Origin of the sequence: Hyalangium versicolor, assembly GCF_020103695.1 — a bacterium.
Classification (GTDB): Bacteria; Myxococcota; Myxococcia; order Myxococcales; family Myxococcaceae; genus Hyalangium; species Hyalangium versicolor.
This window is the reverse complement of sequence record NZ_JAHXBF010000001.1, coordinates 692,058-749,728: the sequence shown is the minus strand read 5'-3', so window position 1 is coordinate 749,728 and position 57,671 is coordinate 692,058. Positions and strand designations below refer to the sequence as shown.

38 protein-coding genes, 1 tRNA gene and 2 pseudogenes (2 of these 41 cut by a window edge) are annotated in these 57,671 nt (G+C 66.8%); 17 read left to right on the top strand and 24 right to left on the bottom strand.

Going from position 1 to position 57,671, the window contains the following annotated elements; genetic code table 11:
• From KY501_RS02585 to KY501_RS02560, 6 genes are all read left to right on the top strand, one after another.
• Positions 1-745 carry the 3' portion of a hypothetical protein gene (locus tag KY501_RS02585; RefSeq protein WP_224360822.1) on the top strand. The gene continues 605 nt to the left of window position 1, outside the view, so 745 of the gene's 1,350 nt are visible here — the last part of the coding sequence; its start codon lies beyond the left edge, outside the window; it ends in the stop codon at positions 743-745.
• A gap of 2 nt (positions 746-747) precedes the next feature.
• Positions 748-4,248 (top strand): hypothetical protein, encoded by a 3,501-nt coding sequence (locus tag KY501_RS02580; RefSeq protein WP_224360821.1) that lies wholly within the window; start codon positions 748-750, stop codon positions 4,246-4,248.
• A gap of 18 nt (positions 4,249-4,266) precedes the next feature.
• Positions 4,267-5,844 (top strand): class I SAM-dependent methyltransferase, encoded by a 1,578-nt coding sequence (locus tag KY501_RS02575; protein ID WP_224360819.1) that lies wholly within the window; start codon positions 4,267-4,269, stop codon positions 5,842-5,844.
• Complete coding sequence (locus tag KY501_RS02570; RefSeq protein ID WP_224360817.1) at positions 5,841-6,149, top strand: hypothetical protein; 309 nt, start codon at positions 5,841-5,843, stop codon at positions 6,147-6,149. Before KY501_RS02575 ends, KY501_RS02570 begins: the two co-directional genes overlap by 4 nt.
• 243 nt (positions 6,150-6,392) lie before the next feature.
• Positions 6,393-7,586 (top strand): efflux RND transporter periplasmic adaptor subunit, encoded by a 1,194-nt coding sequence (locus tag KY501_RS02565; protein WP_224360816.1) that lies wholly within the window; start codon positions 6,393-6,395, stop codon positions 7,584-7,586.
• Positions 7,576-10,701: an efflux RND transporter permease subunit gene (locus tag KY501_RS02560; RefSeq protein ID WP_224360815.1), complete on the top strand. Its 3,126-nt coding sequence runs from the start codon at positions 7,576-7,578 to the stop codon at positions 10,699-10,701. The genes KY501_RS02565 and KY501_RS02560 overlap by 11 nt, the downstream gene beginning before the upstream one ends.
• Before the next feature lie 75 nt (positions 10,702-10,776).
• Here the strand turns inward: KY501_RS02560 and KY501_RS02555 are convergent, their stop codons facing one another.
• Positions 10,777-10,998: a hypothetical protein gene (locus KY501_RS02555; RefSeq protein ID WP_224360813.1), complete on the bottom strand. Its 222-nt coding sequence runs from the start codon at positions 10,996-10,998 to the stop codon at positions 10,777-10,779.
• A 182-nt stretch (positions 10,999-11,180) separates the two neighbouring features.
• On the opposite strand from KY501_RS02555, the gene KY501_RS02550 reads away from it, so the two are divergent.
• The gene (locus KY501_RS02550; RefSeq protein WP_224360811.1) at positions 11,181-12,008 is read left to right on the top strand and encodes a peptidoglycan recognition protein family protein; all 828 of its coding nucleotides are present in this window, start codon (positions 11,181-11,183) and stop codon (positions 12,006-12,008) included.
• Positions 12,009-12,056: 48 nt separating this feature from the next.
• Here KY501_RS02550 and KY501_RS02545 read toward each other — a convergent pair whose 3' ends face one another.
• The 3 genes and pseudogenes from KY501_RS02545 to KY501_RS02535 all read right to left on the bottom strand — a co-directional run bounded on the left by KY501_RS02545 (position 12,057) and on the right by KY501_RS02535 (position 15,196).
• Positions 12,057-12,488 (bottom strand): tetratricopeptide repeat protein, encoded by a 432-nt coding sequence (locus KY501_RS02545; RefSeq protein ID WP_224360809.1) that lies wholly within the window; start codon positions 12,486-12,488, stop codon positions 12,057-12,059.
• 8 nt (positions 12,489-12,496) lie between these two features.
• Positions 12,497-12,915: pseudogene (locus KY501_RS02540) on the bottom strand (hypothetical protein); the annotation flags it as partial.
• A gap of 16 nt (positions 12,916-12,931) precedes the next feature.
• Positions 12,932-15,196 (bottom strand): type VI secretion system Vgr family protein, encoded by a 2,265-nt coding sequence (locus KY501_RS02535; protein ID WP_224360806.1) that lies wholly within the window; start codon positions 15,194-15,196, stop codon positions 12,932-12,934.
• Between the two features lie 113 nt (positions 15,197-15,309).
• Between KY501_RS02535 and KY501_RS02530 the strand changes: the two genes are divergently transcribed.
• Complete coding sequence (locus tag KY501_RS02530; RefSeq protein WP_224360804.1) at positions 15,310-17,787, top strand: type VI secretion system Vgr family protein; 2,478 nt, start codon at positions 15,310-15,312, stop codon at positions 17,785-17,787.
• Between the two features lies 1 nt (position 17,788).
• Here the strand turns inward: KY501_RS02530 and KY501_RS02525 are convergent, their stop codons facing one another.
• The 11 genes from KY501_RS02525 to KY501_RS02475 form a co-directional block, all read right to left on the bottom strand.
• Positions 17,789-19,183 carry an alpha/beta hydrolase gene (locus KY501_RS02525; protein WP_224360803.1) on the bottom strand — a complete coding sequence of 465 codons (1,395 nt, stop codon included), beginning with the start codon at positions 19,181-19,183 and terminating at the stop codon, positions 17,789-17,791.
• A gap of 2 nt (positions 19,184-19,185) precedes the next feature.
• A complete protein-coding gene (locus KY501_RS02520) occupies positions 19,186-20,064 on the bottom strand; it encodes a DcrB/PsbP domain-containing protein (protein WP_224360802.1) in 879 nt (292 codons plus the stop codon).
• Between the two features lie 33 nt (positions 20,065-20,097).
• Complete coding sequence (locus KY501_RS02515; RefSeq protein WP_224360800.1) at positions 20,098-20,565, bottom strand: peptidoglycan-binding protein; 468 nt, start codon at positions 20,563-20,565, stop codon at positions 20,098-20,100.
• An 83-nt stretch (positions 20,566-20,648) separates the two neighbouring features.
• Positions 20,649-21,107 carry a hypothetical protein gene (locus KY501_RS02510; protein WP_224360799.1) on the bottom strand — a complete coding sequence of 153 codons (459 nt, stop codon included), beginning with the start codon at positions 21,105-21,107 and terminating at the stop codon, positions 20,649-20,651.
• Positions 21,104-23,437 carry a glycosyltransferase gene (locus KY501_RS02505; RefSeq protein ID WP_224360798.1) on the bottom strand — a complete coding sequence of 778 codons (2,334 nt, stop codon included), beginning with the start codon at positions 23,435-23,437 and terminating at the stop codon, positions 21,104-21,106. The genes KY501_RS02510 and KY501_RS02505 overlap by 4 nt, the downstream gene beginning before the upstream one ends.
• 25 nt (positions 23,438-23,462) lie before the next feature.
• Positions 23,463-23,858 carry a hypothetical protein gene (locus KY501_RS02500; protein ID WP_224360796.1) on the bottom strand — a complete coding sequence of 132 codons (396 nt, stop codon included), beginning with the start codon at positions 23,856-23,858 and terminating at the stop codon, positions 23,463-23,465.
• Between the two features lie 9 nt (positions 23,859-23,867).
• Complete coding sequence (locus tag KY501_RS02495) at positions 23,868-24,362, bottom strand: hypothetical protein (RefSeq protein WP_224360795.1); 495 nt, start codon at positions 24,360-24,362, stop codon at positions 23,868-23,870.
• 11 nt (positions 24,363-24,373) lie between these two features.
• Positions 24,374-25,756, bottom strand: a complete 1,383-nt coding sequence (locus KY501_RS02490) for a hypothetical protein (RefSeq protein ID WP_224360793.1) — start codon at positions 25,754-25,756, stop codon at positions 24,374-24,376.
• A gap of 9 nt (positions 25,757-25,765) precedes the next feature.
• Complete coding sequence (locus tag KY501_RS02485) at positions 25,766-26,242, bottom strand: DUF4150 domain-containing protein (protein WP_224360792.1); 477 nt, start codon at positions 26,240-26,242, stop codon at positions 25,766-25,768.
• A gap of 18 nt (positions 26,243-26,260) precedes the next feature.
• Positions 26,261-27,337: a hypothetical protein gene (locus KY501_RS02480; RefSeq protein WP_224360791.1), complete on the bottom strand. Its 1,077-nt coding sequence runs from the start codon at positions 27,335-27,337 to the stop codon at positions 26,261-26,263.
• Positions 27,334-28,335: a DUF2169 family type VI secretion system accessory protein gene (locus KY501_RS02475; protein WP_224360788.1), complete on the bottom strand. Its 1,002-nt coding sequence runs from the start codon at positions 28,333-28,335 to the stop codon at positions 27,334-27,336. The genes KY501_RS02480 and KY501_RS02475 overlap by 4 nt, the downstream gene beginning before the upstream one ends.
• Positions 28,336-28,479: 144 nt before the next feature.
• Between KY501_RS02475 and KY501_RS02470 the strand changes: the two genes are divergently transcribed.
• The 3 genes from KY501_RS02470 to KY501_RS02460 all read left to right on the top strand — a co-directional run bounded on the left by KY501_RS02470 (position 28,480) and on the right by KY501_RS02460 (position 33,302).
• A complete protein-coding gene (locus tag KY501_RS02470; protein ID WP_224360786.1) occupies positions 28,480-29,064 on the top strand; it encodes a DUF6484 domain-containing protein in 585 nt (194 codons plus the stop codon).
• A gap of 3 nt (positions 29,065-29,067) precedes the next feature.
• Entirely contained in the window at positions 29,068-30,414 is a 1,347-nt protein-coding gene (locus KY501_RS02465; protein WP_224360784.1) for a TIGR02270 family protein, read from the top strand.
• A gap of 158 nt (positions 30,415-30,572) precedes the next feature.
• Positions 30,573-33,302 carry a hypothetical protein gene (locus KY501_RS02460; RefSeq protein ID WP_224360782.1) on the top strand — a complete coding sequence of 910 codons (2,730 nt, stop codon included), beginning with the start codon at positions 30,573-30,575 and terminating at the stop codon, positions 33,300-33,302.
• A gap of 11 nt (positions 33,303-33,313) precedes the next feature.
• Here KY501_RS02460 and KY501_RS02455 read toward each other — a convergent pair whose 3' ends face one another.
• The gene (locus tag KY501_RS02455) at positions 33,314-38,734 is read right to left on the bottom strand and encodes an alpha-2-macroglobulin family protein (protein WP_224360780.1); all 5,421 of its coding nucleotides are present in this window, start codon (positions 38,732-38,734) and stop codon (positions 33,314-33,316) included.
• 71 nt (positions 38,735-38,805) lie between these two features.
• Here KY501_RS02455 and KY501_RS02450 point away from each other — a divergent pair, with 71 nt between their 5' ends.
• Positions 38,806-39,741 (top strand): hypothetical protein, encoded by a 936-nt coding sequence (locus KY501_RS02450; protein ID WP_224360778.1) that lies wholly within the window; start codon positions 38,806-38,808, stop codon positions 39,739-39,741.
• Between the two features lie 977 nt (positions 39,742-40,718).
• On the opposite strand, the gene KY501_RS02445 is transcribed toward KY501_RS02450, so the two are convergent.
• The 5 genes and pseudogenes from KY501_RS02445 to KY501_RS02425 form a co-directional block, all read right to left on the bottom strand.
• On the bottom strand, positions 40,719-41,072 hold the full coding sequence (locus KY501_RS02445; RefSeq protein WP_224360776.1) for a hypothetical protein: 354 nt from the start codon (positions 41,070-41,072) through the stop codon (positions 40,719-40,721).
• Between the two features lie 85 nt (positions 41,073-41,157).
• The gene (locus KY501_RS02440; RefSeq protein WP_224360774.1) at positions 41,158-41,388 is read right to left on the bottom strand and encodes a hypothetical protein; all 231 of its coding nucleotides are present in this window, start codon (positions 41,386-41,388) and stop codon (positions 41,158-41,160) included.
• 326 nt (positions 41,389-41,714) lie between these two features.
• Positions 41,715-42,650 (bottom strand): annotated as a pseudogene (gene sitA5 / locus KY501_RS02435) (SitA5 family polymorphic toxin); the annotation flags it as partial.
• A 32-nt stretch (positions 42,651-42,682) separates the two neighbouring features.
• A complete protein-coding gene (locus tag KY501_RS02430; RefSeq protein WP_224360770.1) occupies positions 42,683-43,606 on the bottom strand; it encodes a DUF2381 family protein in 924 nt (307 codons plus the stop codon).
• A gap of 105 nt (positions 43,607-43,711) precedes the next feature.
• On the bottom strand, positions 43,712-45,745 hold the full coding sequence (locus KY501_RS02425) for a serine/threonine protein kinase (protein WP_224360768.1): 2,034 nt from the start codon (positions 45,743-45,745) through the stop codon (positions 43,712-43,714).
• 676 nt (positions 45,746-46,421) lie between these two features.
• Here KY501_RS02425 and KY501_RS02420 point away from each other — a divergent pair.
• From KY501_RS02420 to KY501_RS02405, 4 genes are all read left to right on the top strand, one after another.
• The gene (locus KY501_RS02420) at positions 46,422-48,713 is read left to right on the top strand and encodes a Kelch repeat-containing protein (RefSeq protein WP_224360766.1); all 2,292 of its coding nucleotides are present in this window, start codon (positions 46,422-46,424) and stop codon (positions 48,711-48,713) included.
• A 138-nt stretch (positions 48,714-48,851) separates the two neighbouring features.
• Positions 48,852-51,137, top strand: a complete 2,286-nt coding sequence (locus tag KY501_RS02415; RefSeq protein ID WP_224360765.1) for a Kelch repeat-containing protein — start codon at positions 48,852-48,854, stop codon at positions 51,135-51,137.
• Positions 51,138-51,230: 93 nt separating this feature from the next.
• Entirely contained in the window at positions 51,231-53,531 is a 2,301-nt protein-coding gene (locus tag KY501_RS02410) for a Kelch repeat-containing protein (RefSeq protein WP_224360764.1), read from the top strand.
• Between the two features lie 45 nt (positions 53,532-53,576).
• A complete protein-coding gene (locus KY501_RS02405; protein WP_224360763.1) occupies positions 53,577-53,735 on the top strand; it encodes a hypothetical protein in 159 nt (52 codons plus the stop codon).
• A 657-nt stretch (positions 53,736-54,392) separates the two neighbouring features.
• On the opposite strand, the gene KY501_RS02400 is transcribed toward KY501_RS02405, so the two are convergent.
• Positions 54,393-54,977 (bottom strand): hypothetical protein, encoded by a 585-nt coding sequence (locus KY501_RS02400; RefSeq protein ID WP_224360762.1) that lies wholly within the window; start codon positions 54,975-54,977, stop codon positions 54,393-54,395.
• A 421-nt stretch (positions 54,978-55,398) separates the two neighbouring features.
• Here KY501_RS02400 and KY501_RS02395 point away from each other — a divergent pair.
• Positions 55,399-55,472: transfer RNA gene (locus tag KY501_RS02395), tRNA-Ile, on the top strand.
• A 47-nt stretch (positions 55,473-55,519) separates the two neighbouring features.
• On the opposite strand, the gene KY501_RS02390 is transcribed toward KY501_RS02395, so the two are convergent.
• The gene (locus KY501_RS02390; protein WP_224360761.1) at positions 55,520-56,719 is read right to left on the bottom strand and encodes a glycoside hydrolase family 16 protein; all 1,200 of its coding nucleotides are present in this window, start codon (positions 56,717-56,719) and stop codon (positions 55,520-55,522) included.
• A 138-nt stretch (positions 56,720-56,857) separates the two neighbouring features.
• A protein-coding gene (locus KY501_RS02385) for a GH1 family beta-glucosidase (protein ID WP_224360760.1) crosses the window boundary here: on the bottom strand, positions 56,858-57,671 show its 3' portion. Its footprint extends 530 nt past the window's final position; the window shows 814 of its 1,344 coding nt (coding positions 531-1,344); its start codon lies off the right edge, out of view; its stop codon occupies positions 56,858-56,860.

Sequence of the window (57,671 nt, the reverse complement as noted above, 5' to 3'; positions counted from 1 at the left end):
CCCCGTGCAGGAGGACCTCGACATCATCGCGGAGCGGGACTCGATCCGCGCGCTCCCACCCGATGAGCAGCCGAAGCAATTGCTCGCAGCCTTCCGCCGGTATGCGGCGCTCGACAGCGCCGAGCTGCAGCCCGCATCCGGCCCAGAGGGCGCGAGCACGCTGTTCCCCGCGCTGGACCCGAACGAGCTCGTGCTCGCCGACGTGAAGGGCATCCTGCTGAACGAGACTTCCACCGGCTGGGTGCTGGCCACCCCGCTGCCGGTGATCGACTCGCAGGTGCGCCCCTCGCATGTGGCGACCTCGACGATCCAGGAACTGCTGTGCGCCGGGCTCCGGGGTGCGCCAGCGGATGCCGGAGGCCCGAGGGTGATTGCCTCCTCGGTGACCCTCGCGGAGAAGACGCTCACCTTCACCACCACGAAGCCCGTCGAGCGGCTCAGCCTCACGGACGAAACAATCTTCTTGAGCTACTTCTCCCCGGAGACGGGCTGGGCGGAGCTCAAACTCGCGGTTCCCCCCGAGAGCCTGGGTGAAGGCGGAACGGCCGTCTCCCTCGAGCTGGATGGGGCACCGCCAGCGGGAGCGCTCGTCCGGCTCGTGGTGCGAGGGACGGGCCCGCAGACCGTGCTGGGCGTGGGCCCGAGCTACCTGCCGCTGGCTGGGGGCGAGAGTGGACCGCCCGGTACGGCCTCGCAAGGCCACGACTTCAGCCATCAATTCACCCTCACGCAGGCGAGGAGCTGATCATGCCGCAGCAGAGCAACGGAAATGCAGGCACGCTGGTGCTCGTGGGGGCCCAGAACGGCATCACGCTCGTTCCGGCGCAGACACCGCTCACACGCCTCAACTATTTCGACGGCAAGTTCCTGCGCGCGGCGGATCTCGAAGCCGAGCAGCGCTACCTGCGTCAGCTCGTGGCCCTCTCCAACCAGGGAGGAGGCCCCGGTGTCGTTCACGGCCTGAGCACCACGCTGGGCTCGGACGGTGCCTTGAAGTTGGCGCCCGGGCTCGCCATCGATCCCATGGGCCGGGTGATCCTGCTGCCGCAGGAGGCCTCCCTGGACATCCAGGCGCTCATCGAAGCCTCCACCGCCTCCACCACGGCACAAGGACAGAGCACCGGAGGCTCCGGAGCGTTCCAGCTCTGCGAGACCGCGCAGGCGTCGCCCTCCTCCGGCACCACCCAGGCGACTCCAGCCACGGGGCTGTACCTGATCACCATCTGCCACGCGGAGGCGCTCTGCGGCGAGGAGGACGTCTACGGCAAGCTCTGCGAGGACTCCTGCGTCACCACCACGAGCCGCCCCTATCGGCTGGAGGGGCTCGTGGTGCGCGCTCTCCCGCTCTCGCTCGTCACGCCCTACCCCACGTCGTCGGTGATCTCGCTGTCACAGATCCACCTGCGCTCGCGCGTGGCGTCGTCGTATTACGCGGACGAGCGCGCCGCCCACCCGAACCTGCTCTCGTACAGCGGGCTCACCGGCGGAGCCTGGTGCCTCGGAGCCGGCTATGAGGCCGGTGCGTGCGACGTGCCGCTCGCCGTGGTCGCTCGGGCCGGGAGCACCACCGTGTTCCTGGACTCGTGGATCGGGCGCCGTGAGCGCATCGAGGCCCCCGCGAAGCGGTACTGGGCCTGGAAGATGCGGATGCGACCGTGGGACGTGTTCCTCGCGCAGATCCTCCAGTTCCAGTGCCAGCTCGCGCACCTGCTCGTCGAACTGCCCGCGGACGGAGCCGATCCCTGCCAGCCCTCGAAGGACATGCTGGGAGAGACCTCCGAGACCCTCGCCAAGCTCCAGGCGGAGCTCTCGAAGCTGGACGTGAGCGGCCTGGGCCCCGCGCTCGCGGAGATCAGCGGGCTGAAGACGAAGATCGAGTACCTGCTGGGCTCCGAAACGCCCCCCAACCCCACGAGCTCCGCCGGGAGCCTGCTCATCCAGAACGGCATCGTGGAATTGCCCTCCGCGGGCTACCTGCCCGTGGCCACCCAGACGACGGCGAGCGTCAATGCCCAGGTCCGGGCGCTGCTGGGTGACGGCGTGGATCTCCGGTTCTGTGTCGTCCGGCCGGACTACGTCGCCCATGCGCTCGAGGCAGCGCAGCACATGGACCGCATCTCCCTGCTCGAAGGCCTGGAGTCGACCGCCAAGAAGCCACAGGTGGACATCCTGGTCCCGGACGGCAACATCATCCAGGGCTCCGTTCAGTCCGGGAGCACGCTCTACGAGACCACGATCCTCGCCGAGGATGCTCCGGAGGCGCGTGGAGTGACGCGCACGGAGCAGCTCTCGACAGGTGGTATGGCCTTCTACTCGGCGGACACCTGGTCTTCGGAGTCCCCGCCGGCGACGAGCCCGGCCGGCAAGCCCCTCGCGACCGCTTCGCTCCAGAAGGCGCAGACCAGCTCGACCGCGTTCCAGCTCGCAGCGGCCGTGCGGAAGATGAGCTCCATGAGCCGGAAGGTCGGCCAGCCCGCGGCCAAGGCCAAGGCCACCGTCGCTCCGGCTGCCGCAACTGCTCCAGCGGCCACGAGCAAGAGGGTCTCCAAAACGGCCGCGGTCACGGCCCTGGCTGCGACCTACAACCCTCCCACGCAGAACTACTACCCGCCGTACAACTCGGGTGGGGACGACCACCCGGACGCGGTGTGGCTCGCGGGACGTTGGGAGCGCCGCTTCCGCTCCCTGAAGGCGAACCAGGCCACCCCGGTCAGCCTGCGAATGATGACGGCGAATCTGCGCGACGAGGGGCTCCAGGGTGAGGAGACCCAGATCACCGGCACCTTCACCGCAACCCAGGTCCAGGCCAACACGAAGATCGTCGGGACGCTGGATCTGCTCCTCTCGACCGTGGAGACCCGCCCCACCGAACCGAAAGAGACAGGCCATACGTCCAAGGCCACGCTCTACGTGACCCTGACCTTCCAGGGTGACGACGCGAACGGCTCGATGAAAGCGGTGTTGACCAGCTCCGACTCGGAAGGCGCGATCGAAGCGACGGTGACGCGCTCCTCGACAGCGCCCCAGATCACCTTCTCCGTGAAGGGAGACATGGACACCCCGTCGAACGCCGACGAGGAGATCCTCAGCGCGACGCTCGCCGCGAACGCGGCGGTGCTCAGCGAAACTGATCCCCTGCACCAGCGGGCGGAGGCGGCGCTGGATCTGATCCAGTCCATCCCCTCTACCGAGGCGACCTTCCGGCAGGTGGCGGAGGCCCTGCTCTTCCCCGAACCCGAGATCGATCCCTCCGGACTCACCGTCCAGGCCGTCCACGACTGGGTCCTCTTCCACCGCCGCCGCACGAAGCAGTGCGCCGTTGTGGCCGAGGCGCCCCAAGCCCTCCCGCCGCGCCGCTATCAGGTCTACAACCTCCTGGCGAACAGCGAGGGCGTAGCCTACGAGTACGCGCAGCAGCTCAAGAACGGCAGCTATGACGCGATCCTGAGGTACCTGAAGTCCTCGGGCAGCATCTTCCTGGAGTTCGAGGGGGGGACCTCCAAGCCCCGCTTCGATGCCGCAACCACCGCCGAGAACTGGAAGCAGCTGAATCCCGGCAACCAGATCTACCTGGTCGCCGCGGGAGCCAAGGGAGATGACACCCAGGCGCTCCAGGTCTCTCGAATCCAGAAGGTGGAGCAGGCCATCCAGCCGTACTCGAAGGCGGACGGCAGTACGCAGACGCTGTCCCTCGTCCCGCTGCCGGACAAGCTGAAGCCGGCCAACGCGGACGGGACGATGATCCTCATCACCTACAACGCGATCACCACCGTGGACGTGTTCGCTCTCGATGGCGTGCCGAACACCTTGTACAAGCCTTTCGAGCGGATCATCGAAGCGCTCGGCTACGGCAACACGGAATCGGTCAACAGCTACCTCTACAACGGGAACACGCCCTACAACCCCGTGGGCCATGTGAACTTCGCGAAGGGCACGACGACGGTGCCGGACACCTCGGGGACGGACTTCGCCCAGAACTTCGCCACCATCTTCGCCACCCACAACTACAAGTACGTGACGAAGATCGTGATGTGGGTCCGCAACGAGGAGACGGAGGTGGCACTGCGGAAGAACCAGGGCGATGTGCTCAAGGTGCTGCTCGGCTCCAACTACCAGGGGAACGAGGAGGTGACGACGCTGACCAGCGCCGCGGACTTCCCAGCTGGCTCCCAGGTCATCGCCCTGCTGCGGGTGACTGCCTACCCCTCCACGGTCCCAGTGACCCGAGAGGCCGCCCGCAAACGCTAGTCCAAGCGAGTCGTCCCCATGAGCGGCAGGCACGTCAACATCCATGCATGCCTGGTGCACGAGAGCCGGGAGTCCGTCATCGATCTGGTGCGCAACCTGCACCACCTCGATCCGGACTCGCTGCTGCTTCTCTACAACGGAGGCCCCGATCCCAGCCTGCTTCGGGGCTTCCCCTTCGAGCGCTACAACGCCATCGTCCACCCCTCACCGCGCCTGATGCGGTGGGGGTGGCTGCATGACTTCGCGCTCGACTGCTTCCGCTTCGCGCTGGAGAGCCACCCGTTCGACACGATGACGATCGTGGACTCGGACCAGCTCGGGATGCGGCCGGGCTATTCGGAGTTCCTGGGCCGATTCCTCTCCCGGCGTTCCCGGGTGGGACTGCTGGGGTTGGTCCAGACGCCTCAGACCGAGCCGCCCTGGGCAGCGCCCATGGACCATGCGTGGCAGGAGTTCCACCACTGGCGCCCCTTCCTCCGGCGGTTTCCGGACGGCGAGTCGAAGTTCGTCCACAGGACCTTCTGGCCCTCCACCATCTTCACCTCGGACGCGGCGCGCGATCTGCTGGAGCTCTGGGAACACGATGCGCAGCTCCAGGATCTGCTGGATCGAACCCACATCTGGGCCTCCGAGGAGATCCTCTTCCCTACGATGCTGGCCCTGCTGGGCTACGAGGTGGCGCAGAGCCCGTGCCGCTATGATCTGGTGCAGTTCCGGACGCGCTACTCCACCGAGCAGCTCGACGCGGCGTTCGAGCAGCCGGACCTCTTCTGGATCCACCCCGTTCCTCGAAGCCATGGTGATCCGCTGCGCGCGCACATCCGCGCTCGCTTCGGGGGATATGAGGCCCCAGCGTCCCCGGCCAGCACCCTCGCTCCGGCCTCGGCCCATCGCTCCTCCGAGGGGCATGAGGCTTCGCGTCCATCCCACCCCCACGGCCTGCTGCTGACATGGCCGATCCTGAACGAGGTGCGGGGGATCGAGGGTTGGCTCTCGCCACCGGAGGCGGACCTGCTCATCGCGGTGGCCTCGCGCGCGATCACGCTGCTGCCCTCACCTCACACGCTGGTGGAGGTAGGGAGTTTCTGCGGCAAGGCCACGATCCTGCTCGGGCGCGTCGTGGAGGCACTGGGCTCTGAAGCCCGGATCCACGCCATTGATCCCTTTGATGGCATCGTGGGCGCGCGCGATCGAGGGCTTCAGCACCAGGGGCCCACGCGTGAGCGGTTCGAGCAGAACCTCCGGGCCGCGGGACTGACGGACCGCGTGAAGATCCATCCGAAGGCCGCTCCGAGAGTGCCCTGGAGCGAGCCCATCAGCCTCCTGCTCATCGATGGCCTTCACGACTACGCCAGCGTCTCGAGCGACTTCCAGCACCTGGAACAGTGGGTGGTGGACGGGGGGTACGTCGCGTTCCACGACTACACGGACCACTTCCCAGGCGTGAAGCAGCTCGTCCACGAACTGCTCCAGGGAGAGCACTACCAGGAGATCCACTGCGCGGAGGGCCTGATGGTGCTGCGAAAGACCCAGCGCAAGGCATCCCAGGGGAAGTTCGGTAAATCCGCCGCGAAGGTGGTACAACGGCGTCGGTGATCCGAATCTGGCTCTGCATCATCGCCCTGCTCTGCGCCTCCGTCGGCGACTCTGTCTCCATGCCGACTGCCGCTGTGGGAAGTGGCTGCACCCAGAACTGCGCGGACGATGACGAGCGGGGGCAGTGCGCGCCCGATTGCACGGACTGCCTGTGCTGCGTCCATGCGCATCCGGTGATGCTCGCCGCCCCCACGGCGCTCCTGCTGAGCGTTCACGCCACGGCGCTCATCGAGCACGAACAGCAGAAGCCCCCGTCCGTGGACCTGGACGACATCCTGCACGTCCCCAGAGCCCTCTTCGCGTAGGCCACGTCCGTCTCTCCGCCGACGCCAGGACCGGTGTGTCCCCGGTACATCCGGGCGCGCCTCGGCCTGGAGTTTGTCCACCTTTCGCGAGGTCTCCACGTGTTCCACCGCCCCGTGACGGCAGCCTTCGGGCTCGCCGTCGCCCTTCTCTGGCCGCGCCCGGGCGACGGCCCGCTCTCTCGACAGCCTGCTTCGAACCGCTCTCGCGCGTATCCCCCCCGCCGTCGAGACAGGAGCCCTCCGATGAAAACCCTGAATCTCCTGCTCGCGTCCCTGATCCTGCTGGCTGGATGCAAGCGCGAAACGCCTCCGCACGAGGATGAACACGCGCACGCGGAGGGTCCCGGAGAGGAAGCCCATGACGAGCACGAGGGCGAGGCCGCTGTCCGCATCGCTCCCGAGATGCTGCGAGACCTGCGAGTCACCACGGCTCCCGTGGAGACGCGTCCCGGAGGGGAGAGCGTCACCGTCCTGGGGGAGCTGACGTTCAGCGAGGACGCCTATGCGGAGGTAGCCTCGCCCATCTCCGCGCGCGTGGGCTCGGTCGCCGTCACGACGGGCCAACAGGTCAAGGAGGGCCAGCGCCTCGTGGACCTGCAGAGCCCCGAGCTGGGCAGGGCCCGCGCGGACCTCCAGGCAGCCCAGGCCCGAGTGACGACCGCACGGCAGGCCGCCGAGCGCAAACGCACCCTGGCCGAAGAGCGCATCGTCGCCCAGAAGGAGGCACAGGCCGCCGAGGCGGAGGTGGCCGCCGCCGAGGCGGAAGTCTCCGCGGCCCAGGCCCGGCTGGTGTCCCTGGGGGCCGGCAGGGAGGAACTCTCCACAGGGCAGGCAGCCCCCTCCTTCACCCTGCGCGCTCCCATCGCGGGCACGGTCATCGAGCGCAGTGCCCGAACGGGACAGATGGCGGATCCTTCGGAGCCGCTCTTCCGGATCGGCAACCTCTCCTCTCTGTGGCTCATCGTCCATGCCTTCGAGCGCGATGCCGTGCGCATGCAGCCGGGAGCCGAGGCGCGAGTCCTCTTCGCGGCCTTCCCAGGCCGGGAGTTCTCCGCCCGGGTGGGCTACATCGGCCAGCGGGTGGACGTCGCCTCGCGCACCATCGCCGTCCGGCTGGAGCTGGACAACCCCGATGGCCTCTTGAGACCGGGCATGTCCGCCTCGGCCTCCATCCCGCTCGGCGGCGCGGGAGCGGCCATCATCACCGTCCCGGCAACCTCACTTCAACGCCTGGAGAACGGCTGGGTTGTCTTCCTCCCGACGCCCAAGAAGGGAGTCTTCGAGCGGCGCGAGGTCGGCCGAGGCCGAACCCTCGGAGACGAGGTGGAGGTGCTCTCGGGCTTGAAGGCCGGGGAGCAGGTGGTGGTGGAAGGAGCCTTCCTCCTCAAGGCGGAGGTGGAGAAGTCGAGTGGCGGAGGTGAAGCCCATGAGCACTGAAGCCAGCGCATCCACGGTGGGCCGGATCCTGAGGGCCTCGTTCTCTCGTCCCGGCCTCACCGTGGTGCTCGCCCTGGCGCTCTCCGCCTTCGGCGCGGTGGCTCTGCGCGGCCTGCGGCGAGATGTCTTCCCCGACCTGTCCGCGCCCATCTTCAACGTCATCGTGCAGAACCCGGCCATGGGAGCCGAAGAGCTGGAGACGGCCGTGGCCATCCCCATGGAGGTGGCACTCGCGGGCCTGCCCGAGGTGCGCCGCATCCGCTCCACCTCGCAGCTCGGGGTGACGCAGGTGACGGTGGAGTTCGAGCCGGACGCGGACTACTTCCGCAGCCGCCAGTACGTGGCCGAGCGCGTGGCCCAGGCACAGAGTGAGCTGCCGCCCGGCACGGATGTGCCGCTCGTCTCGAGCCTCACGGGACGGCTCAATGAGGTGTTCGAGTTCACCCTGGAGGCAGAGCCCGGCACGGCGGATCTGATGACGCTGCGAGACCTGGCCGAGTTCGAGGTGAAGAACCGGCTGCTCGCCGTGCCAGGAGTCGCGGGAGTGGAGCGCCTGGGCGGCTACCTGCGGCAGTTCCAGGTGCAGCTCGATCCGGACCAATTGGTGGCCCGAGGGGTGAGCCTGGATGAAGTGGAGCACGCCTTGGAGGGCGCCAACCTCAACGCCTCGGGCGGCTTCGTGGTGCAGGGAGCCATGGAGTGGACGATCCGCGCGGTGGGCCGGGCCCAGGCAGTGGAGGATCTGCGCGGCACGGTCGTGGCGTTACGAGACGGCACGCCAATCCTGCTCGGAGACGTAGCCGACGTGCGCGAGGCCCCCGCGGTCCGCCGAGGGCTCGCCCATCGTTTGAAGGGCGAGGTGGTGAGCTGCCGGGTCATCAAGCAGTTCGGCGCGGACACCATGCGGGTGGCGGCGGGCGTGCGCGAGGCCCTCGCGGAGGTGCAGCAGGGTCTGCCGAAGGGCGTTCAACTGCGCGTCGTGTACGACCAGTCGGAGTTGGTGGACTCCGCTCTGGGAGGAGTGAGCCGGGCCATCCTGCTCGGCGCCTTCCTTGTGGTCCTGGTCCTCTTTGGGCTCCTGGGAGACTGGCGCGCGGCCCTGATCGTGACGCTCACCCTGCCCCTCTCGCTGGCACTGGCGGGTGTCCTGCTCCAGGCCACGGGCATCGGCATCAACACCATGACGCTCGGGGGCCTGGCCATCGCCGTGGGCCTGCTGGTGGATGCGGCCATCATCGTAACGGAGAACATCATCCACGATCTCCGAGAGGGCGCCGGCAGGAGGTCCGTGCGGGACGAAGCGCTGGCGGCCTCGATGGAGGTGGGCAGGCCCATCGCGTTCGCCACGCTCATCGTCGTGTCCGTGTTCATCCCCCTGTTCGCCATGAAGGGCATCGAGGGGCGCATGTACCAACCGCTGGCGGCAGCCGTCGTGGCGTGCCTCACCGCCTCGCTGGTGCTGGCCCTCACGCTGGTGCCAGTGGCCTCGGGGCTCCTCCTTCGAGCGCCCAGGCCGGGGCAGCCGGAGGACGTTTGGCTCATCCGCAGGGTGAAGGCGGCCTATGCGCCACTGCTGGAGGTCTGCATGCGCCGGGCGGGCCTGGTGCGGCTGGTGGCGCTCGCGATCACGGTGCCCGCGCTGGGACTGGCCTTCGCGGTGGGCAGCGACTTCATGCCTCGGCTGGACGAGGGTGCCTTCCTCCTGCAGACGGTCCTGCCTCCCGAGGCCTCCCTGGAGGAAGTGGACCGTCTCAACCACCGCGTGGAAGACGTGCTGCGAGAGTTTCCCGAGGTGGAGGATGTCGTGCGCCGCACGGGCCGGGCCGAGCGCACCGAGGACCCGATGCCACACACCCTCTCGGATGTGCTGGTCGTCCTCAAGAAGGGCTCGACGAAGAACCTGGAGGCGCTCGAGGAGGAGATGCGCGAGGCGGTGGAGCGCGTGCCGGGAGTCTCCGCCCTCTTCACCACGCCGCTCGGCATGCGCATCGACGAAGGCCTGGGCGGCAGCCCGGCGGATATCTCGGTGCGCATCTTCGGACCTGATCTGGAGACACTCTCCAGCCTCGCGGAGCGGGCCCGTGCCTCCATGGCGAAGATCGAGGGCGTGGAGGATCTGCGCGCGGAGAAGCTCAGCGGTCTGCCCCAGCTCCGCATCACGGTGAACCGCGCGGCAGTGGCCCGCGTAGGGCTGACTCCCGGAGACGTCATCCATGCCGTGCGCGTGGGCCTCGTGGGAGAGGAGTTCCCCCAGGTGTGGAAGGGCCAGCGGCGCTACGATCTGGTGCTGCGGCTGGCGGACCATCGCCGCGGAGACGTCAACGCCCTGCGCAACCTCCTGGTGGACGGGCACGACGGCACCCGCATCCCCTTGAGCCAGCTGACTACCATCGAGGAGACCTTCGGCGCAGGCAGCATCCGCCGGGAGGCTGGCAGCCGGCGCATCGCCGTGGAGGCCGGTGTCTCCAGCAGGGATCTGGGAAGCACGGCGGCGGAGGTGCGGCAACGGCTCGCGGCGGAGCTGAAGCTGCCCACCGGCTACTTCCTGGACGTGGGCGGCCGGGTGGAGAGCCAGGAGCGTGCGGCGAAGTCACTCACGGTGGCGATCGCCGTGGCGCTGATGGCGGTGTTCACCCTGCTGTACCTGGCGCTGGACTCGCTGGCCGAGGCGCTCGTCATCCTCGCCACCCTGCCGGACGCCTTCGTGGGCGGGATCCTCGCGCTGCTCATCGCGGGAGAGACATGGAACGTCTCGAGCCTCGTGGGGCTCATCGGGCTGTTCGGCATCGCCGTGCAGAACGGCCTGGTGCTGGTGGCGCAGACGAAGGATCTGCTCGCGCGAGGGCGGCCCTTCCCCGAGGCCCTCCGCGAAGCGAGCCTCGGCCGTGTCCGGCCCAAGCTGATGACGGCGGGCACAGCCATCCTCGGCCTGCTGCCGTTGCTGGTGCTGCCGCTGCATGGCACGGAGATCGAGCGGCCCCTGGCCGTGGTGATGACCGGAGGCCTGATCACCTCGACCCTGTTCACGCTGCTGGTGCTTCCCACCTTCTATTCCTTGGTGCACGGGCTGCGAGAGCGCATGAGCCAGCGCCTCGCGTCCCGAACAGCTCCCTGAGCACGAAGCCCCAAAAAGGAACCGCCCGCCCCAGCAGTCCTGGAGCGGGCGGAAGGGCCGGCAACGAGCCGGGAACTACTCGCGAGCCTTCAGGCCGCAGTAGCCGGGAGGCGGGGCGCTGTACCAGGCACACACGGACGGGCAGTACTTCTGCGAGGTGTAGCTGCGGCACCAGGACTCGGGCGGATCCATCTGGGTCCTCTCCTGCGAATCGGTAACAGGTGCCTGAGTCTCCTCGACACCCTGACCGCAAGCGCTCAGCAGACCGACCAGACCAACGAGAGCCAACAGACGCATCTTCCGTACCTCCAGTGAAAGGGGGGACGCACACTTTAGCGTCCACTCTCTCCAAAACCAGCTATTCCAGAAATAACTGCCTTTTCAAGGAGGACTGCTCGAGTCACGGGGACGCAACCGCGAAAACCAACGCTCGATAATGGAAGCACGTTTTCCTTCCTCTCTCAGATTCCAGGAACCCCATGACCGTCAAACGAGCCGCAACGTCGACCCCCGTCCGCACCACCGCCACTGCCGCGAAGGCCTCCGTGACCGCGCCGCCGGCGGGCCTGCGGAAGGGCGATGAGGGCCCCAAGGTGAAGCAGCTCCAGGACGCGCTGGTGCAGCTCAAGTACATGACGAAGGAGCAGGTGGCCACGGGCCCCGGCGTCTTCGGTCCGAAGACGGAAGCGGCGGTGAAGAAGTTCCAGGCGGACCAGAAGCTGCCCAACACCGGCTTTTACGGAGACCAGACGCACGCGGCGCTGAAGAAGGAGCTGGCCAAGACGGGAGGGACCACTCCGCCGCCGTCCACGCCGGGCGTCTTCAAGAAGCCGCCGGTCGTCAGCGCGCCGTCGCCGAACTTCAATGAGCGCAACGGGATGGACATCGACACGATCGTCATCCACCACACCGCGTCCAACAACGGCGCCGGAGACCTGGCGCACATGCGGGATCCGAAGGCCGAGGTGTCCGCGCACTACATGGTGGACCGCGACGGGAAGATCTACCAGCTGGTCAACGACAGCAAGCGGGCCTGGCACGCGGGCAAAGCGGAGCTGCACGGGGTGCCCACGGACGTGAATGGCCGGTCCATCGGCATCGAGATCGTCAACGACGGCAGCGGGAAGACGGCCTTCACCGAGGCGCAGTACAAGTCGCTGACGCAGCTCGTGGGCTTCCTGAAGCAGGAGTACAAGGTGCCGATGAACAACATCGTCGGGCACAAGGACGTCGCGGTGCCCAAGGGCCGCAAGAGCGATCCGGCGAGCAACTTCGACTGGACGCGGCTGCGCAACGGCATCTCCTGATCGGCCAGGAGACGGACCCGGGTCGAGTCTGAATGGGAATGGACTCGACTAAGGAAGCGCTCCGAGTTCCTGGAGCTTGCTGCGAGCAACCTCATTCTGAGGTTCCCGCTGGAGGATCCGACGGTAGAAGCGGATCTTCTCCGCCGGATCATGCGCGAGAGCTGCTTCGAGCGTGAGGACCTGGACGTGCTCCGGGTCCAACGCCCGCGCCTTCTCGAGCTGTCGATTCGCCTCCCCGTCCTCGCCCATGAGGAAGTAGACAAAGCCGAGGTCCACGCGCGCGCCAAGATCCTCGGGAGTCAGCGCTAGAAGCCTTTCGAAGGCAGGCACTGACACTTCAGGCTCCGCATAGAAGGCAGCCGCGAGCTTCCGGAGCTCTAGCGGTTCGGAAGCGTGCTGGAGCGCCTCACGAAGAGCCTGCTCCGCCTCCGCGCCACCTGCCTCCAACACCTGCTTTGCCAGATGTTCGAGCTGGCTCATGGGCTCCCTGTGGCCACAAGGACAAAAACACGTGCCACCTCGGGTCCCACCCGGTTGGCAAATCGCTGGCTGGCGCGACTCAACTCCCCCCAGGTCGTGGCTCGATCGGTAGTCCCCTTCAACTCCCGGCTCGCCCGAAGCTCTTGCTCATCAGACGCTGCCAGCGCGTGTCCGCGTCGCTGCTGGAGTGCGCGACACGTACCAACTCGCCTTGTTGAGGAGAGTGGAGCACCAGGGGCGCAACCAACACCCACTGAGTAAGTGCATCCTCGAACACATGCGAGTCCATCTCCATGGACTCGTTCGCGGAGGGTGACACGTACTCCAGAGGTACCGCCTGCCCCGTATCGAGGCGCACCAAACGTGAGTTGGCGCACGCATCGAGCAGGACAAGCAGCAGCACCGCAAGGATCAAGCGCGTTGCCATGAGGTCCCCGGACGGATCAGTTCTCCGCGATCTTGGAGCCCTTGATGATGACGTCGCCGCTGGCGTTGATCTCGATCTTGGCGCCCTTGATGACCAAGTCGCCGTTCTTCTTCACCTGAAGGGTCGCCGAGCCCACCTTCAAGGTGAACTGCTCCTCGGCCACCAGCGAGATCTCCTTGGCGGACAGCGTGTAGCTGTCCTTGGCGGCGTGGTTGAACCGGCCGCCCACGCTCAAGATCAGATCCTTCTCCACCTTGAGCGTGCGGTTGGTGTCGATCTGCTCGGAAAGGCTGCCCCCCACCTGCAGGGTCCGCGAGCCCTTCACCGTCTCGGACTTCTTCGCTCCGATGACCTCTGTCTTGGCACCGGCCACCTGCTCGGACAAAAGCCCGCCCACGAACTGGTTGAGCGCCGCGCCCACCGTCACCGAGTAGGCGGCGCCAATGTTGACCATCTTCCCCTGCCCCACCGTCTCCGCCGAGGCCATGGCCACCTTCACGCTCTGGTTGCCGCCCACCTCGATGGACTGATCTCCCACCACCGACTCGGTGTGGTTGCCCTTCACGGTGGTGGAGCGATCCTTGACGACCTCCAGGCTCTGGTTGCCGCCGATGACGGAGTCGTCGTTCTTCTTCACCTCCAGCGTCTGGTTGCCCTGGATGGTGCGGCTGCGATCCTTCCGGACGAGCAGCGTTTCGTTGCCGCCCACCTCCTGCGTCTTGTCGTTCTCGACGACGATGTTGAGGTCCCGCTGGGCGTGCAGGTACACCTGCTCGCCTCCGGCCATGTCCTCGAAGCGCAGCTCGTTGGAGCCGTTCTCGCCAGGGCTGGAGCTGGACCGCAGGGTGCTCTGCGTCTTCTGGTCCGGCAGAGCGACGGGCGTGGGGTTCTGGCCGTTGTAGACGCTGCCCGTGACGATGGGGCGATCGGGATCACCCTCGAGGAACTCCACCACCACCTCGTGGCCGATGCGAGGCAGGTAGAGCGAGCCCCAGCCCGGTCCCGCCCAGGCCTGGCTGACACGGATCCAGCAGGAGCTCCGGTCGTCGTTCCGGCCCTCGCGATCCCAGTGGAACTGGACCTTGATGCGGCCGTGCTCGTCGGTGTGGATCTCCTCGTTGGCGGGCCCGACGACGATGGCCGTCTGGGCACCGGCGATGGTGGGGCGAGGAGTCATGCGCCGGGGCCGGTAGGGAATCTGGGCAGGAATGCAGAGGAACTCGTTGCGGTAGGGCTCCTGTCCGCCGGCCCCCGCCTGCTCGAAGACGCCCACCTCGGGCTGGTGCCCCACGTGCCGCACGGAGAGCAGGAACCACTCGTGGTTGAGCGTGTCCACGGCGTAGTCATCCAGTTGGAAGACGTAGCCCGCGAGCAGGCGCCGGCAGTTGCTGGACCCCTTCCCCATCTCCGTGCGCACCCGCAGCTCCTCCATGCGGATCCGTGCCAGCGCCTTCCCGATACCGGCTTCCTCGAAGCGGGCCGGGTAGTCGTAGATCTCCAGGGACTGCTCCCCCTCCTCCGCCTGAGAGGCGGTGGTGAGATCCAGGGTAGGCCGAAGGAAGTTGAAGTCCCGCAGGGCGACGGCGCCGGGCTGGATCTCCCGCTGGGCGGCGAACTCGTGGACGGACTCGCCGGCCGCCACCATCTGGCTGTTCTCGCGGAAGACGAGCCGCGGATCGCCGAACACGGGCTCGCAGCTGCTCGAGGCGTCGCAGAGGATCAGGGTGTGGCCGTCCTCCACGTGCTCGAAGTAGTAGAAGATGCCCTCCTCCTCGAGCAGCCGGGAGATGAAGTCGAGGTCCGACTCGCGGTACTGCACGCAGTACTCGCGCTTGCGGTAGGAGCCCTGCAGCGCCAGCCGGTGCACCACCGACGACTCCCCCAGCACCTTGTGGACGATCTCGGGGACGGTCATCTCCTGGAAGATGCGGCTGCGCTGGGTATGGCGAAGCGTCCACAGGCGGGGCACCACGGTCATCCGGGAGAACTGGCTCTTGGGATACCGGCCGTCCTTCCAGTGCGTGACGCGCGAGATGACTCCGTGGAAGAAGCGCGACGTCCCATCTCCCAGGTGCACGGCCAGGAGGGCGTCCTTGCCCAACAGCTCCTTCTCATCCAGCGGAAGCATCGCCGACGCGGACACGGTCACCTGCACCGAGTAGGGCATGGAGAGGGACTCCTCTGCCTCGAAGCCCGACACGGCCAGCTCGCCTGACGCGTAGGAACCGGCTTGGAATTCGAACTCGGCCTGATTGGCATGAAGGGGGGCAGGAGCGGCCATGGAGTACCCTTGGGGAGCTGAACGGACCGCCTGGCATGATATGACGAGGGGCCTGCATCCGGCGAAGGCTTGCGTCGGGATTTTCCCCGGTCGCGGCGGAGAGAGGGCGCACCATGGCGGGTTCTGGAGTTCCAGCCTTCTCGTTACGCGTGGGGTCATTCAGGGCTGGGGAGCTGACCGTCACCCGCTTCGTGGGGATGGAGAAGCTGAGCCAACCCTACGCGTTCCAGATCGACTTCCACCCCCTGGGAGCACAGCCGCTCGAGGGGGACACCCTGCTGGGGGCCGAGGCGCTGCTGATGCTCTCGGTGCCTGGGGGAATCCCCCGGCTCGTGCACGGCAAGGTGCGCTCGATGAACGAGCTGGGGCTCCGCGAGGGCCGCTGGCAATACCGGATCCACGTCGCGCCCACCCTGTGGTGGCTCACGCGCGTACAGCGGAGCCGGATCTTCCAGGACCAGACGGTGCCGGACATCCTCGTGAAGGTGCTGCAAGAGGCCGGGATCGACGCCCGGCTGTCTCTGAGCGGCACCTACGAGCCACGCGAGTACTGCACGCAGTACCGCGAGACGGACTTCGCCTTCCTCAGCCGGCTCATGGAGTGGGAGGGCATGTTCTACTTCTTCGAGCACTCGGAGGACGGGCACACGCTGGTGATCAGCGACTCGACCAACGTGCACACAGCGCTGCCTGGGGGAGGCGTGCTACCCCTGCGCGCGCGGGATGAGCGCTCGACGGATGGGGAGTACCTGTACGCCCTGGAGCGGGTGCACCGGCTTCGCCCCGGAGCGGTGCACCTCAAGGACTACGACTTCGAGAAGCCCACCCTGGACGTCTCGGGCAGGGCGAAGAGCGCCGAGGGTGAGTCGGCCCTGGAGATCTACGACTACCCGGGCGAGTACGTGGCACCGGGCGTGGGCAAGAAGGTCGCGAAGGTGCGCATGGAGGAAGGAGTCCAGGCATCACGCACGCTGGACGGAGAGAGCGTGGCCCCCAGCCTCACCCCGGGCTACCTCTTCGAAGTCGCGGACGACGGCAGCAACGCGGGCCAGTACACGGTGGTCGAGGTCATGCACACCGGCATGCTGCCGGAGACCGCGGGGGGCCGGGAGGCACACGGGTCGCTGTACCGCAACCGCCTGCGGTGCATGCCGTCGGAGGTCCCCTTCCGGCCACGGCGGCTCACCCCCGCGCCCGCCATCCCCGGCGTCCAGACGGCCATGGTGGTGGGTCCCGCGGGCGAGGAGATCCACACCGACAACCACGGGCGCATCAAGGTCCAGTTCCACTGGGATCGCGAGGGCGCACGGGACGACAAGGCCTCCTGCTGGGTGCGGGTGGGCCAGACGTGGGGAGGGCCGGGTTGGGGAGCGGTGTACCTGCCGCGCATCGGCCAGGAGGTGCTGGTGCGCTTCCTGGAGGGCAACCCGGACAGGCCGTTGATCGCGGGCACCGTCTACAACGGGCAGAACCCGACGCCGTACGTCCTGCCGGAGGACAAGACGAAGTCCACGCTCAAGAGCGCCTCGAGCCTGGGGAGCAACGGCTTCAACGAGTTCCGCATCGAGGACACGGCGGGAGCGGAGGAGATCTTCGTCCACGCGCAGAAGGACAAGAAGCTGCTCACCGAGAACGACAAGGATCAGGAGGTGCGCAGCCGCGAGGTCCTCGAGGTCACCAAGGACCGGGCTCGCACCGTGGAGGGCCATCAGCAGCTCGACGTCACGCGGAGCGACTCCAGCACGGTGAGCGGCAACCAGTCGCTCCAGGTGCAGGGCGATCGCAGCACGACGATCTCGGGGAGCCACAGCGAGGCCGTGGTGCGCAACCAGTCCATCACCGTGGACAAGGGCTTCACGTCCGCCGTGAAGCGCACGGCCACGGAGTCCGTGGGAGCCGCCAAGAAGCTCGAGATCGGCGGCGCCTACTCCGTCAACGTCGTCCTGTCGGCGACCGAGGCGGTGGGCGGCCTCAAGTCCGTGGACGTGGCCAAGGACCGCTTCGAGTACGTGAAGAGCGACCGGCACGAGCGAGTGATGCAGAACAGCGAGGCCAAGGTCGCCGGCTCGTTCCAGACGGAGGTGGCGGGCCAGGTGACACTGATGGTGGCCAAGGACTGGAAGGACGAGGTGGGCAGCAAGACGGAGCTCGGCGTCAAGGAGGCGAGCGACTGGAGCACCCAGACGTTCGAGCTCAAGGCGGACACCTTCAACCTCATCGTCAACGGCAAGCTCATCCTGAAGGCGGAGAAGTCCGGCAACATCAAGCTGAGCCCGAACAAGTTCCTCGTGGAGGGCGACGAGGTGACGGTGAAGGGCTCGAAGGTGAAGAAGGAGGCGGCCGGCTCCATGGAGGACAAGTCCGTGAGCCTGTCCCTGGAGAAGCTGAAGGAGCCGGAGCTCAAGACCGTGGAGTTCTGCGTCAAGAGCAAGAGCGGCAAGCCCCTGCCCGACCTGGACTTCGAGGTGACGCTGGCCGACGGGACGGTGAAGAAGGGCAAGACGGACAGCGGCGGCAACGTGAAGCTCGAGAAGGTGCCAGCCGGTCAGTACTCGGTGGCGTTCCCGGATCCCGCCGCCCCGAAGGTGTAACTCAGGGAGACTCCGAGGCAAGGAGCGCGTACACGTACTGGTGCACCTTGTCGTTGACCTTCGCGTTCTGGAACACCTCGGAGTGTCCCAGGTGCGCCCCGCCCGAGAACTGGGTGCTCTCGATCAGCCCTTTCAGACCCAGACAGGCGCCGCTCTTGCTCGGAACGGTGCCGTCTCCTGACTTCTTCTGAAGGAAGCGGTCCGAATCCTCCGTCTTCGTCCAGTCCACGAAGTCATCCGTCTGCAGCCCGTTGGAGAAGAGGGCGTACGTCTTCGGGTGTGCCCCGTCCGCCAGCTCCGTGTGGAACGTCTGGGCCTCCTTGATGCGCTTGCGCAGCTCCGGGAGGATCTCGGAGTCCCAGATGGCGGAGATGGGGCCGAGCGCCCAGCCCGCGAAGGGGAGCTCGGACTCCTGCCGGACGATCCCGGGGGTCTGGGTTCCTTCGTAGACCGAGTAGATGTTCGACAGCTCGACCTGAGGCTGGGTCTTGAGCCAGGACGCGGTGGACAGCGTCAGGCCGTTGCTGCCCCCCAGGTGATAGCGGTGGTTGGGCATCAGCTGCATGGGCCCTGGCAGACCGCTCAGATAGGCCAGGTACTTCCACCAGGTGTCACCGAGGATGTTGTTGAGCTTCCAGTCTCCATCGTTGTCGAACTGCTCGACGCAGCCGGTGAAGAAGCGGCGGTAGGCGGGGATCGCGCCATTGGAGGGCTGGACGACATGCACCACGCCCACCGCCTTGCTCGACAGCCCCAGCTTGGCGCAGGCATAGCGCGCGACGAGCCCACCCATGCTGTGGGTGACGATGAGGACCTTCTTGGCCCCCGGCCACTTCGCCAGGATGGCGTCCACCCGCTTGACGAGTCCTTCCGCGGAGACGGCATTCGACTTCCGCCAGTCATAGCCGTACGCGTAGACGGGGTGGATGCCCATCGCGTTGTGGTTGGGGTGATTGAAGTGCTTCTCCAGGTAACAAAGGATGGGGCCGTAGAACTCCCAGCACAGGCCGCCCCAACCCCGGTCCTCGTAGAGGGCGATGGCCTCGTCCACGGTCTTCTTCCCGAAGCGCGCGGCGACCTCGAGCAACTCCCGGTCCTTCTTGATCTCGCCCTGGGCGTCCTTCCCCGCGGTGTAGTTGCTCAGCGCCTTGATGACCGTCGCGTTGGGCTTGAGCGTGACAGAGAGATCGATCCGGGCCGCGCGGGCGCTGCAAGCCAACCAGCCCGCCATGGAGGGAGTGTAGTCCGGATCCCAGTCGCTGCCCCCTGGGATGTCGAGCCGCGTGCCCATGACTCCCGGAATGAAGACGATGGGGATGAGCGCGGTGTGAAGGGTGTCGTGCGTCTTGGGCGGGTCGCCATCGCCCAGTTCGTGCTTCTGCACGTAGGCATCCATGGTCAATCTCCCGGGCGAAGAGTCGTAGTCAGCTGGGCCCAGACAGACTCCAGCGTGGCGGCGCCAGAGGCCTTGGCAATGCCGAGTGCGCGGAACCTCTGGCCTCCCGCGACCTGGACGGACAAGCGGCGCACGGCGTAGTGCGCCAGGTCCTGCCGCCCTTGCCGGCTCACCCACTCCCAGTGGCCGGTGAATCCCCGCAGGCTGGCGGCCACGAAGGGCTCTTCCTCCGCCACCAGACGCTCCAGGCGAGCCCCAGGCTCCTGCGAAGGAAGGATGTCCTCGGTGGCAGGGGCCCCTTCCTCGGGAGCACCCTCCTCGAACTCGAGCATCAGCCGCACCGAGCGGTCCTGCGTACCGAAGGAGAAACTTCGGGGAGCGGGGAGCACCTCGGGCATCTCCAGCGTGAGGGCGCCGGCCTGACGCCGGACATACCCGGGCTTCTCGGCCTTGCGGCTCCACGGCGACTGCGCGGGGGCCGCGCTGCCAAGGATGTGCTCGAACATCGCCAGGCCCTCACCGTTCTGGGTCTCCTGCCCGGTCAGGAGCTTGAGCAGCATCCCTTGTTTGGCTCCGTTGACGGCCAGGAGGTGGATCTCCCCTCCCCCGAGCGCCAGCGCCAGTTGCAGGAAGGCCTGGGCTGCGGGCTCTCCCAGGAAGGTGCGCTGCTTGCGGAGGTGCTGGATGAGCATGCCCTGGTAGCCCTTGCGCAGGGACTCCTGCAACTCATCCACCACGTCGTCTGGAGTCATCCCCGGGACGGGCGGCTCGAAGGAGAGGACCAGGGACAGGCCCTGCTGCTTGTTCTGGAAGGTGTAGACAGTCTCGTCCACGAGGACGAGGGGCAGGTCCAGCACCACGTGCCCGAGGTGGTATCTCATGCGGCACCGCTCCCGAAGGGTGGGACGTGGGGACTAGCAACCATAGGCCTTCTTCAAGGCGTCCTGGGTGGGGCCATCGAGGGTGCCGGACTCCTTGAGCTTGTGCGTCCGCTGAAAGTTGATGAGCGCGGCCTTGAGGTCCGCATCCTCACTGCCCAGCTGACCGAGCTTGCCGCTGTAGTAGCCCAGTTGCCGCAACCGCAGCTTCTGCCCCGTCACCGAGTCCACGGGAGACAGGACGCCCAGCCTTAGCGTGTGCTCCACCGGCTTGTGCTGAAGGAGGACCACATGCGCCATCTTGGCGCCGCGGGGGATGGGGACCTGCAGGAAGCCACTTCCGTCCGCCGATTTCTTCACGGCGGCGGCGCCGTCGAAGGACACTTCACAGGGCTCGTTCTTGAGCACCTCGCCATTGAGCATGAGCTTCAACCGCAGCACGGAGGGGGGCTCGACCTTGAAGGTGCTCTTGGCGTCGGTGGTTCCGGTGAACTGCGCTGTCATGCGAGAGCCTCACGCCTTCGGGGAGAGCAGGATCCTCGGAAAGGTCGGAGCCGGTCAAGGCAAGCCGCCCTTCCCTACCCCACTCATCCCGCGAGTTGCAGCGCGAGCACGCCCGAGCGGTATTGCAACACGGAGGCATGCAGGAACCACAGCCCGGAGGCGGCGCCGAGCCCGAGCAGCTCCCGAGGCTCCAGCGTGGCCTCCCAGCGCAGTCCGCCCTCGATGGGCACGGGCCCCTTCCGCTCCACGAACGGTCCGGCGGAGAGGGAGCGGCAAACGGGCGTCTGCGTGAGGCTGTCGATGGCCACCACGAGGGTCGCGGGGATCAGGATCTGCTTCACGGACTCGGCCACGGCGGAGGAGAACTGGTAGGTGAGGCGGAGGCGCGTTCCTTCGAACGCCGCCAGGATCCCCTCCTCCATGGCGGCCGTGGACGTGGGGGCACTGTGAGCGCAGCCTCCTGACACGAGCAACCCTGCACCACCGAGCAACAGGGAGCGGTTGAACGAGCGCCGTGTCGTCTTCGGTATCGGGTCCGTCATCGCAGCAGCTCCTCGCGGGCCTTGCCGATGGGCGTCCGGCCCGGGGTGATCCGGTACAGCATTTCGATCGCATCTCGGGCCACGCGGTGCACCGGATGCTCCGGAGAGGTCCGCTCGGCCAGGGCGCTCCACAGTCGCACAGCCAGTTCCTGATGGATCAGCGCCAACTGGCTGCGCGGCGAGAGAAAGGACGGATCCAGCTCGACGGCACGCTCCAGGAAGCGCGCGGCTTCGAGTTCCCGACCCTCGTTCTGGAGATGGAGCGCCTCGTTGTACCAGGCCATGGCATCGTCGGGGTGGGCCTCGCGATACTCGCGGTTGCGCTCGTAGTAGCGCTGGAGCTTCCCCTCCACCGCCTGGTCCTCCTTGAGGAAGCCGTAGTGCTGGAGGGGCACATTGGACGGACGGACCACCAGTTCGGGATGAGAGGCAAGGCTCCGCTCGACCGTTTCGTGCACCGGGCGCGAGAAACGGATCCGCGAGTCGTTGCGGAACAGGCGCGCCGCCAGCGTCATCACCGGGGCCCCTTCCTTCTGGTGGTTGGAGACCTGGAACGTGTACGCATGGACGTCCAGATCGTCCATCAGCCGCTGCAACCGGGGCAGATCCTGGAGGGCGAGCTCCTCATCCGGATCCATCACGAGGATCCAGGGTTGCGTCGCGAGGTCCAGGCAGCGGTTGCGCAACCGATCCAGATCGAGGCGATCGGTGCGGAACTCCACGACCTTGTCGGTAAAGCGCCGGGCGATCTCCTGGGTCCGGTCGGTGCTGCCGTTGTCGACGACGCAGATCTCATCGACGAATGGCTCCAGCCCGGCGAGGAAGCCCTCCAGGCGCTCCTCCTCGTTGCGAGCGATGACACAGAGCGACACGCCATGCTCTTTCGGATAGCGGCGCAGCGTCACGGTGCTGCTCAGCAGGTGTGAGTAGTCACTGTTGCCCACGAGGTCCGGCCGGGGCGAGGGATCCAGTTGGCGGTAGCGCGAGTGCTTGGCCCGCCGGAGCGGCTCGGTGTCATAGCCGAGATGTCTCACCCGGATGTCCGTGTATCGGGCGGCCCCTGCTGGGAATTGAGGGATGTTGCCGCAGTGCAGACCGTTCTCCGTGCCCAGCACGATGCGCTGACCGGGCTCGCAGCGGTACATGCGATAGCCGGACATGTTTCCGAAGATGCCGTCCGCACGGAAGTAGGTGTGGCTCGGCTCCCAGAAGGTGTACCAGTGGAACCCGAGCACCTTGACGTGCGGATCTGTCAGCCGCATGAGCCGCTGTGCCCGCGCCCTGTCCATCTCGAAAACCTCATCGGAGTCGATCGAGATGATCCAATCCGCACCCTGCTCCGCGGCCATGGTGAGCACACGGTTGCGATCGCGCCGCTCGTGGAAGGGCAGGTCCTGGTACTCGTAGCGGAGCACTGCGGGATGGTGTTCGCAGAGCGCACGAGTCCCATCGGAGGAGCCATCGTCCAGCACGACGATGCCGTCCGCGAAGCGAGCGGTGGCTTCGAGGCTCTCCCGCAGGGTGGCCTCAGCGTTCTTCACCCGGTAGGCAGCAATGAGCCGCGGCTCGGCCCGGCGGAGTTCCCGCCACTTCTCATAGAAGCGGCCCCGGTTGGCGAGCCCGCTGCGCATCTCCGGAGCAACCCTGCGGAACGTCGCACTGCCCTCGTGGTGGATGTAGACGTCTCCGGCGATGACGCAGTCCCAGCCCCTCTCCTGGGCGCGCAGGACGAGATCGTTGTCGTCGAAGCCGCCTGGGGAGAAGCGCTCATCCAACCCGCCGATCTCTGCATAGCAGTCACGGTGGAGCATCAAGCAGAAGCCGGAGAGGAAGAAGCTGGCCCCCCAGTTGCGCCGGAATGCATCCCGGTGCCGTCGGGCGTGGGTATCCAGGGTTGCTGAGTGAAACGGCGGCGGATTGGCGACCTGCTGGGGGCCGCCCGCCGAGTTCGTCACAGGCCCGACCAGACCCACGCGCCGCAAGCCGGGCACCACGGTGCCTGCCTGCTCCATGCACTCGCGCAAACCGGTGAGCCACTCAGGAGTGACAACGACATCGCTGTTCAGCAAGACGAGGTACTTGCCGCGAGCGCGCTCGAGGCCGGCGTTGATGCCTCGGCACCAGCCTTCATTCCGGTCCAGCAGGAGGAGCTGGGCGACGCTGCCCATGCGCTCTGTGATCTCCTTCAGATATGCGCGAGTGCCATCCGTGGAGGCGTTGTCCACGAAGATGATCTCGGCCTGCTCTGGGAGGTTCCGGCGCAGCGACTCCACACAGCGGACAGTGAATTCGAGGGCGTTGTGGGTGACGACGATGACAGAGAATTCCATGCCGGATTCCACGCTCAGAGGGGATCTAGGGCACGACCCAGAGCACGTCTGAGACGTACTGGCGGCAGGACGCATGGAACAAGGTGGGAAGGTTCCCGGTGAACCCTGGCTCCAGCGCGCATCGGAATGCGACGGTGCACTCGGAGCCCGCCTCCTCTGCGTCATCCTCGAACACCAGGCGCTCACCCACCAGATTGACGACGTAGGAGCCCTGGGTGACCGGGTTGATCGCCACCAGCACGATGCCCCTCGGCAGTTCCTGGCGCCCCGCGGGCAAATCCGCCTTGGCAATCCGGCACGTGCCGTAGACGACCAGGCCCGGGTCCTGCTGCGGCTCCTTGGTCACGGTAATGGCAATGCCGAGCCCACGCAGGGAAGGCGTGCGCGCACTCCGGCCAAAGGTCAGGGATCGGATTCGCATGAGAGGTGCTCAGAGTTCGATGGCTCGGTTGGCCATCAGGTCCAGGCCGATCACATTGGACACGTAGTTCTCCAGCACGAGGTACAGGAACACGCTGGGGCGGTGAATCGGCGGCGCCACCTGGAATGACACCACACCGTTCACGTAAGCACCGCTATAGCCTTGAGCCTTCAGCGGACCCCGTGGCGGCAGTGGCAACGCCGGCGGCGTGACGAGGTTGACGGTGCGATCGTCCTCCCACTTGATGAAGTCGTTGTAGGTGCGAACCGCGAAGCCGTCATGCTGGTCCACATCGTTGACCACCAGGACCAGCGCCTCGCCCAGGGAGCGGTAACGCGCCTCCATCTCCTCGGGGAACATGGCCTTGGCGTGAAACTCGAACTCCAGGCGGCCTTCCGCGCAGACGAGCGCGCTCACCGCCAGCCGGATGCTCTCCTTCCCCAGTTCGACGGTGGGCGTGGCCGGGTGCTCCGAATATCCGAAGGGCTGCACTTGATACTTCATGGTGGGCTCCCTCAGCCGAAGTAGTCCCAACGTCGGGTGTTCATCGAGGCGGATTCCAAGTTGAAGCGCTTCAGCCGAGGCACACAGGCTGGACAGAACTTCCCATCCGGCTCCACATGCGATTCGCCCGAGAAGTACATCGTGCACAGGTGGCCGGCGCCCCCGTACTGGTACCACTGGCCGGTGGTCAGACCTGCGCTCACGGGCGCGGCCTGCAGCACCGCATTCGTCGTGCAGTGCGGGCCTCTGCCACCATAGGGATCGGTATGCCAGTTGGGGTTGTGCTCGGCACTCAGCGCATTGCCCGGCCCATCCCACCGCGACTCCTTCTCCACCGTCTGCCCCACGCCATGGCCCACCTCGTGCGTGAAGGTCTGGAGCACATCCGTCGAACCATCGATGGTGCGGACGATGCAGAAGTTGGCGACGCTGTAGCCCATGACCGTGGACTCAGCGATCACCTTGATGTCGAGGTTGAAATTGTTGGCGGGCGCCGCGGCCAGATGGTTCGTGAGGCCTGGAACGGTGTTGAGATCCCAGGTCATCACGCTGCTGACCCGCGTGGGCACCCCTGTCACCGCGAGTTTGTCCCGGACATCCAACGCCAACCGGCCGGGCCAGCTCACCGTGGCGCGGTATACGAAGGCGAGCGGATCCCCAGGATCCAGGTGCAGCTTGAAAGCGAAGTTCTTGGTGCCTGTGACGGCCCGAATCGTAGGCTGCGCGTAAGGCTTCTCCTCCACGCGGTAGATATCCGGCACCACCAGCAGCGCCACGTGATGGGGCTTGTCAGCGAGCGCTCCGCTTCCAAAGGGCCGGAGACCGATGACCCCATTGGGGGGGTCTCGCATGAAGTGGAACTGGGGCCGTCCCAGCTGCGCCTGGGTGGTGGCATCCACCCGCGCCATCTGCGTAGCGGTGGCCACCATCTGGATCTGCTGGAGCTCGACGAAGCCTTCCAGGAAGGCGCCTTCGAACTTCCCCTTCAACGAGTTGAAGAGGTTCTGGGAGTCGGCGCCCATGTAATGGACGGTGTAGTAGATCTTCCGCCAGGTCTCGAACTCGTCCGTCTGGAGGAAGTTCGCCCGATCTCCCTTCTTGGCCACCTTCACGACGAACTTGTCACCTCCCGATGGAGGGAAGGTGATGCTGTTCTCGAACTTCCCCGAGGCGACGGTGATGGCCGTCTCGTTGAACTGGAGCCGGGGGCGCTGCGCGGGGCTCAGGTAGATGGAATCCGTGTTGCCGGGAGCCGGCTCGATCCACCACTCCAGCCGATCTCCCGGGTTCACGTTGGGAACCGTGTTCGGAGTGACCTGGAGGGCGCGCGTGCTTCCGCGCTCGGGGTTGGGAACCGATGTGGGGAGATTGACGTATTGCTTCGTGGTCGGCATCGGCAGCCCTTAGAGGACTTCGATCTTCTGCAGCTTCCACTCCTTCGGCTTCTCATCCGGGTTGGGAGGAAGGATGGCGATGAGCGGAGGCTGGATCAGCGGCGCGGGCGGGGTGTTCTTGTCGTTGTGGAGCATCATGTCCAGGGCCCGAGCCACGCCCTTGCCCTCCACCTTCACGTCGAAGGAGTAGCTGACGAACTCGGCCTTGCCCTGCGTCTTTCCGGAGGCCACGCCCTTGTTGGTGCCCGCCTCGTCCCCCATGCTCGTCGAGAAGACGGACTCGGCGTGGCAGATCGGGTTGCCGTCCACCGTGACGGACTTGGCGCCCTTGTCCGTATCGGCGGACTTGGCGATGTTGGGGTACGGGATGGGCACCGGCGGCGCGGGCGGCGCCGGAGTCAGGCAGACATCCGGGGCGGCAATGGTGATGCCGTTGCTGTCCTTGTGGACGACGGTCCGCTGATTCACTCCGACCTGGCTGGCCATATCTCCGAGTCCTCCCCTTCACGCTCGGGCAAGCACGAGCGCCGTGCGCTGCCCATCATCGTTCCCCGCCCACAGCAGGGCGCGATCCGCGGGAGCATACCTCCGTTGGAAGGAACGGCCGACGACCGCCATCAACACGCCACCCGTGGAGGCGCCCACATCCCCCAGGCAATCCGCCGGGTGCCACAGGCGGCTCACCCCCTTGAGTTCTTGCGTCAGGCGCACTCGCACCAGGCCCCACTCCCGGAACCGGTAGCTCTCACCGTTCAGGTCGCAGATCACCCAATCCGCCCCCTGGGGTAGTCCCGCCGCCGTGCAGGCGGTGCGGATGGCGTTGGCCAGCCCTTCTCCCGTGGACTGATCCCCCGAGCCGATCGAGAACTTCTCGGCTGCCGTCGCGGCCGCCACCACCGAGGCGATGGGCTCCGCGCCGCGCTTGAGCGCATCCGAGGGCCGCTCCAGCAGCACCGCGGTCGCGGACTCGCCCGGGATGAAGCCGTCGCGGTTCCGAGAACTCTTCAGCCGCCCTGCCCGATCGAGCCGCGCCAGCTCCTCGGAGAACAGGCGCGAGTCCACCCCGGCCACGATGCAGGCCTCCCATTTGGGCCGAGTCACGGCGGTCAGCGCATCCTGCACGCACCGGAGCATTCCCGCGTTTCCACCATGGCCGACCACGCTCGCCGAGGTGGGCAGGCCCGTCTTGGCTGCCAGCGTCGGGAGCAGCGTTTTGTGCAGCGCCGCGTGGGCCGGAGACAGTGTCGGTTCGGGCAGCGACACCACGAGCCGGATCCGCGCGAGTTCCTTGCGCCCGAGCCGGGTGTTGCGGATGAGGTCCTCGATGGCGAGGGTGAGCAGCCGCACGGCCCAATCGGGGCCGCGCTCGGCGAACACCCGGGAGCCCACCAGCGGCTCGGGCTCTCCCTCTTCGTGAGGCGCGCGGGAGGCGAAGGTATCCAGTTCCTTGAACCGGTTGATGCCCGCACGGATGGCCGCGCAGCTACCCACCACGTCCCATCCCACCGCGGACACCATGCCCAGACCGGTGATGGCGAGCGGGTAGCTGCTCCTGGCATCCCTGCCCGATCCAGCGCTCATTGCTGCCTCACCTCGATGTGCTCCACCTGGAGCATGTCCTGGGGCGTGAGCCGGCGGTGGCCGCGCCACAGCATGACGGCCTGCTCCTCGTCAGGCAGCAGTACGAGCGTGTCGAAGCGCATGGGCACCTCATGGCGCTCCCGCGCGATGCCGACGAAGACGCGAGGCCGGGTTCCAGGAAGATGGAAGCGCAACGTGCCCCGAGGGCTCAGGTGGGCGAGCTCCACCAATTCGTTCCCCTCGAAGAAAGGAGAGGCGATGAGCGGCGCAGGTGCCGCGTTGTGGTGGCGATTGTCGAAGTCCTCGGGAGGCAGCGGCGCGCGGTTCTTCCGCCAGGCCTCGCCATAGGTGCCCGCCAGGGCGGCGCGGGGTTGCCAGCTCCGAGCGATGAAACCCAACCCCGCGGGGGGGGGCCTGTCCTTGGGCGAGCGGATGAGGTGCTCGGGATCCTCGATGTTGGGCAGGAAGCCCTCCCCAGCGGGGAGCCCCGTGCGCTGGGCGCGGAAGCCCCGGCCCACCGGGTTGCGCGGATCCATCTCGTGGTGGCGGGGATCAGGGGCACTGCGGTCCGTTCCGCCGAAGGCGCGCTCGTAGGTGAGCGGCATCTTCGCGAACGGCTCTGGCGAGGAAAGGCCCAGCCCCTTTCGCCAGCGCCGATCTCCGAAGACGGTGAGCACCCGGAAGATCTTCCCCACCCGCAGCGCGACCTGGACCTGAGGCTCCGGGCGGCGAGGCGGATACGCGTGCCCGAGCACCACCACGTCCGTGGCGGGCTTGTAGACCGCGAGGTCCGACTCCCACCGGACGCTGGACTCGCCCGGCTCGCCGTAGAAGTCGTCCACGGCCTGCACGGGGAGCTGCTTCGGGGCGGGCTCCAGGCGGCCACCCTTCCCCAGCGCATAGGTGCACTTGACGACCGTGAGGAGCACGTCGCGCCCCTCACGATCTGGCACCACGGTGCGCTCGGCGGCGAAGGGCGTCCTGTTGACGAGTTCCATCTCGGAACCAGAGGGAGGGGCAGTTCGGGGTGAAGGGTTGGAATATAGTCGTCCCCCCGGCATGGGGAAAGACGAACGCGGAGGCCCGCGATGCATCAGGGGCTCAGGCCCCTACCGCCGCACGCCTTGGGGTACGCTAGGGGAATGAGCGCCCCACCCCACACCGCCAAGCCGAAAGCCCCAGGGCTCGAGACGCTCGAGCCCATCACGACGCCTCGATCGGGATGGCTCGTGGGAGTGGATGCCGAGGGACGCCCGCTGGTGGACTTCCCGGGCAACGTCCACGGCCCCCTCGCCGCTCGGAGGACGCTCCCGCAGGAGCCCGAAGCCCTGCGAAGCGCGGCTGCCCAGCGCCAGGGCGTGATGCTGCTCTTCGAGAACGGAGATCCCCGCCTGCCGGTGATCATCGGCCTCTTCCAGGCGGAGAGCCCTACCCCACTGCTGGACGCGGTGCTCGCGGCGCCGAACCCGGTCGCGGCCTCGCAGCCCGAGAAGCCGCCAGAGCCCGAGAAGCCGCCAGCCCCCGAAGTGAACCGGGCGGAGCCCATGGAGGTGCTCGTGGATGGCAGGCAGGTGGTGATCGAGGGCAACGATGAGATCGTCCTCCGGTGCGGCCAGGCCAGCATCACCCTGCGGCGCAACGGCAAGCTCATCCTCAAAGGCACCTATGTGGAGACCCACTCCACGGGTGTGAACCGCATCAAGGGCGGCAGCGTCCAGATCAACTGAGCCATGCCACCTCTGAAGATGGATGTGCTGGAGGAGCACTTCGCGGAGGCCGCGTTCCTCTGGTCCCAATGGGAGCGCGCCCTGCAGTCCCCCGCGTACGATGTCCTGGAGACCGCGGCGCTCGAGGAGCGGCTGCTGGCCCACCTGGACGGGCTGGTGCTGGGAGGAGAAGTCGTGGCGGGCGAACTCCTGCTGCCAGCCCTGGAGGCAGACGACGCGGGGAAGATCTCCGCCGCGGCGTTCGCGCTGCTCTCCGGAAATGGGAAGCGGGAGCTGGAGGAGACCCTCGCGGTGTTCGACGGAGGGGATGCTCTTCAGCAAAACAGTGTGGGGCGCGCGCTGGGGCTAAGCGAACGGGAGGGCCTGGAAGCAGCGCTGCGCAAGCGGCTGAAAGCGGACGATGTGGCCCTCCGGGTCGCAGCGTTCCAGGTTCTGTCGTTCCGGGGAGCGATCTCCGCGGAGTTCCGGGGGGAGTGGCTCTACCGGGATGACGCGGGGCAGGTGATCGCCGCGCTCCAGGATGCGAATCCTCTGTCCCAGGACATCGTGCAATCCCTCCTGCCTCGGCTTCTGGTGGATCCGCGCCCAGGAGTGCGCGAGGCCGCGATCATGGCGGGGCTCGTCTCGGGTGCTTCACCTGCATGGAAGGCATGCCGGCAGGTGGCGAAGGAAGGTGGCGAAGGACGGCGGCAGTGCCTGGTCACGCTGGCGCTCGGCAGGGATGAGAAGGATGCCGAGTGGCTGGCGAGCCTGGTGAACAACGAGGAACAACGAGCGGACGTGCTCTGGGCGCTGGGGTTCAGCGGACAAACCGTCGCCGCGGAGGCCTGCCTGCAAGTCATGCATGACGAGCGGGTGGCGAACCTGGCCGGCGAGGCCTTCTCGGCCATCACCGGACTGAAGCTGGAGGGGAAGTACCAGCTTCCTCCCCCTGAGGAGGAGGAATCACTCGTCCCTCTCGACGACGAGGACCTGGACAAGGACCTCGTGCCGGGCCCCGAGGCAAGCCTGCCGCTACCGGCTGCGGATGCGGTCGAAGGATGGTGGAAGCAGGCCCGGAAGAGCTTCGAGCGGGGGACGCGCTATCTGCGAGGACAGAAGGCCGACGAGGTGGAACTCCTGGATGCGCTCAGGAGCGAACCCATGAGGCGGCGGCCCGTGCATGCGCTGGATCTGTCCATCCGGAGCCGCGGCGCACAGAACCTCCAGCCCCAAGCCTTCACACTCCGTCAGCTGGCCGAGTGGGAGAAGGCTCGAGCAGGGAGCACGCGCGTATCGAAGCATCCGTTCGCGAAGATCTTCCTGGGCTGGGGCAAGGCAGTGACTTCTCGGAGAAAGCGCTTGGTTTGACTGGAGGTGATCCGCCTCGAAGGTGGCCGATAGGAGAACCCGTCAGGACGGGGCGCGAGGGGCGCTGAAACTTTTTTGCGCCAGCCAGCGGCGAGGACTGTCACTCCCGCGAGGCTCCAAAGCACTGCCTCTTGCTGCCCAGAGGAGATTGCCACCTGATGCGTCGACCATCCTGCTTGCTGCGTCGCTTCGCCGCGCTGTTGTCCCTGGCCGTCCTCACCGCTTGCCCGGAAGAGCCCTCGCTCGAATTCCAGCCGTCGATCCAGGGCACCGCGCGCGAGGGGCAGACGCTCACGGTAACCCTCGGGGACTGGTCACAGCCGCAGGGCGTCACCGTGACGTATCAGTGGGAGCGCTGCACCGCCGAGGGGCAAGAATGTGCCGCGGTCCCCAGCGCGAACGGCATGCAGTTCCTCCTCGCCGCCGCGGATGTCGGCTCGACGCTCCAGGTGCTCGTGTCCGCCACGGACGCGGATCGCACTTCGGAGTCTCGTGCGCCTCGCACGGGCGTCATCCTCCCGCTGGCGCCGACCCTCCGCTCTCCCCCTACCCTCTCCGGCGAGGCCCGGGTGGGGAGTACCTTGACTGGCAACTCGGGCAGTTGGGCAAGCTCGAGCTCGCTCACCTATGGGTACCAGTGGCTGCGCTGCGACCCCTCGGGTGAAGGCTGCACCCCCGTGGGCGGCGCCACGGCCAGCTCCTACGTCCTCTCCGCGGCCGACGTCGACGCCACCCTCCGGCTAGAGCTCACCGCCACGAACGCGGGCGGCTCGGCGACAGCCCGCTCCGACGCCACCGCTCGGGTCCAAGCACCGTTGCTCAATACCGAGCCCCCGCTGCTCTCCGGGGATACGACCGTGGGAGGGACGCTGACGGGCACGCAGGGCACCTGGGTGGCCTCGCCCGAGACGACGTATGCCTACCAATGGCAGCGGTGCGACGCCACCGGAGAGACCTGCACGAACATCCCTGGCGCCACGACCGACTCCTATCTCCTGGTCGCGGAGGACCTCCAGCGGACGATCCGGCTGGCGGTCACCGCCACGAATGCGGGCGGCTCGGCGACAGCGCGCTCCGACGCCACGGCGCTGGTGAGCGGGGTGCTGTACAACACCGCGCGCCCCGTGCTCTCGGGCAACGCGTTCGTGGGACAGACGCTGACGGGCACGCAGGGCACCTGGGTGGCGCTGCCCGAGGCGACGTACGCCTACCAATGGCAGCGGTGCGACGCCACCGCGGAGGACTGCAAGAACATCCCTGGCGCCACCGCCGACTCCTACCTCCTGGCCACGGAGGACCTCCGCCGGACGATCCGGCTGAGCGTCACCGCCACCAACACCGAACGCTCTGCCTCCGTCGCCTCGGCGCCCTCCACCCTGATCGGCTCGCCCTGCGCCGACTTGCGCTCGCAGGGCCCCCTTTCGCCCACCGTGGCCACCGGCGTCTCGAGTCTCATCATCTGGAATCAGCCCTCCGAGGCCCGTCTGGATGACGGTGCGTCCGCGACGGCGACACTGGGGCGCGGAGATGAGACGAACACGCTGGTCCTCACCGGGTGGGGCTTCAACCTCCCCCAGCACGCCACACTCCGCGGCATCCGCGTCGAGGTGCGGCGCTCGGCCTCGGTGGCGGGTGCCATCCTGGACACCACGGTGAAGCTCAAGGCCCCCGGCGCTGAGTACTCCAACAAGGCCCGCACCCAGGCGTGGGAGACCTCTCCCACGGTCGCCACATACGGCGGCCCCGAGGACCTGTGGAACACGAGCCTCTTGGCTCCGGCGGCGCTCAACGACCCGAGCTTCGGGATCGTCCTGGGCGCACACCACTCCCGGGCTCACGGTACCGCCGAGGCGCGGGTGGACTCAGTGCGAGTGACTGTCTTCTACACGGACTTCTCAGTGGTAGGCCCCGCCAGCCCGACGCTGGTGGTGGACGACGCCTCCACGGGGGAGGTGGCCTGGAGCAACCCTCAGGCGGCCGCCTCGCACGACGGCTCCTCGGCGACGGCCTCGAACTTCTCTCACGGCCAGCTCTCCCACTATCTCAAGGCGACAGGCTTCGGCCTCGCGATGCCCGCTGGGAAGAGCCCCTCTGGAGTGTACGTCGAGATCGAACGCTCGGGCTCGGTGACAGGCTTCCTGGACGCCTGGGTGTCGTTGGTGAAGAGCGGAGCCATCGACGACTCACTGCTCGAGTTCGGGCCGGCGTGGAGCACCCAGCCCGCGTATGTGGGGCACCTCCCTCGCGCAGACATGGGGGTGACGCTCACCGCGGCGGACATCGCGGACCCGGGCTTCGGCGCGGCCTTGAGCATCCTGTACGACGGCTACGTCACGGCCAACGAGGCGCGGGTGGACCACCTCCGCCTGTCGGTGCTGTACGATCCCGTGGAACGGGAGGTGACTGCCTTCCCAGCTCAGGCCACGAGCACGTCGGGCTCCCGTCCCTGGAGCAATGTGGATCGCGTGCTCGCGAACGACAATTCGAGCGCCATGATCTCGGCCATGATCAACCACGAGGTATCGGATGACTTGCGGACCTCGAGCTACGGCTTCTCGATCCCCGCGAGTGCGCGAATCACGGGTATCCAGCTCGACGTCAAGCGGCGCTCGCTCTCGAACGTGGGCCTGGTGGACGGACGGGTGCGGCTGCTGGTCGGGGGGCAGCTGGCCGACGAGGACCGCGGTCTGGCGGAGCGGTGGAACAACAGTATGCAGACGGTGGCGCACGGCGGACAGTCCGACGATTGGGGGCACACGTGGACGCCCGCCGAGGTGAATGGGGCCGGGTTTGGAGCCGCGCTCTCCGTGCGCTACGACAGCTTCTCCGGGAATGACTGGCCCTCCGTGGACCATATGGCCATGACTGTCTTCTACTGCGCGCAGTAGGTAGCGCAGCACTAATCCTTGGCCACGCCCTGTTGTCCGGGGTCAGGAGCGTCCCGGACCTCCATCCGCATCTCGTCGGAGGTGGCCCGGAGCTCGGGAGCGTACATGGCCTCGAGCCGGGCTGGCAGGGCGTGGAAACGGCCCGGAGCCTCGGCGCGCAGCTCGTAGGAGAGCTTCGTCACGCCCACGGGGATCTGCGACAGGAAGAAGGCCACGCGGTCATTGCGCAGCTCCACGTGGGCGCACTGGTAGTTGCAGATCTCCGGGCCGCTCCGCAGCGCCACGGCCTCCAAGCCCGCGGGCTTGAGATCCTCGACCATGAGGAACTCGACGGCCTTGTTGGCCTTCACCTCCAGGTCCACGCGGACGCGGATGCCGGACTCCACGGGCATGCCGTACTCGGCGCTGGCGCTCATGCGCTCGGAGGCGGCCGAGGGCTTGCCGAGGAGCGTGTACTTGCGCACCACCTTCACGTCTCCGCCAACGCCCTTCACGTTCTCATCGCGGTTGTACACGTCGAAGGTCGCGGCGTAGTAGCCGGTGACGGGGGCTCCGTCGCGCTGGAGCACCACGGTGTTCTCGCCGGGCCGGAACGCCGCGTCCGTGAGCACCACCGGAGCGGTCAGATCCATGCCGCCGGAGCTGAAGCGCACGCGCCCCGCCTCGCGTCCGTTCACCTGGACGATGAAGGAGCCGGAGCGCGCCGCCGCCTTCTCGCGCGCCGCGAGCTCCGACAGGGCGTAGAGCGAGAAGGCCGTGTCCCGAGTGGTGCGCCACTTGCCGCCGTTGCGGCGCAGCACCAGGAAGTCGGTCAGCGGCTTCACCCAGGGACTGTTGGGATCGTATCGGTAGACGGCCATGAGCGTGTACGCCGTGGCCTCGATGGCCTCGGAGGTCTGCCAGATGTCGTTGGCGTCTCCGGCCGAGACGTCCTGGCGCTCCTGGGCGGCCTTGAGGATGTCATCGAGGTTCTCCACGGCGATGCGCGCGCGCGGATCCTTCGCGGCGATCAGCGCCAGCGCGAGGAGCGCACGGCCCCGGTTCGAGAGCTTGCTCCGGCGCTCGAAGGCCTTGTCGAGCCCGGCCTTGGGAACGCTGCCCGTGGACGCGAGCGCGTAGAGCATCCAGGTGTGCTCCTCGGGGTTGCCGAGCGCCGCGCCAAGGTGGCTGGTGAGGTACGAGCGGCCCCGCTCCAGCACGCCGGGATCCACATTCAGGCCCGCGGAGCGGCCAAGCGCCAGGCCATAGACGACGTAGGCGGTCATCCACCGGTTCGTCGAATCGGTCTGCCACCAGCCCCAGCCACCGTCCCCGTGCTGGAAGCCGTAGAGGCGCTTGAGGCCCGCGTCGACCATGTCGTCCAGGTTCGCCGGCACGCGGGACTTCGGCAGACCGAGATCCCGTGCCGTCTTGGCGGCGATCGTCGCGGGCACGAAGCGCGAGAGCGTCTGCTCCACGCAGCCGTACGGGTACTGCGCCAGGTAGGGCAGCGCGTCCATCATCACCGAGACGAGCGTGGGTGAGACGGTCAGCTCGAAGCGCGTGGCGCTGGCGTTGCGCTGCTCGGGGAGCTTCACCTTGAGCTCCACGGAGTCCGAGAGCCGCCCGGCGAACGCGGCTCGCTGCGCCGAGCCGTGGATCACCACGGGCAGCGTGAGCTCCATGGCGTCCTGGGCTCCACCGCCTCGGGCGACGACCTGGACCGTCACGTCCCCGGGCTTCACGACGCGGAAGCGCGCGTCCACGCGCGTGTCCCCGCCAGCGGGCACCTCCACGGTGCGCTGGGTGGCATCGAGAGGCTCGAAGCCGGGAGCGCTGAACGACACTTGCACCGAGGCCGGGCGGCCGAGCCGGTTGGACACGAGGCCGGAGAGCGTCACCTCGTCGCGCTCGGTGAAGAAACGAGGAGACTGGAGTCGGACCATGAGAGGCTTCTCGGTGCGGAAGGTGGCCTTGCCCAGGCCCATCTGCTCACCCTGCGTCATGGCCACCGCGAGAGTGCGGAAGCGGGTGAGAGAGTCGGGCACCGTCAGCGCCAGCTCCTTGATCCGGTTCGTGCGCTCCTGGGGAAACCAGCCCGCCGACGAGCTGAAGTTGGAGCGGACCTTCACGGGGGGCTCTGTGGGGCCACCACCGCCCGGTTTCGCGGCCGCCATTCGGCTGGGCGCCGGAGCCTCAGCCTTCGAGGCCTCCTCCTCCGCGGGCGCCGCATTGCTGGCTTTCTTCTCCCTGGCGAAATCCATTCCGGCCCCGTCGTCGTCCTTGTCGGCATCACGTGTCGACCCGGCGGTGGCGGGCGCGGGCGTCTTGGCGGGGCTGTCCGCTGGGGCCTGGGCCACCGGCAGTAGCTCCTCGTCCTTGCGAGGGATCGGCCGGAACGAACGCTGGTTCTGCATGAATGTGGTGGTCACCCAGAGTTGCTGCGGACGGCGACCGAAGAAGGACAGCACGTCGGTCCGATCGGACGCGATGGCAAAGATCGCCTCGTCCACGGAGGACACCATGAGCTCCACCTCGCCCTGCGCGCCCTTCACCTCGATGCGGGCCTTCTGCGGTGCGCCGGGCTCCACCTGCTCCGAGCCGTGCGAGACGTTCACCTGGAGCGCGTTGTCCGTGCCGGACACCTTCACCACGGCCTGCGTCTGGAGGAAGGTGCCCTGCTCGAAGCGACCCACATGGAGCCAGGCGTTGGGCGTCATGGCGGCGGTGAGCGGCAACTCCACGAAGCGCGCGCGCCCACTCAGCGGGAACACCTTGGCGGAGTGCAGCTCCTGGCCCTCGATGGTGAAGAGCACATGCCCCCCGCCGGTGGGAGTGATCACGAGCGCCCGGACTGTTCCACCCACGGCGAGCGGCGCACGATCCGTGAGGAGCGCGAAGCCCATGTTTGGCGGAACGAACGGCTTCGCGTCATTCGTGAGCCACACGTCGGTGACGGCGTAGGGGGACTCGGTGTCCGGAGCGCCGGGACGGCGGACCTCGATGCGGGTAGGGCCCACCGCGTCGCCATCCAGCACCGCCTCTCCCCGGCCGTTCGTCAGCTGCGCGGAGCGCTTCAGGATGACGCTCTGGCGCCCATCCTTCTCGAGTCGCACGAGCCGCAGCTCCACCGCGGGAGACTGGCCGCGGCCGTTTGCATCCTCGGCGCGCAGCTTGATCTGGATGGGCTCGCCGGGCTTGTAGAGGTAGCGGTTGCTGCGCACGTCCACGAACACGGGAGTCGAGGACACGTTGATGCCACCGCTGCCGGTGACCTCGCGGCGGCTGGCATCCGTGACGAAGACCTGGACCTGGTAGCTGCGATCCCCGGCGTCCGCGGGCTTGGGCAACTCCAGCTCGGTGGTGCCATCCGGGCCGGTCTTGAAGGTCAGCGTCGTCTGCCGGTAGGTGGGTTGCCAGCCTCTGCCGTAATAGCGCTCTTCCTCTGAGTAGCCGCCGTAGCCGGAGTAGTCGACCCAGCCCACATCGATGTCATCCTCCCAGCGACTCCACCGGTGCACGTAGCCCTGCTCCGTCACGATGGCCCGGCCGTTCGCGTTGGCCACGGGGCCGCCGGAGTAGCGCGAGGCGGAGATGCGCACCTTGACGGCCTGACCCGGCGACGGGCTGCCCACGGGCTCCACGGACACGAGGAACTCCGGCGGCTTGAACTCCTCCACGCGGAAGACGTTGTTGGCCTGCTGGAAGGAGGAGTAGCTCCCCGAGCTGGCGTCCACCACGAAGCGCCACTGCCCCAGGGCCGCGTCCTTGCCGAGCGGGATCTCGAACGCCGCGGTGCCGAAGGGGCTGGTCGTGAACTCCTTCGAGAGGACCTCGCGAGACTGGGCGTCATAGGCGCGCACGCGCACGGTCTTCCCCGCGACGGGAGTCGAGGGGCCATTCGCCCGGTCTCGGAGGAACAGCTTCGCGCCCACGGTCTCGCCCGGCTTGTAGAGCGGCCGGTCCGTCAGCACGTACGCGAGCCACTCGCGCTGCTCGTCCGAGCCGTACCCATGGGCCCAGCCGTTCGAGAACGCGAGCTGGCCTCCGGCGCTCGCCCAGGCGGTGAGACTCTGGAGGCGACCGGGGATGTTCAGTGGGAGCCGAACAAGGCCCATCTCATCCGTGCGGCCCTGGAGCCGAGTGTCGCGCACCTGGTTGTCGTAGCTCCGGGTGTAGACGACGATGTCCGCGTTCCTGGCGGCCTCACCGGTGATCGCGTTCGCCACGAACACCGCGACCTCCTTCGGCGAGACCTTGACCTCCATGGCCAGCGTGGTGATCAACAGCCAGTCGGAGGCGCTCTCCTTGTTACTGGAGGCTTCCACGATCCAGGCGCCCGCGCCAGGCACCTCGATCGTCTCCTGCACGGCGCTGGGGGCGTAGGGAGAGGGCGCGGTGAGCTTCCGAGTCCAGCGCTTCACCACTTCGCCAGGAGCTCCCATCGGGGAGGAGCTCATGACCTTCTCAGGGCTCTGCTGGAGCGGATCCACGCGGCGCAGGGTGAGGGTGACGTCCGTCAGGTTGCGGAAGGAGATGTTCAGCGTCGGCTTCACGCCGGGCTGCTCGATGTACTGCGTGCCGACGGAGAGCCGAGGGCGCTTGATCTCCTCGATCCGCGAGCGCGCCTGATCGAACACGTTGCTCGTGGTGCCGTTGAAGCGGGAGACGATCTGCTCGTAGAGCGAGAGCGCCGCCGGGTACTGGCTTGTGCCCTCCTGATGCTGGCCCAGCCAGAAGAGAGCATCGTCGGCGTATTCGGTCTGGCCGCGGCCCAGCTCCAGCAGATCCTTCTCGGCGCGAGCGATGCGGTCCTTCTGTCCCGTCTGCATCCAGGCGCGCGCTCTCACGAGGAGGGCGTGGGCGCGGTCGCGAGCAGAGGGCTCCAGGGACAGCATGCGCTCACAGAGTCCCTCCACGAGCTTCGTGTTGTAGGTCTGCTGCTCCATCTGGTTGAGCGCCGTGCGGAAGAACAGCCCGCGCGCCTCCTGGGCCCACCGGCCGCCGGAGCCGCGCGCCACGGCCTCGAGCTGCTCGAGGGCGACGGACGTGCGGTCCCGGTTGCCCCGACTCATCCAGGTCTCACCGCGCTCGACCAGGGTGAGATGGGCCAGGGCCCGAGGCAGATCCGCCGGCCCCTCCCCCGCCGCCGCCCGGAGCGACTGCAGCGCGCCGGAGCTGTCCTTTCCCGAGAGCAGGCAGGCCCGGTCTCCCTTCACCTTCGCCTCGGAGGCGAGCGCGGAGGACGGATGCTTGCGGAGGAAGGTGCGGAACGCCTCACAGGCGCGGGACATCGACTGCTCGGCCAGGGAGCGGTTGGCTCCGTCGAACTCGGACTGCTCGGCCTCCGGGACACTCGGGGTGGGGGCGGCTGTGGCGGCAAGTGCGAGGTGAGAGGCCACGAGGCCGGTGGCCAACAGGAGCAGGGCCGCGCGGCGAGCAGGGTGGGACACGGTGAGACTCCGGGCTTGAAACGTGCGTGGGAGCATCAACGCACCAAGCCTGAATAGAATCTATCGGACGAATGAACTCCTCTCCGCACCGGGCTGCCTGCAACAGAGCCGCTCTGGCCGGGCTGATGGTGCCCATCGTCGCTTCGCTCGCCACCTGGGCCCTGGCGGGGAGCGTCGTCCGGGCCATGCTGGCCGTCACGGTCTCGACGATCCTCAACCTTCCCTCGCCGCTGGCAGGGGGCATGGTCATGCAGGGCGTGGTCAGGGTCCGCTGGATGCGGTGGGAGAGGACCTTCGATGCCGACCGGAGCCTGTCCGAGGCGGTGGCTGGATACTTCCTGCTCAGCGGGTTGACCCTGGCAGGCTTCTTCGTGGCGGCTCCACTGCTGGGGGCGCTCCTTCGATGGGTGGGGCCCTTCCGGACCGGGCTGGACGAGGTCCTCACGCTCGGAGCCGTGGTGCTGCTCGTGGCTGTCGGAATGGGGGTCCACCGCGCCGAGGTTTCGCTCTCTTCGCTCCGGTCCCGGCTGGAGAAGGAAGGCACGCAGGTGGGGCCGGAGGAGCTGGCTCGGGTGATGAAGCGGCTGACGGAGTTGGCCCGTCCGGATGGTGGCTTCGGGCATGTGGGCGGCATCGGTGCTCGAACCGTGGGGCTGCACGAGCACCTCGACGCGGAGGCGCTCCTGCGGCTCGTCTCGGAGCGGGGCCTGCCAGGGGCCGCCGAGCTTCATGCTCGCTGCCTGAGCTACCTTCTGACTCGCGCCGAACCAGAAGGTGGGTTCTCGACCTATCCGTCCGGGCTGGCCCGTGTGCAGTACACCGTGCAGGCGCTGGAGGCGCTGCGCGGGAGGATCGATGAGCCTTCGATTGAGCGGCATCGCGCCGCCCTACGAGCCTGTCGTCGGGAGAACGGGAGGTTCGGGCGCAGCGCCACCGCCCCCGCGTCGGACGAGGCCACGCAGTGGGCTCTCCAGACATTGGGAACTGCTGGCCGTCCACTCCCATGAATTCATGATTCATCAAGGGCTTCGGCCCAGCTTATGAATCCTTAGAACTTCGTCTCGCCAGGTCGCGGTGACGCTGGAGAAGGAACAGCCGCAGGCGTAGGGGCTGGCGCGGGCGGAGAAGAAGAGGCCGATGGTGGCGCCGACGCGGGCGTACCGGTGCCCGTGTCCGGTGGGAGAACGGCAGGTGGGAGAGTTGGCTCGGGCGAAGGAGGGCTTGGGCGATAGGGCTCGGGCTCGGCCGGAAGCGGTTCTGCTCGGGGTGGCGGGGCCTCGGCTACCACTTCGCCTTGGGGAGTGACTGCGTACACATAGTGCCAGTCGAGCACGCGCCCACGCGGGCCACCGCACCGATTGAAGTGTTGGCCCAGCGCCACGTAATACAGGCCCGGCGTGGGGCCTGTGGAGACTGCGACATCCATCCCCTGCGCGGGAGTAGAGCATCCCCAGAACAGTCCTGGATCCGTGTTGGTTCTCACCATTTCACGGATGGCGGCCGCTGCGGCAATCGCGGCCTCCGCCTCGATGGCAGGGACGATGAGCTTGACCGATTGCTCGTCTTGCGCGGTCTCCGGCCACTTCACCTCTCCCTTCCAGGAGGCAGCGGGCCTGATACAGCCAGGCAGTATCGCTGCGAGTACAGCCAGTGCACACACCTTGATCATCTCTTTCCTCCATCGCACCCAGCAACAGAACTCTGGGCGCTGCGTTCCATATCGAGGCACGGTCATACCGTGCCCAGTGAGGTTGCCTGGAGCGCAGTGACCGAGAGTGACCCAGCGAGAATTGGCATTGCTCCGCTGTTGGGCCTCACCCGTGGGAAACCAACGAGGGAGTCGCCGTCTCCAGCGACATCGACCGTCGAGCAGTACTCCGTGGACAGACCAACGATGGGCTGTTGCGCCGCCCAGTCACACACCTTGGCGCCCGGGAGCTTGAGCAACGCGTCCTCAGCCGGGTTGTGGGGCGAGTCGGCGAAATCAGGCCGCGCGTGAATAGAACTCGTCCAGCCAGCCGCCCTCCAGATCGTACATGATCTTCAGCGTCCCCGAGAGAGCGCGACCGGTGTACTTCCCGTCTTGGAAGGTGGGATTGAGGACGGACTTGACCAGGAAGTACCCGCCGCCGCGAACCTCGGGGTTGCGAACCAGCATTTTCTCCACAACGTGGACTCGAGTCTCTGGGGGGAAAACGACCGCCTCGCCATCGACGTCGAGTCGACGCCCCACAGCATTGAAAAACTCCTCCACGTCGCAGCGAACCTTTTCGTCCGAGAGGTGCGCGTCGAGCCCGGTCATCACGTATGTCCAATCCATGGTGACTTTGTCCTGCACGTAATATCACCGCTCAATTCACCTGGAAGACCTGAATGCACTCGCTCAGGCGTGCGCTTCGATTCCCATGGACTCATGATTCATCTCATACGAGATCCTTTTCTGGCTGAATGTCGTCCAAGCCTAGTTCCTCCAAAGTGATCCCAAAGGCATGAGCTTGTTGCTGCATGAGGGAGATGACTTCGTGAAATGCCATCAAACGTCCAAGCGTAAATGCACGTTCGTCCTCCGGTGCAGTTCTACTCTCCTCCTTGGCTTCTAGTGCCTTCTCCTTGAGAAGGATGCCTAGATCGCGAAGATAGAGATCGACACTCATGTCGGGCCGCTCCCTAGGGCTTTCTTCAGCAGCCCTTCGAGGATTTCCAACTGCTCAGTCTGCCGCTGGATATCCGATGGCCATTTCTTATCAATCAATGCGTTCTGCTGCCTTGGGTCCAACGATTTCCAGTTGGGAATGTATTTCTCCGGGTTGGCGATCTTGTCTTTGTGTTCTGCGATCTGCTTCTTGAGTGAGTCAATGCCCCTACGTAATTCGCCGGGTGGCTTCCCCTGGTAGTTTCTCATGAAGCCTGCATGTCGTCCTCCGGCCTCAGCGATTTCCAATGCTCCCTCTGAGGTGCCCCCGCCTGAGATTGTCTTCCCTGCTGTCATGGCGACCGCCGTGGGAGCCAGGGTAATTGTGATGGTGCCATCGGCGGAAACTGCAACCGCGCTCACCTGTCCTATCTCCGAAAGTGTGAGGCGCAGTTGTGAGGACCCCAGCGCCGCCGCCTCCGTGAAGCTGGGCAGCATCGCCAGCCTTGAGGCCAGCCATGCCGAGCCCCCTGCCATGCCGTGGCTCACCACCACCGTCACCGCCAACACGAAGACGCGGGCCACCTCCGGCCCCACACGGTTCGCGAAGCGCTTGCTGGCCCGCTCCAACTCCTCCCAAGTGGTTGCCCGGTCACTGGCCCACTTCAACTCCCGGCTCGCATCCACCAACTCCAGGAACGTCTCCACTCCCAGGTAGATCAACAGCGCCGCCGACACGACCGCCGCCGCCTTGGTAAACACGGGCTCGGGGTTGGCCGCCAACACGGCCCAGGTGATGAGCCCCGTGGCGATCACCGTGTAGAAGAGCTGGGGGGCCAGCGTCTTCTCCACCGCCTTGGCGATACTCTCCTTGAGGGGATCGAGCGACAGGCCCAGGGCCACCCCCAGCTTGTCCCACTTGCTCAGGCCCATCACATCATCGAGCAGGGAGAGGCAGCTTTCCTTGCGCTGGCCCGGCTCGCAGATGCCGCCGAAGCTCTTGCTCATCAGGCTCTGCCAGCGCGCATCCGAGGCGTCGCTCGGATAGGAGGCGCGCACCAGCCCACCTTGCTGGGGTGGACGGAGGGTGAGGGGCGCATTCAGTACCCACTGCGTCAACGCTTCCTCGAACGCTTCGGCGCCCACCCTCACGGACTTGTTCGAGGTCGGCGGCCTGTACTCGATGGGCGCCTCCTGGCCCGTGTCGAGGCATACCACTCGCTGCGAGGCACACGCATTGAGCAGCGCCAACAGCACGACCGCTACGGTCAGACGAGATGCCATGAGACGCCCTCCTGAGCGAGGAGTTTTCCAGTCTACGGGAACGTCACACCCGTGACGATGATGCTCCGGGTCCCCCCCGCATCCCACAATTTGAGCGTGAAGCTGCCACGGCTCTCTGCCTCCGTGGCGTCCGCTTCGATCACCACGCGCCGGTCCTTCACGTCGTAGCTGAGGGGCTCGGCTTGCCAGGGTGGGTACACACGCAACGGGCGGCGTCCTGGCCCCACCAATTCCGCTCTGACCACTCGTAAGGGCTGCGTTCGCGTGATGCCATCCAGCCACATCATGACAGCCACCGTGCGGTTGGAACGATAGCTGTAGGCCCGAACCACCTCGGCGGCATTCCCAGGGTGCATCCCGATGCTCAAAGAGATGTGCTTGCGGGCGATCCCCTCCTCATTCATGAGCCCGGTAGCCACCAAGCCCGTGAGTCGCCCGGGACTGTCCTTCTCGGCGAGCAGGCTCTTGTTGTCCTCCTGGCACTGGTGGAGCTGGGTGTCCTTCTCCTGCACTTCCTGCTGGTAGGACTCCAGGGTGCGCTTCTCGCGGTACACCTCCACGAGGGGCTCCACCTGCCCGGGGGACACCACCAGCCAGAAGGCCGCGCTCGCCGGAGCCTCTTCATCCTTGAAGCGGACCATCAGCCGGAATCGCTCTCCCGGCGTGACACGGCCCGAAGGAACCAGCCGAAGCACGGTGTTGCTCACCTCCACCACGGTGAAGCGCTCCCGTCCGTCCACGGCTACTCCATGACTGAGGAGCTCCGCGCCGTAGAAGAGGAACACGGTGGACAGCTCGGGACCGATGCACAGCTCGGGCACTTCTCCGGTGGGCTCCGTCTTCAGCTCGATACGCCGTGTCCCCGTTTCGCAGGGGACGGCTCGCGGCTGCGCGGTGGCTGTGGCGCCCACGAGGAGCGCCAGCGCCAAAAGAGCGGCGGGGGACGAGTTGAACACGGAACAGAACCTCCTGAGTGGGGACGCGGCTGAGCGTCCTGGGAGGTCGCCTCTACCACGCCTTCCCTCTCGAGAGCGTCACTCGCTCCGGGAGCCCCGCCCGGGTCAGCGTCCCTGGAAGCGATCCACCGCTACCACCCTCCCAGTATTCCCCACACTCGCCGTGTCGGCCGTCGAACCACTCTCCATCTTCATTCCACGGTCGTGCTCGGCGTCCGCCAACTCGAAGCAGACAGGCCAGGTGCGGGTGCCATCCCTCTCTTGTACCAGGGTAAACCGCCCGTAGACGCGCTCCGCCCCAAAGATGAGTCGCCCCTTCAGGATCGGGTTCGAGGGCAGGTTGTCGAATGGCTTCCCGAGGAGCCTCATGCTGCTCCCCCCCTCCCTCACGGACATGATCCGGCCCACCGGTCCGGGGGTGAGCACCGCATCCGCTTCGTCGCCGATGTTGATGCCCAGTCCAGCCATGGTCTTGAGAGCGCCGGGAGGACACGACTCGGAGGGAGGCTCGGGGCGAACCTGGGGCCCCGTGCAAGCCGCTGTGATGCAGGCACCCGTGGCAATGGCCCTGCCCACGGGACCGAGGCCCTTCTGCTGCTTCTGCTGCTTCTGCTGTGGGTCTTTCATGGAAGCCTCTCCCTGCTCGGTAGCTTCCGGCGGCTTCCAGGGCGGCGCCACTTTCCTGCCTACCTTCCAGGTCACCTCCGGCGCGTCCTCGAAACGCCAGGCGCGCGGCTCTCCGCCAGTCCCAGCGGCGAACGGTGGCGGGCTGGCGGTACGGGACGAGGCCGCCCAAAACCAGACCCCGCCTCCCCCCACAACCCCCGTGAGGATCAGCCCCGCCACCACCAGCCATGGGACGCGCCTGGCCCGCGATGCTGGCTGCCGCTCCCTGGCGCTCGCAGGTGACGGCGGAACTTGATCGGGCGCCGAGACCGGGGCCACGGGCGCAGGCGGCACGGCCTCGACGGAGAGGACGACAGGGGCCTCAGGTGGAGCGGCAAGGGCCAGTGCCGCCATGGCTGGCATGGGAGGGCTCGCGGCGGGAGAAGAGCCAGGAAGAGCGCGAGGAGGTGCGGCGTCTTCAACTGCTGCGGGAGCTTCACCCTCCACCACCACAAGAGGGCGCACGCCTCGCCGGGGCCGCGCTTCGGCCTCTCGCGACGCCTTCAGGTAGTGCGCCACCTCGTCTGCCCCGGGGCCCAGGCGCGTGGTGAGGGTGTGCACGCTGAAGACTTCACACAGCGGCGCCTCCCAGATTGCCTCCTGTCGTTCCAGCACCGCCGAAAGTGCCTCGCACAGCTCCTGCGCATCCGCGGGGCGCTCCTCGGGCTTCTTCGCCAAGAGCCGCAGGCACAGCTCGCTCAGCTCCACGGGGACCCGAGGGTTGAGGAGGTGGGGAGGCGTGGGCGCCTCGATCAGGACGGGGTCCACGTCCTTCCGCTTCCTCACGTAGAAGGGCCTGCGGTTCGTCAGCAGCCAGTAGAGCACCACCCCCAGCGCGTACAAGTCATCCGAGGGCATGGAGCGGTAGTGCGCGCCCGGTACGCCCTTGTTCTCCCGCTCGAAGCGCCAGGCCTCGGGGCTGCGATAGTCCGGCGTCCCTGGCGGCAGCAAACCCCCGGTCCGCCACCCGGCTTCCTCGTCGCCCCCCACACCGAGGTCCACCAGCACCACCTCGCCGGAGGAATCGCGCACCAGGATGTTGGCTTCCTTCACATCCCGGTGGATCACCTTCTCCCCATGGAGGGCAACGAGCGCCCGCGCCACGCCCAGCACCTTGCGCACCGCCTCGCGCGCCGAGGGGTTCTCGGTGCTCACCCACACGTCCAGGCGCCGGCCCGGCACGTACTCCATGACGATGACGAAGTAGCGGGGGGCCTTGTCCGGCCACTGGCCGTGCCCCAGCAGGCGCACCACGTGGGGGTGCTGAACCTTCGCCAGGTTGAGCAGTTCCCGCACGGCCCACTCCCCTACCTCCTCCAGCGGCAGCAGCTTCAACGCGTAGAGCTCACCTCCCCGCCGCGCAAGGAACACGGTGCCGAACCCTCCCTCGCCGAGCTGGGCTTCCACCACGTAGCCCCCCACATCCGTTCCGGGTGACACCTCCGGAACACCCTCCTCCTCGCGCCCGCTCATGGGCGGACTCCCGACGGCCCCTCGCTCAGGAGCGGCGGCGCAGCCGGAGTGATGGGAGCAACCTCGCGCATGGACTCAACCTCCTGGGTAGTGCGCGACGCTACCAGAACAGAATGCGGAATCATCCTCGGGATGCGCCTCTCTTGCGGATGACAGGCCGTGGAGCGGCGGGCCAGGACCGACGCATTGGGTCTACTCGCCCGTCAACCCTTGGAGTATAGAGCCCCGCAGCCGCCTGGGTGCGGTGCTCAACCCCTCCTCCACCGAGGGTCATCCATGCCGGAACTCTTCACATCTCCATGGCCCCGGGGGTTCTTGTTTTCAAGGGTTCTGGGGTGGGCGTGGGCACTCACCCTGGCGCAGCGGGGGACGCTGGGGGAGATGGCGGTGACGCTAACGGGCTCGGACACGCGCCAGGACAAGGAGTCGCTGTCTTCAGCGACCTAGAGTGTCGCGCACCACGGGCCAACACCTCGCACTTCAGCAGGCCGCGAATTTCTGCATCATTTTCCTTCTCATCGGCTCATCCACGTTGAAGCGGATCTGCTCGGCCCCACTTCAGTGAATTTGCGCGACTTGCCCACTCACCTCATCTTGCCACTGAACGCGACGTAGCCCGTTATCAGCGTGAGTCCCTTCACAACGCCACCGCTACCCTCAAGGACAAGTCGTGCCCATGCACCCGCGTCTCTGCACACTCGCCCCTCTGCTGCTGCTCTGCCTCGCAGCCTGCACCTCTCCACCCTCCCAGCCCACCGGCTCCGTCCAGTTCGCCGCCTCCACCCAGCAAGCCCTCACCTCCAGTGAAGTCACTCGCGTCAAGGTCACTGTCTCTGCCGCGGATATGTCCCCCCTGGTCGTCGAGCTGGCCAAGTCCAATGACTCGTGGGGTGGCCTCATCGGCAACATCCCCGCCGGCTCCAACAGGGCCTTTCTCGCTGAGGCCTTCGACTCCTCCAACACCAAACGCTTCCAGGGTCAGGCTTCCAGCATCACTATCACCGCCAACCAGACCACCGCGGTGGCGATAACACTGCAAGAGATTGCTCCCCCTCCTCCCTATGCCAACGAGGCTCCCGTCATTGACTCGCTCGTGGCCTCCTCCACTTCCGTCCAGACAGGGGCCTCTCTCTCACTGACCGCCACGGTTCACGATCCCAACGCGGGCGACACCTTTACCCTGGCGTGGACAGGCACCGGCGGCACTTTCTCTGCTCCCTCTGCTTCGAGCACCTCGTGGACAGCCCCCTCCTCCGTGGGCGTCCAGACCCTCACCCTGACGGTGACGGATTCTCAGGGCGCAGCCGTCTTCGTCTCCCTCGCCGTCAACGTGGTCTCTGGTGTCTCCACCGGCAACGCCGCCGTCAACATCTCCTTCAACCTCTTCCCCGTCGTCTCCAAGGTGTCGGCCTCTCTCAACCGCCTGGACGCAGGGCAGTCCACCTCTGTCTCCGCCACCGCCTCGGATGCCGATAGCGATACCCTCTCGTACCAGTGGGCTGCTACCTGTCCAGGCACCTGGACCAACGCCACCTCGAGCTCCGCGTCCTTCGTTCCCTCTTCTGTTCCGGCCAGCACCTGTAACAACTGCCAGCTCACCGTCACGGTTCAGGACGGACGCGGCGGGCACACCACAGGCTCTCTCAACCTGTGCGTCGCTTCCTCCTCCACCACTCGCTTCGCTCCCCTCTTCACCAACTTCTACCAGTCCGCCACCTCCACCGCTCCAGGCCAGACGGTCTCCTTTGACGTCACCGCCCTGGACCCTCAGTCCAGTTCCCTGACGTTTACCTGGAGTGCCACCACGGGTTCGCTCGCCACCGCCCAGAACACCGTCACCACCAGCCACATCGTGTGGACGGCGCCCTCCTGCACTCCGTCGGGTGTCACTTCCATCGTCACCGCCACCGCCTCCAATGCCTACGGTCTCTCATCCTCTCAGGCCTTCTCTGTTTCCGGCCTGCCGACGTGCGCCACAGGCTGGACCACCGCAGGCGCCTTGAACGCAGGGCGCCACATCCACACCGCTACGGTGCTCAACTCCGGGAAGGTGCTCGTCACGGGCGGTGGCGGCGCTTCCGCCACCCTGGCCTCCGCCGAATTGTACAACCCCGCCACCAACTCCTGGTCCGCCGCTGGCTCCATGAGCCAAGCCCGCACCAGCCACACGGCCACCCTGCTGCCCTCCGGAAAGGTACTCGTGGCGGGGGGCTCCAATAACGGCACCTACTTCGCCTCCGCCGAGGTGTACGACCCAGCCATCAACTCCTGGTCCTCCGCCGCGCCCATGGCCACGGCCCGCCACGACTTCACCGCAACCCTGCTCAACTCCGGCAAGGTGCTCATCTCAGGTGGCTACAACGGCAGCAGTCTCACCTCCGCGGAGCTGTATGATCCCGCCACCAATACCTGGTCCCCCGCTGGCAGCATGGCCATTCGGCGGGCTGCCCACATCGCCACGCTGCTGCCCTCGGGCAAAGTGCTCGTCGCAGGAGGGGCCATCGCCAATAGCATTGGCACCGCCTCCGCGGAGGTGTACGACCCGGCCACCAACTCCTGGTCCTCCGCTGGCGCACTGTCAGCGGCGCGCTTCAACGCCGCCGCCACGCTGCTCAACTCCGGCAAGGTGCTTGTCATGGGCGGCTACGGAGCCCCCGGCACCGGGGACTTGTACGATCCGGCCACCAACTCCTGGTCCTCCGGGGGCACCATGCTCTTGGGGCGCTTCCAGCACACCGCCACGCTGCTGCCCTCCGGAAAAGTGCTCATCACGGGCGGCTACAATGGCGCCGCCCATACCGAAGCAGAGTTGTACAATCCAGCCACCAACTCCTGGTCCGCGACCGCGGCCATGGCGACGGCTCGCGTGATCCACACCGCCAGCCTGCTGCCCTCCGGAAAGGTGCTCATGGCGGGCGGCTACAACGCGGCCGGCGTAACCACCTCCGTAGAGCTCTACACGCCCTGAGAGCGCTACCTCCGGGCAGATGATCCCTTCGAGGTTCCCCGCCCTCTCCTGCCGCAGCCCTCCGCGGCGGGGGGGATGGGGAGCTGTTTGTCTTTGATGCCTCTCCCTCTCACTCCCTCTCACTCGCAAGGACGAGCCATGTCCAGAATATCAAGTCTCTGCCGTCTCCCCACTGTGCTGCTGCTCTGCCTTGCGGCCTGCTCCTCTTCTCAGCCCACCGGCTCCGTCCAGTTCGCCGCCTCCACCCAGCAGGCCCTCTCCGCCAGTGACGTCACCCGCGTCAAGGTCACTGTCTCTGCGGCGGATATATCCCCCCTGGTCGTCGAGCTGGCCAAGTCCAATGGCACCTGGGGTGGCCTCATCGGCAACATCCCCGCCGGCTCCAACAGGGCCTTTCTCGCCGAGGCCTTCGACTCCTCCAACACCAAACGCTTCCAGGGTCAGGCATCCGGCATCACCATCACCGCCAACCAGACCACCGCGGTGGCCATCACCCTGCAAGAGATTGCTCCTCCTCCCCCCTATACCAATGAGGCCCCCGTCATTGACTCCATCGTGGCCTCCTCCACCTCCGTCCAGACGGGTGCTTCCCTCTCCCTGACTGCTACGGTTCATGATCCCAACGCCGGCGACACCCTCTCCCTAGCCTGGACGGCCTCCAACGGCTCCTTCTCGGCTCCGTCCGCGGCCACCACTTCGTGGATGGCTCCTTCCTCTGTGGGAGTGCAAACCCTCACACTCACCGTGACGGACTCTCAGGGCGCGGCTGTCTCTGTCTCTCTCGTCGTCAACGTCGTCTCCGGCGTCTCCACCGGCAACGCCGCCATCAACATCTCCTTCAACCTCTTCCCCCTCGTCTCCAAGGTTTCAGCCTCCCTCAGCCGCCTGGATGCCGGCCAGTCCACCTCCGTCTCCGCCACCGCCTCCGATGCAGACGGTGATGCTCTCTCCTATCAGTGGACCGCCACCTGCCCGGGCTCCTGGACCAACGCCACCTCGAGTTCCGCATCCTTCGTCCCCTCCTCAGTCCCGACCAGCGCCTGTAACAACTGCCAGCTCACCGTCACGGTTCAGGACGGACGCGGCGGGCACACCACGGGTTCTCTCAACCTGTGCGTCGCCTCCTCCTCCTCCACTCGCTTCGCACCCCTCTTCACCAACTTCTACCAGTCCGCCACCTCCACCGCCCCAGGCCAGACGGTCTCCTTTGACGTCACCGCCATGGACCCCCAGTCCAGTTCCCTGACGTTTACCTGGAATGCCACCACAGGCTCGTTGGGCACGCCAGCCAACAGTGCTTCCACCAGCCGCATCACCTGGACGGCCCCCGCCTGTGTCTCGGCGGGCATGACCCCTGGCATTACCGCGACCGTCATCAACGCCTTCAACGTCACGGCCACGAAGAGCTTCGAGGTGACGGGGCTGCCTGTCTGTGCCAACTCAGGTTGGGCCTCGACGGGCTCCATGGCCGCGCCTCGCCGCATCCACACGGCGACGCTGCTGCCCAACGGCAAGGTCCTTGTCGCGGGGGGAGTCGGTAGCGGCACCCTGGCGACGGCGGAGGTCTACGATCCAGCCTCGGGCTCCTGGAGCGCAACAGGCTCCATGGCCGAGCCTCGCTACTACCACACGGCGACGCTGCTGCCCTCTGGCAAGGTCCTCGTCGCGGGGGGATTCAGTGTGAGCGGCCGCATCGCGACGGCGGAGGTGTACGATCCAGCCTCGGGCTCCTGGAGCGCGACAGGCTCCATGGCCTCGCCCCGCAGCCAGCACACGGCGACGCTGCTGTCCGACGGCAGGGTCCTCGTCGCGGGGGGAGTCAGTGGCGGCTTCACAGCGACGGCGGAGGTGTACGATCCCGCCTCGGGCTCATGGAGCACGACAGGCTCCATGGCTGAAGCTCGCGGGAACCACACGGCAACGCTGCTGCCCTCTGGCAAGGTCCTCATCTCGGGGGGCACAAGCAGTAGCGCAACCCTGGCGACGGCGGAGCTGTACAATCCTGCCTTGGGCTCCTGGAGTGCTGCCGCCTCCATGGCCTCGCCTCGGCATTTCCATGCGGCGACGCTGCTGCCCAACGGCCAAGTGCTCGTCTCGGGGGGAACCAACCAGAGCAGTGCCCTGACGACGGCGGAGCTGTACGACCCGGCCTCGGGCCGTTGGAGCGCGACAGGCTCCATGGCTGAATCTCACTACCAGCACCCAGCGACGCTGCTGAACAACGGCCATGTGCTCGTCCATGGCGGAAGCGCCAGGCTGGCGGAGGTGTACGACCCGGACCTGGGCACCTGGAGCGCGGCCGGTTCCGTGGCCTCGCGTGCCTACCAGCACACGGCGACGCTGCTGCCCAACGGCCAAGTGCTCGTCAATGGCGGCACCAATGGCAGCAACGACCTCTCGACAGCGGAACTGTACACGCCCTGAGCCCTGCGAGTCATTGGCTTCCAGACCAGACACACGGCGGGCCTGCCATACGAGGCTCGCCGCTTCACTCGTTTCCACCCTGAAGGGCACGCCTTGCCAATCCATCCCCGTCACTCGTTCCTGGCCGTACTGCTGCTGCTCTCCCTTGCCGCCTGCTCCTCTCCGCCCACAGGCTCCGTCCAACTCGTTGCCACCGCCCAGCGGGCGCTCTCCGCCAGTGACATCACCCGCGTCAAGGTGACCGTCTCCGCCTCGGATATGCCTTCCCTCGTCGTTGAATTGGCCAAGTCCAACGGGACCTGGGGCGGCCTCATCGGCAACATCCCCGCTGGCTCCAGCCGAGCGTTCCTCGCCGAGGCCTTCGACTCCTCCAATACCAAGCGTTTTCAGGGGCAGACTTCCGGCGTCACCATCTCCGCCAACCAGACCACCGCTGTCGCCATCACCCTCCAGGAGTTGGCTCCCCCGCCTCCCTATGCCAATGAGGCTCCAGTCATTGACTCGCTCGTGGCCTCCTCCACCTCCGTCCAGACGGGGGCTTCCCTCTCTCTGACGGCCACGGTTCACGATCCCAACGCGGGCGACACCCTCACCCTGGCGTGGAAGGCGTCGGGCGGCACCTTCTCCGCTCCCACAGCCGCAACAACCTCCTGGACGGCGCCTTCGTCCGTCGGCGTTCAAACCCTCACCTTCACCGTGACGGATTCCCAGGGCGCGGCCGTCTCTGTCTCACTCGTCGTCAACGTCGTCTCCGGCGTCTCCACCGGCAACGCCGCCGTCAACATCTCCTTCAACCTCTTCCCCGTCGTCTCCCGGGTCTCCGCTTCTCTCAACCGCCTGGATGCGGGCCAGTCCACCTCCGTCTCCGCCAACGCCTCCGATGCGGATGGCGACACCCTCGCCTACCAGTGGGCCGCCACCTGCCCGGGCACCTGGACCAACGCCACTTCCAGTGCCGCCTCCTTCGTCCCCTCCTCCGTTCCATCCGGCGTGTGCAACAACTGCCAGCTCACGGTCACCGTCCAGGACGGGCGCGGCGGACAGAACACGGGCTCTCTGAGCCTCTGCATCGCCACCTCCTCCACCAACCGCTTCGCTCCCCTTGTCACCAACTTCTACCAGTCGGCCACCTCCACCGCCCCGGGCCAGACGGTGACGTTTGACGTCATCGCCCTGGACCCTCAGTCCAGCTCGCTGACGTTTGCCTGGAATACCAACATCGGATCTCTGGCCGCAGCGCAGAACACCGCCACCACCAGCCGCATCGTGTGGACGGCCCCAGCCTGCACGCAGTCGGGCGTCACTCCCACCGTCACCGCTACCGTGACCAACGCTTACGGACTCTCAGCTTCCAGTACCTTCACGGTCTCCGGGCTGACGGCATGTGCGGTCAGTGGTTGGTCGGCAGCCAGCGCCATGTCCTCGCCACGCGCCCGCCACACCGCCACCCTGCTCTCCTCTGGAAAGGTGCTCGTCACGGGGGGCTACAACGGCAGCACCTCTCTCTCCTCCTCGGAGGTGTACGACCCGGCGACCAACACCTGGTCCTCCGCAGGCTCCATGGCCTCAGCCCGTTACTTCCACACCGCAACCCGGCTTCCCTCCGGCAAGGTGCTCATCACGGGGGGCACCAATGGCAGCAGTGCCGTCTCCTCCGCGGAGCTGTACGATCCGGTGACCAACTCCTGGTCCTCCGCGGGCTCCATGGCCTCGGCGCGCTACGAACACACCGCGACCCTGCTCAGCTCCGGCAAGGTGCTCATCACAGGGGGCTGGAATGGCAGCACCACTTTCGCTCAAGCGGAGGTGTACGACCCGGCCACCAACTCCTGGTCCCCCGCAGGCTCCCTGAGCGCGGCCCGATATGAATTCACCGCCACCCTGCTCAGCTCCGGCAAGGTGCTCGTCGCGGGGGGCTGGAATAGCAGCGCTCAACTCTCCTCCGCGGAGGTGTACGACCCGGCCACCAACTCCTGGTCCCTCGCAGGCTCCCTGAGTACGCCCCTCGGCTTCCACACCGCCACCCTGCTCAGTTCCGGCAAGGTGCTCGTCGCTGGGGGCTATTACATCATCGCCCGCCCCTACACACAGGTGTACGACCCCGCCACCAACTCCTGGTCCTCGACCGTCTCGATGACCTCGCCCCGATCTGTGCCCAATGCCACTTTGCTCTCCTCCGGCAAGGTCCTCGTCTCGGGAGGAGACAACTCAAACGGCAATCTCTCTTCCACGGAGCTGTACGACCCCGCCACCAATTCCTGGTCCGCCGCTGGCTCCATGTCCGCGGCGCACTACGCTCACACCTCCACCCTGCTCCCCTCCGGCCAGGTGCTCGTCACGGGGGGCGTCTATGGGACGACGTCCCTCTCCTATGCGGATCTCTACACGCCTTGAGTCAAGGAGTGGCCCTGTTCGCATTGGCCGAGCATCGTAAATCTGTTGAGTCTCTTCTCACTGGAGCCTGTCCCTCCCGGAGCGGGGGGCTCGCAGGCTGCAGCATTCTCGGCGTGCCTGTGGGTGTGGGCACTCACCCTGGCGCAGCAGGGGGCTGTGGGGGAGTTGGCGGTGAAGCTGGAGAAGGAACAGCCGCAGGCGTAGGGGCAGGCGCGGGCGGAGGAAAAGAGGCTGGTGGTGGCGCCGATGCGGGCGTACCGGTGCCCGTATCCAGTGAGGGACCGGCTGGTGAGGGTGTTGGCTCGGGCGAAGGAGGGCTCGGGGAGGGGGCTGAAGGCGGCCGTGCTGGCGGGACTGGGGCCTCGGCTACTACCTCGCCTTGGGGAGTGACTGCGTACACATAGTACCAGTCGAGCACGCGCCCGCTGGGGCCACCGCACCGATCAAAACGTTGGCCCAGCACGACGTAATACAGGCCCGGCGTCGGACCCGTGAAGACGGCGACATCCATCCCCTGCGCGGGACTGGAGCATCCCCAGAAGAGTCCAGGATCCGTGTTGGTTCTCACCATTTCACGGATGGCGGCCGCTGCGGCAATCGTGGCCTCCGCCTCGGTGACAGGGACGATAGTCTTGATCGATTGCTCGTCTTGCTCGGTCTCCGGCCACTTCACCTCTCCCTTCCAGGAGACAGCGGGCCTGACACAACCGGGCAGCATCGCTGCGAGTGCAGCCAGTGCACACACCTTGATCATCTCTTTCCTCCATTGAACCCGGCACCAGAGTTCTGGGGGCTGCGTTTCATAATCCGTCCCTCATGGCTTGAGTTTCTTCTGCCCGATCGTCGCCCCAGGCCAGGTGTCTACTCGCTCAACAGTTGCAGAGATCCATCACGACATCGAGGCGCGGTCGTGCCGTGCAGAGTGGGACGGTTTGGAGCACAGGTACCGAGAGTGACCCAGCGCGACTTGGCATTGCTCCACTGTTGGACCTCGCCCGTGGGAAACCAGCGGAGGAAGATGCGCGTGCCGTCCTGGCGCTCGGCCACCAGCGCTGTGGCCATCTCAATGGCCGTGTTCTTGTAGCGGGCTGGAGCCGGGTTGCCCGGCCACAAGCGAACTTCCGCCATGGCCACGAGGGGTTTGAACGCGTCCGTTGGCCATGTACCGAGATCATCCGATGAGGGCGGCGCGGCGCACAGATGGTTGTGGACGTACCCCACGATCCACACCTGAGAGGGAGGGTAGTCGTCATCCTTCACCGCGAAGAACGGCCTGCATGTCTTGTGGCTTCCCGCGACGGGCTCGGACACCCGCCAGGACAGGGAGTCGCCATCTCCAGCCACATAGACCGTCGAGCAGTACTCCGTGGACAGGCCCACGATGGGCCGCTGCGTTGCCCAGTCACACACCTTGGCGCCCGGGAGCTTGAGCAGCGCCCGCGACATCTCGAAGCAAGGAGATGGGGATGGAGGTGTCCCCCGTGGGCATCTCGACAGCGGGCACTTCCGACCACGGTCCGCGAGGGACGGGCGCATCTTGCGCCGTCATGTTGGCCGGGGTCGGACTCGCGCATGCTGCTCCCAGGAGGAGGAGCAGAAGCAGAGATTTCATGAACGCCTTCTCGCGAAGGGAGGACGTGCCCAAGCAAGGAAGTACGGCAAGCCTACTCACACGGGCAAACGGATTGCCACAGGATGCCCCCTGGCTCGAGGAGGACCCCGACTACGGGATTGTCGCTCGGCCACGGGCAGCAAGACCGGCTGTTCCCGAGTGAACGGCGGGATGGCAACGGCCCCGAACAACGTTGAGCCGTGTCGTCCCCCTTGCAGCGGGGCTCAGGGCCCGCTATAGGGGGCACCCATCGACGGCCAGGTAGCTCATCTGGTTAGAGCGGCGGTCTCATAATCCGCAGGTAGTCGGTTCAAGTCCGACCCTGGCCACAGGCCCCGTCCCCGGTTGCTCGGGGGCGGGGCTTTTTGTTGGCCGCCTACTGCTTCTGCCACACCCGCACGTAGTCCACGTACATGTACAGCGGGAAGTCCGCCTGGTTCGGCTGCGCGTTCCCCGTGAACTGCCCGCTCAAGGCCAGGTTCAGGATGATGTAGAACGGCTTCCGGAACTCCTCCTTGCTCGCCGCCGTGATGTCCACCGTGTGCACAGGCGTCGGGTGCGTCTCGCGATCCACGTACCAGCGGATCTGCGTCGAATCCCACTCGATCGAGTACAGGTGGAACTGCGTCACATCCCCCACGTAGATGTTGCTCGGCTGCTGGTTGTTCAGCCCGTCACCCCACGGGTACAGCCCCGTCCGCGAGTCCCAGAACAGGTTCTGGTACGTGTTCGCCTCCCCGTTCTTGTGCTCCATGATGTCGATCTCGCCGCAGCTCGACCAGTTCGTCGCCATCACGTCGTAGTAGCTCGTCGGCGCCGCGTAGTTGCTCGTGTAGCCGTCATCGCACGCCGTCCCCATCATCCAGAACGCCGGCCACGTGCCGATCTTGTTCGGCATCGCGATCCGCGCCTCGATCCGCCCGTACGTCCACCACTTCTTCCCCTTCGTCGTGATGCGCGACGAGCGCTGGTACCAGTTGCGGCCCCCCACCACCAACGGCGACGTCGTGTAGTCCGCCCGGATCACCAGGTTGCCGTTCTGCTGGTACGCGTTCTCAGGCCGGTACCACTCCCACTCGCCGTTGCCCCAACCCACGAAGCTCCCTTGGTTGTAGCCATTGCCCACGTGGTAGTTCCAGTTGGCCGAGCTCGGTTGGCCCGTCCCGCTGAACGTGTCTTCCCACACCACCGTCCAGGTCCCCGTCCCTCCGCCTCCGCCCCCTCCACTCCCCGTCATCGTGAACTGCGCCCACGCCGTATCCGTGGCTCCGCCGCTCGAGTTCCCGATCGTGAAGAAATAGCGAACCGTCGCGCCGCTCGGCACGCCCGTCACGTCGTACGTGTTGTTCGTGCCGCTCACCGCCATCCGGAAGTTGAGCTGCGTGCCCCCGTTGATCTGGTAGTGCAGATCCGCCCAGGGCGCGCCGTCCACGTTGAACCGGACGCTCGACGCTGACGTGATCGTGTACCCCGACGTGGCCGCCCAGGCCTCCGTCGTACACAACACCGCCAGCGCTACCGCCATACACCGCGCCGCGAGCACTCCCTTCAATCCAACTGTCTGGCTTCCTCGCATCGGACCCTCCCTCGTATGAGCGGCTCAATCGAGCCGACTCGGTAATTACGGGGACGGACTGTAAAGCGGGCTTTCCTGGGAACAGAAAGATGCCGTGAAAGCCCGTTCACGGGGCACGTTGCGATTGTCGACTTGTCGTCAGATTCCTGCCCTCGAGGGCTGGTCGGTCTGCTGCTGCGCCGCGATGAAGGCCCGATACCAGTGCGCGCTGTCCTTCAGCACGCGCCGCTGCGAGCCGTAGTCCACGTACACCAGCCCGAACCGCTTCTGGTAACCCGACGCCCACTCGAAGTTGTCCATGAAGCTCCAGGCGAAGTAGCCGCGGACATCCACGCCCTGCCTGCGCGCAGCGTTCATCGCCCCGAGGTGCTGCTCCAGGTACGCCACCCGCTGCGAGTCGTGAACCTCGTCGCCCTCCAGCCGGTCGGCGAACGCCGCGCCGTTCTCGGTGATGTAGATCGGCGGCAGCCGGTAGTCGCGCCCCAGCCGCACCAGCAGGTCCGTCAACCCCTGCGGATAGATCTCCCACCCCATGTCCGTGAACCCCTGCTCCCCCGGAGGCCGCGCGTGGGGATCCTCCGCGTGGCAGAAGTTCCGCATGTAGTAGTTGATGCCCAGGAAATCGAGCGGCTGCTGGATCAGCGCCAGTTCCTCGGGCGTCACCTTGGGACGATCCGACCCGAGGTGTTCGAGCACGTCCGCCGGATAGCTCCCACGGAACAACGGGTCCATGTACCAGCGCAGCGACAGCCCGTCCTCCAGGTGCGCCTTCGCCCGGTCCGCCGCCACGTTCCGAGCCGGATAGCTGGGCGACAGGTTCAGGACGATCCCCAGCGGCACTCGCGGCACGAGCGTGCGCAGCGCCTGCACCGCCAAGCCGTGCGCCACCAGCAGGTGGTGAGACACCTGCATCGCCAGCTGCCGATCCTTCAGGCCCGGCGCGAAGATGCCC

What these genes read in the sequence shown, in the direction of transcription:
- KY501_RS02515 (WP_224360800.1), bottom strand. Translation starts at nt 20,565, where the DNA reads ATGACAGCGCAGTTCACCGGAACCACCGACGCCAAGAGCACCTTCAAG.
- KY501_RS02550 (WP_224360811.1), top strand. Translation starts at nt 11,181, where the DNA reads ATGACCGTCAAACGAGCCGCAACGTCGACCCCCGTCCGCACCACCGCC.
- KY501_RS02530 (WP_224360804.1), top strand. Translation starts at nt 15,310, where the DNA reads ATGGCGGGTTCTGGAGTTCCAGCCTTCTCGTTACGCGTGGGGTCATTC.
- KY501_RS02480 (WP_224360791.1), bottom strand. Translation starts at nt 27,337, where the DNA reads ATGAGCGCTGGATCGGGCAGGGATGCCAGGAGCAGCTACCCGCTCGCC.
- KY501_RS02545 (WP_224360809.1), bottom strand. Translation starts at nt 12,488, where the DNA reads ATGAGCCAGCTCGAACATCTGGCAAAGCAGGTGTTGGAGGCAGGTGGC.
- KY501_RS02490 (WP_224360793.1), bottom strand. Translation starts at nt 25,756, where the DNA reads ATGCCGACCACGAAGCAATACGTCAATCTCCCCACATCGGTTCCCAAC.
- KY501_RS02425 (WP_224360768.1), bottom strand. Translation starts at nt 45,745, where the DNA reads ATGAGCGGGCGCGAGGAGGAGGGTGTTCCGGAGGTGTCACCCGGAACG.
- KY501_RS02400 (WP_224360762.1), bottom strand. Translation starts at nt 54,977, where the DNA reads ATGTCGCGGGCGCTGCTCAAGCTCCCGGGCGCCAAGGTGTGTGACTGG.
- KY501_RS02525 (WP_224360803.1), bottom strand. Translation starts at nt 19,183, where the DNA reads ATGGATGCCTACGTGCAGAAGCACGAACTGGGCGATGGCGACCCGCCC.
- KY501_RS02475 (WP_224360788.1), bottom strand. Translation starts at nt 28,335, where the DNA reads ATGGAACTCGTCAACAGGACGCCCTTCGCCGCCGAGCGCACCGTGGTG.
- KY501_RS02440 (WP_224360774.1), bottom strand. Translation starts at nt 41,388, where the DNA reads ATGAGTGTCGATCTCTATCTTCGCGATCTAGGCATCCTTCTCAAGGAG.
- KY501_RS02415 (WP_224360765.1), top strand. Translation starts at nt 48,852, where the DNA reads ATGTCCAGAATATCAAGTCTCTGCCGTCTCCCCACTGTGCTGCTGCTC.
- KY501_RS02510 (WP_224360799.1), bottom strand. Translation starts at nt 21,107, where the DNA reads ATGACGGACCCGATACCGAAGACGACACGGCGCTCGTTCAACCGCTCC.
- KY501_RS02500 (WP_224360796.1), bottom strand. Translation starts at nt 23,858, where the DNA reads ATGCGAATCCGATCCCTGACCTTTGGCCGGAGTGCGCGCACGCCTTCC.
- KY501_RS02470 (WP_224360786.1), top strand. Translation starts at nt 28,480, where the DNA reads ATGAGCGCCCCACCCCACACCGCCAAGCCGAAAGCCCCAGGGCTCGAG.
- KY501_RS02505 (WP_224360798.1), bottom strand. Translation starts at nt 23,437, where the DNA reads ATGGAATTCTCTGTCATCGTCGTCACCCACAACGCCCTCGAATTCACT.
- KY501_RS02450 (WP_224360778.1), top strand. Translation starts at nt 38,806, where the DNA reads ATGAACTCCTCTCCGCACCGGGCTGCCTGCAACAGAGCCGCTCTGGCC.
- KY501_RS02520 (WP_224360802.1), bottom strand. Translation starts at nt 20,064, where the DNA reads ATGAGATACCACCTCGGGCACGTGGTGCTGGACCTGCCCCTCGTCCTC.
- KY501_RS02495 (WP_224360795.1), bottom strand. Translation starts at nt 24,362, where the DNA reads ATGAAGTATCAAGTGCAGCCCTTCGGATATTCGGAGCACCCGGCCACG.
- KY501_RS02565 (WP_224360816.1), top strand. Translation starts at nt 6,393, where the DNA reads ATGAAAACCCTGAATCTCCTGCTCGCGTCCCTGATCCTGCTGGCTGGA.
- KY501_RS02535 (WP_224360806.1), bottom strand. Translation starts at nt 15,196, where the DNA reads ATGGCCGCTCCTGCCCCCCTTCATGCCAATCAGGCCGAGTTCGAATTC.
- KY501_RS02390 (WP_224360761.1), bottom strand. Translation starts at nt 56,719, where the DNA reads ATGCGAGGAAGCCAGACAGTTGGATTGAAGGGAGTGCTCGCGGCGCGG.
- KY501_RS02420 (WP_224360766.1), top strand. Translation starts at nt 46,422, where the DNA reads ATGCACCCGCGTCTCTGCACACTCGCCCCTCTGCTGCTGCTCTGCCTC.
- KY501_RS02465 (WP_224360784.1), top strand. Translation starts at nt 29,068, where the DNA reads ATGCCACCTCTGAAGATGGATGTGCTGGAGGAGCACTTCGCGGAGGCC.
- KY501_RS02485 (WP_224360792.1), bottom strand. Translation starts at nt 26,242, where the DNA reads ATGGCCAGCCAGGTCGGAGTGAATCAGCGGACCGTCGTCCACAAGGAC.
- KY501_RS02560 (WP_224360815.1), top strand. Translation starts at nt 7,576, where the DNA reads ATGAGCACTGAAGCCAGCGCATCCACGGTGGGCCGGATCCTGAGGGCC.
- KY501_RS02575 (WP_224360819.1), top strand. Translation starts at nt 4,267, where the DNA reads ATGAGCGGCAGGCACGTCAACATCCATGCATGCCTGGTGCACGAGAGC.
- KY501_RS02460 (WP_224360782.1), top strand. Translation starts at nt 30,573, where the DNA reads ATGCGTCGACCATCCTGCTTGCTGCGTCGCTTCGCCGCGCTGTTGTCC.
- KY501_RS02580 (WP_224360821.1), top strand. Translation starts at nt 748, where the DNA reads ATGCCGCAGCAGAGCAACGGAAATGCAGGCACGCTGGTGCTCGTGGGG.
- KY501_RS02555 (WP_224360813.1), bottom strand. Translation starts at nt 10,998, where the DNA reads ATGCGTCTGTTGGCTCTCGTTGGTCTGGTCGGTCTGCTGAGCGCTTGC.